The 51,633-nt window shown below is 51.9% G+C and carries 56 protein-coding genes and 2 riboswitches (1 of these 58 cut by a window edge); of the genes, 32 read left to right on the forward strand and 24 right to left on the reverse strand.

All coding sequences use genetic code 11. The features are described 5' to 3' along the window. From thiL to ribBA, 4 genes are all read right to left on the reverse strand, one after another. A protein-coding gene (gene thiL / locus CSQ88_RS00555; protein WP_099396227.1) for a thiamine-phosphate kinase crosses the window boundary here: on the reverse strand, nucleotides 1-713 show its 5' portion. It extends 247 nt beyond the left edge of the window; only the first 713 of its 960 coding nucleotides appear in the window; it begins with the start codon at nucleotides 711-713; its stop codon lies off the left edge, out of view. A 107-nt stretch (nucleotides 714-820) separates the two neighbouring features. Beyond that, entirely contained in the window at nucleotides 821-1,288 is a 468-nt protein-coding gene (gene nusB / locus CSQ88_RS00560) for a transcription antitermination factor NusB (protein ID WP_099396169.1), read from the reverse strand. After that, nucleotides 1,285-1,758, reverse strand: a complete 474-nt coding sequence (gene ribH / locus CSQ88_RS00565; RefSeq protein ID WP_099396170.1) for a 6,7-dimethyl-8-ribityllumazine synthase — start codon at nucleotides 1,756-1,758, stop codon at nucleotides 1,285-1,287. The genes nusB and ribH overlap by 4 nt, the downstream gene beginning before the upstream one ends. Beyond that, entirely contained in the window at nucleotides 1,758-2,864 is a 1,107-nt protein-coding gene (ribBA, locus tag CSQ88_RS00570) for a bifunctional 3,4-dihydroxy-2-butanone-4-phosphate synthase/GTP cyclohydrolase II (RefSeq protein ID WP_099396171.1), read from the reverse strand. The genes ribH and ribBA overlap by 1 nt, the downstream gene beginning before the upstream one ends. Before the next feature lie 355 nt (nucleotides 2,865-3,219). On the opposite strand from ribBA, the gene CSQ88_RS00575 reads away from it, so the two are divergent. The 20 genes from CSQ88_RS00575 to CSQ88_RS00670 all read left to right on the forward strand — a co-directional run bounded on the left by CSQ88_RS00575 (nucleotide 3,220) and on the right by CSQ88_RS00670 (nucleotide 20,885). Continuing rightward, nucleotides 3,220-3,939 (forward strand): beta-ketoacyl synthase chain length factor, encoded by a 720-nt coding sequence (locus tag CSQ88_RS00575; protein WP_218962962.1) that lies wholly within the window; start codon nucleotides 3,220-3,222, stop codon nucleotides 3,937-3,939. Beyond that, entirely contained in the window at nucleotides 3,932-4,714 is a 783-nt protein-coding gene (locus CSQ88_RS00580) for a 1-acyl-sn-glycerol-3-phosphate acyltransferase (RefSeq protein ID WP_099396172.1), read from the forward strand. Before CSQ88_RS00575 ends, CSQ88_RS00580 begins: the two co-directional genes overlap by 8 nt. Further along, nucleotides 4,701-4,961: a phosphopantetheine-binding protein gene (locus tag CSQ88_RS00585; RefSeq protein WP_099396173.1), complete on the forward strand. Its 261-nt coding sequence runs from the start codon at nucleotides 4,701-4,703 to the stop codon at nucleotides 4,959-4,961. Before CSQ88_RS00580 ends, CSQ88_RS00585 begins: the two co-directional genes overlap by 14 nt. Before the next feature lie 31 nt (nucleotides 4,962-4,992). Then, nucleotides 4,993-5,250, forward strand: a complete 258-nt coding sequence (locus tag CSQ88_RS00590; RefSeq protein ID WP_099396174.1) for an acyl carrier protein — start codon at nucleotides 4,993-4,995, stop codon at nucleotides 5,248-5,250. Between the two features lies 1 nt (nucleotide 5,251). Next, nucleotides 5,252-5,785, forward strand: a complete 534-nt coding sequence (locus CSQ88_RS00595) for a hypothetical protein (RefSeq protein WP_099396175.1) — start codon at nucleotides 5,252-5,254, stop codon at nucleotides 5,783-5,785. Continuing rightward, on the forward strand, nucleotides 5,778-7,475 hold the full coding sequence (locus CSQ88_RS00600) for an AMP-binding protein (protein ID WP_099396176.1): 1,698 nt from the start codon (nucleotides 5,778-5,780) through the stop codon (nucleotides 7,473-7,475). Before CSQ88_RS00595 ends, CSQ88_RS00600 begins: the two co-directional genes overlap by 8 nt. 73 nt (nucleotides 7,476-7,548) lie before the next feature. Continuing rightward, the gene (locus CSQ88_RS00605; RefSeq protein WP_099396177.1) at nucleotides 7,549-8,286 is read left to right on the forward strand and encodes a glycosyltransferase family 2 protein; all 738 of its coding nucleotides are present in this window, start codon (nucleotides 7,549-7,551) and stop codon (nucleotides 8,284-8,286) included. Beyond that, nucleotides 8,283-9,242 carry an acyltransferase gene (locus CSQ88_RS00610; protein WP_218962963.1) on the forward strand — a complete coding sequence of 320 codons (960 nt, stop codon included), beginning with the start codon at nucleotides 8,283-8,285 and terminating at the stop codon, nucleotides 9,240-9,242. Before CSQ88_RS00605 ends, CSQ88_RS00610 begins: the two co-directional genes overlap by 4 nt. Further along, complete coding sequence (gene hutH, locus CSQ88_RS00615; RefSeq protein WP_099396178.1) at nucleotides 9,229-10,773, forward strand: histidine ammonia-lyase; 1,545 nt, start codon at nucleotides 9,229-9,231, stop codon at nucleotides 10,771-10,773. Before CSQ88_RS00610 ends, hutH begins: the two co-directional genes overlap by 14 nt. After that, complete coding sequence (locus CSQ88_RS00620; RefSeq protein ID WP_099396179.1) at nucleotides 10,763-11,209, forward strand: thioesterase family protein; 447 nt, start codon at nucleotides 10,763-10,765, stop codon at nucleotides 11,207-11,209. Before hutH ends, CSQ88_RS00620 begins: the two co-directional genes overlap by 11 nt. Then, nucleotides 11,206-11,823 (forward strand): outer membrane lipoprotein carrier protein LolA, encoded by a 618-nt coding sequence (locus CSQ88_RS00625; RefSeq protein ID WP_180273477.1) that lies wholly within the window; start codon nucleotides 11,206-11,208, stop codon nucleotides 11,821-11,823. The genes CSQ88_RS00620 and CSQ88_RS00625 overlap by 4 nt, the downstream gene beginning before the upstream one ends. Further along, on the forward strand, nucleotides 11,807-14,158 hold the full coding sequence (locus tag CSQ88_RS00630; protein ID WP_143449368.1) for an MMPL family transporter: 2,352 nt from the start codon (nucleotides 11,807-11,809) through the stop codon (nucleotides 14,156-14,158). Before CSQ88_RS00625 ends, CSQ88_RS00630 begins: the two co-directional genes overlap by 17 nt. After that, a complete protein-coding gene (locus tag CSQ88_RS00635) occupies nucleotides 14,155-14,424 on the forward strand; it encodes a hypothetical protein (protein WP_205836291.1) in 270 nt (89 codons plus the stop codon). Before CSQ88_RS00630 ends, CSQ88_RS00635 begins: the two co-directional genes overlap by 4 nt. A gap of 66 nt (nucleotides 14,425-14,490) precedes the next feature. Further along, nucleotides 14,491-15,714, forward strand: coding sequence for an NAD(P)/FAD-dependent oxidoreductase (locus CSQ88_RS00640; RefSeq protein WP_099396182.1), 1,224 nt, complete (start codon nucleotides 14,491-14,493; stop codon nucleotides 15,712-15,714). Further along, the gene (locus tag CSQ88_RS00645) at nucleotides 15,702-16,268 is read left to right on the forward strand and encodes a DUF3261 domain-containing protein (protein WP_099396183.1); all 567 of its coding nucleotides are present in this window, start codon (nucleotides 15,702-15,704) and stop codon (nucleotides 16,266-16,268) included. Before CSQ88_RS00640 ends, CSQ88_RS00645 begins: the two co-directional genes overlap by 13 nt. Nucleotides 16,269-16,435: 167 nt before the next feature. Then, nucleotides 16,436-17,620: a beta-ketoacyl-ACP synthase gene (locus tag CSQ88_RS00650; RefSeq protein ID WP_099396184.1), complete on the forward strand. Its 1,185-nt coding sequence runs from the start codon at nucleotides 16,436-16,438 to the stop codon at nucleotides 17,618-17,620. Beyond that, entirely contained in the window at nucleotides 17,607-18,068 is a 462-nt protein-coding gene (locus CSQ88_RS00655) for a hotdog family protein (RefSeq protein ID WP_099396231.1), read from the forward strand. The genes CSQ88_RS00650 and CSQ88_RS00655 overlap by 14 nt, the downstream gene beginning before the upstream one ends. 202 nt (nucleotides 18,069-18,270) lie before the next feature. Next, nucleotides 18,271-19,002 (forward strand): 3-oxoacyl-ACP reductase FabG, encoded by a 732-nt coding sequence (fabG, locus tag CSQ88_RS00660; RefSeq protein ID WP_099396185.1) that lies wholly within the window; start codon nucleotides 18,271-18,273, stop codon nucleotides 19,000-19,002. Continuing rightward, the gene (locus CSQ88_RS00665; RefSeq protein ID WP_099396186.1) at nucleotides 18,999-20,225 is read left to right on the forward strand and encodes a beta-ketoacyl-ACP synthase; all 1,227 of its coding nucleotides are present in this window, start codon (nucleotides 18,999-19,001) and stop codon (nucleotides 20,223-20,225) included. The genes fabG and CSQ88_RS00665 overlap by 4 nt, the downstream gene beginning before the upstream one ends. A 225-nt stretch (nucleotides 20,226-20,450) precedes the next feature. Further along, entirely contained in the window at nucleotides 20,451-20,885 is a 435-nt protein-coding gene (locus CSQ88_RS00670) for an excinuclease ATPase subunit (protein ID WP_099396187.1), read from the forward strand. A gap of 108 nt (nucleotides 20,886-20,993) precedes the next feature. On the opposite strand, the gene CSQ88_RS00675 is transcribed toward CSQ88_RS00670, so the two are convergent. The 11 genes from CSQ88_RS00675 to CSQ88_RS00725 all read right to left on the reverse strand — a co-directional run bounded on the left by CSQ88_RS00675 (nucleotide 20,994) and on the right by CSQ88_RS00725 (nucleotide 30,974). After that, nucleotides 20,994-21,701, reverse strand: coding sequence for a riboflavin synthase subunit alpha (locus CSQ88_RS00675; RefSeq protein WP_099396188.1), 708 nt, complete (start codon nucleotides 21,699-21,701; stop codon nucleotides 20,994-20,996). Next, complete coding sequence (locus tag CSQ88_RS00680) at nucleotides 21,702-21,881, reverse strand: zinc-ribbon domain-containing protein (protein WP_205836292.1); 180 nt, start codon at nucleotides 21,879-21,881, stop codon at nucleotides 21,702-21,704. Next, a complete protein-coding gene (gene ribD / locus CSQ88_RS00685; RefSeq protein WP_099396190.1) occupies nucleotides 21,871-23,034 on the reverse strand; it encodes a bifunctional diaminohydroxyphosphoribosylaminopyrimidine deaminase/5-amino-6-(5-phosphoribosylamino)uracil reductase RibD in 1,164 nt (387 codons plus the stop codon). The genes CSQ88_RS00680 and ribD overlap by 11 nt, the downstream gene beginning before the upstream one ends. A 192-nt stretch (nucleotides 23,035-23,226) precedes the next feature. After that, nucleotides 23,227-23,679, reverse strand: a complete 453-nt coding sequence (gene nrdR / locus CSQ88_RS00690; protein WP_099396191.1) for a transcriptional regulator NrdR — start codon at nucleotides 23,677-23,679, stop codon at nucleotides 23,227-23,229. Between the two features lie 177 nt (nucleotides 23,680-23,856). Beyond that, the gene (gene glyA / locus CSQ88_RS00695; protein WP_099396192.1) at nucleotides 23,857-25,104 is read right to left on the reverse strand and encodes a serine hydroxymethyltransferase; all 1,248 of its coding nucleotides are present in this window, start codon (nucleotides 25,102-25,104) and stop codon (nucleotides 23,857-23,859) included. Nucleotides 25,105-25,210: 106 nt separating this feature from the next. After that, nucleotides 25,211-26,890, reverse strand: coding sequence for a hypothetical protein (locus CSQ88_RS00700; protein ID WP_099396193.1), 1,680 nt, complete (start codon nucleotides 26,888-26,890; stop codon nucleotides 25,211-25,213). 138 nt (nucleotides 26,891-27,028) lie between these two features. Next, nucleotides 27,029-27,583, reverse strand: a complete 555-nt coding sequence (locus CSQ88_RS00705) for a hypoxanthine-guanine phosphoribosyltransferase (protein WP_099396194.1) — start codon at nucleotides 27,581-27,583, stop codon at nucleotides 27,029-27,031. A 79-nt stretch (nucleotides 27,584-27,662) separates the two neighbouring features. Continuing rightward, on the reverse strand, nucleotides 27,663-28,223 hold the full coding sequence (locus tag CSQ88_RS00710; protein ID WP_046353009.1) for an adenine phosphoribosyltransferase: 561 nt from the start codon (nucleotides 28,221-28,223) through the stop codon (nucleotides 27,663-27,665). A 12-nt stretch (nucleotides 28,224-28,235) separates the two neighbouring features. Then, nucleotides 28,236-29,528: an NCS2 family permease gene (locus CSQ88_RS00715; RefSeq protein ID WP_099396195.1), complete on the reverse strand. Its 1,293-nt coding sequence runs from the start codon at nucleotides 29,526-29,528 to the stop codon at nucleotides 28,236-28,238. Between the two features lie 97 nt (nucleotides 29,529-29,625). Next, on the reverse strand, nucleotides 29,626-30,195 hold the full coding sequence (locus CSQ88_RS00720) for a TMEM165/GDT1 family protein (protein ID WP_205836294.1): 570 nt from the start codon (nucleotides 30,193-30,195) through the stop codon (nucleotides 29,626-29,628). A 24-nt stretch (nucleotides 30,196-30,219) separates the two neighbouring features. Beyond that, nucleotides 30,220-30,411, reverse strand: a riboswitch (yybP-ykoY riboswitch). A gap of 77 nt (nucleotides 30,412-30,488) precedes the next feature. Next, nucleotides 30,489-30,974: a low molecular weight protein-tyrosine-phosphatase gene (locus tag CSQ88_RS00725; RefSeq protein WP_099396196.1), complete on the reverse strand. Its 486-nt coding sequence runs from the start codon at nucleotides 30,972-30,974 to the stop codon at nucleotides 30,489-30,491. Between the two features lie 146 nt (nucleotides 30,975-31,120). Here CSQ88_RS00725 and CSQ88_RS00730 point away from each other — a divergent pair, with 146 nt between their 5' ends. The 5 genes from CSQ88_RS00730 to CSQ88_RS00750 all read left to right on the forward strand — a co-directional run bounded on the left by CSQ88_RS00730 (nucleotide 31,121) and on the right by CSQ88_RS00750 (nucleotide 35,282). Beyond that, nucleotides 31,121-31,774, forward strand: a complete 654-nt coding sequence (locus CSQ88_RS00730; RefSeq protein ID WP_180273478.1) for a DUF3299 domain-containing protein — start codon at nucleotides 31,121-31,123, stop codon at nucleotides 31,772-31,774. Between the two features lie 16 nt (nucleotides 31,775-31,790). Then, nucleotides 31,791-32,279, forward strand: a complete 489-nt coding sequence (locus tag CSQ88_RS00735) for a DUF2796 domain-containing protein (protein WP_180273479.1) — start codon at nucleotides 31,791-31,793, stop codon at nucleotides 32,277-32,279. A gap of 176 nt (nucleotides 32,280-32,455) precedes the next feature. Continuing rightward, nucleotides 32,456-33,136: an ABC transporter ATP-binding protein gene (locus tag CSQ88_RS00740; RefSeq protein ID WP_099396199.1), complete on the forward strand. Its 681-nt coding sequence runs from the start codon at nucleotides 32,456-32,458 to the stop codon at nucleotides 33,134-33,136. Beyond that, entirely contained in the window at nucleotides 33,129-34,388 is a 1,260-nt protein-coding gene (locus CSQ88_RS00745) for an ABC transporter permease (protein WP_099396200.1), read from the forward strand. The genes CSQ88_RS00740 and CSQ88_RS00745 overlap by 8 nt, the downstream gene beginning before the upstream one ends. A 393-nt stretch (nucleotides 34,389-34,781) precedes the next feature. After that, nucleotides 34,782-35,282, forward strand: coding sequence for a DUF2938 domain-containing protein (locus CSQ88_RS00750; protein WP_099396201.1), 501 nt, complete (start codon nucleotides 34,782-34,784; stop codon nucleotides 35,280-35,282). On the opposite strand, the gene CSQ88_RS00755 is transcribed toward CSQ88_RS00750, so the two are convergent. The 8 genes from CSQ88_RS00755 to CSQ88_RS00790 form a co-directional block, all read right to left on the reverse strand. Further along, entirely contained in the window at nucleotides 35,262-35,918 is a 657-nt protein-coding gene (locus CSQ88_RS00755; RefSeq protein WP_099396202.1) for a glutathione S-transferase family protein, read from the reverse strand. The genes CSQ88_RS00750 and CSQ88_RS00755 overlap by 21 nt on opposite strands. A gap of 112 nt (nucleotides 35,919-36,030) precedes the next feature. Then, the gene (locus CSQ88_RS00760) at nucleotides 36,031-37,011 is read right to left on the reverse strand and encodes an ABC transporter substrate-binding protein (protein WP_099396203.1); all 981 of its coding nucleotides are present in this window, start codon (nucleotides 37,009-37,011) and stop codon (nucleotides 36,031-36,033) included. Nucleotides 37,012-37,294: 283 nt separating this feature from the next. Next, nucleotides 37,295-38,092: a bifunctional hydroxymethylpyrimidine kinase/phosphomethylpyrimidine kinase gene (gene thiD, locus CSQ88_RS00765; protein WP_099396204.1), complete on the reverse strand. Its 798-nt coding sequence runs from the start codon at nucleotides 38,090-38,092 to the stop codon at nucleotides 37,295-37,297. Nucleotides 38,093-38,463: 371 nt separating this feature from the next. After that, a complete protein-coding gene (thiE, locus tag CSQ88_RS00770; protein ID WP_099396205.1) occupies nucleotides 38,464-39,105 on the reverse strand; it encodes a thiamine phosphate synthase in 642 nt (213 codons plus the stop codon). Further along, nucleotides 39,102-39,923 carry a hydroxyethylthiazole kinase gene (thiM, locus tag CSQ88_RS00775; protein WP_099396206.1) on the reverse strand — a complete coding sequence of 274 codons (822 nt, stop codon included), beginning with the start codon at nucleotides 39,921-39,923 and terminating at the stop codon, nucleotides 39,102-39,104. Before thiM ends, thiE begins: the two co-directional genes overlap by 4 nt. 26 nt (nucleotides 39,924-39,949) lie before the next feature. Then, a riboswitch (TPP riboswitch) is annotated at nucleotides 39,950-40,045 on the reverse strand. A 79-nt stretch (nucleotides 40,046-40,124) separates the two neighbouring features. Next, nucleotides 40,125-43,310 carry a response regulator gene (locus CSQ88_RS00780; RefSeq protein ID WP_099396207.1) on the reverse strand — a complete coding sequence of 1,062 codons (3,186 nt, stop codon included), beginning with the start codon at nucleotides 43,308-43,310 and terminating at the stop codon, nucleotides 40,125-40,127. Nucleotides 43,311-43,319: 9 nt separating this feature from the next. After that, on the reverse strand, nucleotides 43,320-43,808 hold the full coding sequence (locus tag CSQ88_RS00785) for a molybdopterin-dependent oxidoreductase (RefSeq protein ID WP_143449370.1): 489 nt from the start codon (nucleotides 43,806-43,808) through the stop codon (nucleotides 43,320-43,322). A 139-nt stretch (nucleotides 43,809-43,947) separates the two neighbouring features. Then, a complete protein-coding gene (locus tag CSQ88_RS00790) occupies nucleotides 43,948-45,081 on the reverse strand; it encodes a PLP-dependent aminotransferase family protein (protein WP_099396208.1) in 1,134 nt (377 codons plus the stop codon). 112 nt (nucleotides 45,082-45,193) lie between these two features. Here CSQ88_RS00790 and CSQ88_RS00795 point away from each other — a divergent pair, with 112 nt between their 5' ends. The 7 genes from CSQ88_RS00795 to CSQ88_RS00825 are packed head-to-tail and all read left to right on the forward strand — an operon-like array spanning nucleotide 45,194 to nucleotide 50,665. Continuing rightward, on the forward strand, nucleotides 45,194-45,637 hold the full coding sequence (locus CSQ88_RS00795) for a MarR family winged helix-turn-helix transcriptional regulator (protein ID WP_218962965.1): 444 nt from the start codon (nucleotides 45,194-45,196) through the stop codon (nucleotides 45,635-45,637). Beyond that, nucleotides 45,634-46,614, forward strand: coding sequence for a glycosyltransferase family A protein (locus CSQ88_RS00800; RefSeq protein ID WP_099396209.1), 981 nt, complete (start codon nucleotides 45,634-45,636; stop codon nucleotides 46,612-46,614). Before CSQ88_RS00795 ends, CSQ88_RS00800 begins: the two co-directional genes overlap by 4 nt. A gap of 48 nt (nucleotides 46,615-46,662) precedes the next feature. Next, entirely contained in the window at nucleotides 46,663-47,124 is a 462-nt protein-coding gene (locus CSQ88_RS00805) for a GyrI-like domain-containing protein (protein WP_099396210.1), read from the forward strand. 26 nt (nucleotides 47,125-47,150) lie between these two features. Continuing rightward, on the forward strand, nucleotides 47,151-47,501 hold the full coding sequence (locus CSQ88_RS00810; RefSeq protein WP_099396211.1) for a VOC family protein: 351 nt from the start codon (nucleotides 47,151-47,153) through the stop codon (nucleotides 47,499-47,501). Then, on the forward strand, nucleotides 47,498-48,082 hold the full coding sequence (locus CSQ88_RS00815) for a hypothetical protein (protein ID WP_099396212.1): 585 nt from the start codon (nucleotides 47,498-47,500) through the stop codon (nucleotides 48,080-48,082). The genes CSQ88_RS00810 and CSQ88_RS00815 overlap by 4 nt, the downstream gene beginning before the upstream one ends. Before the next feature lie 22 nt (nucleotides 48,083-48,104). After that, complete coding sequence (locus CSQ88_RS00820) at nucleotides 48,105-49,070, forward strand: DUF2157 domain-containing protein (RefSeq protein WP_099396213.1); 966 nt, start codon at nucleotides 48,105-48,107, stop codon at nucleotides 49,068-49,070. After that, complete coding sequence (locus CSQ88_RS00825; RefSeq protein ID WP_099396214.1) at nucleotides 49,067-50,665, forward strand: GDYXXLXY domain-containing protein; 1,599 nt, start codon at nucleotides 49,067-49,069, stop codon at nucleotides 50,663-50,665. The genes CSQ88_RS00820 and CSQ88_RS00825 overlap by 4 nt, the downstream gene beginning before the upstream one ends. A gap of 46 nt (nucleotides 50,666-50,711) precedes the next feature. Here the strand turns inward: CSQ88_RS00825 and CSQ88_RS00830 are convergent, their stop codons facing one another. Further along, nucleotides 50,712-51,506 (reverse strand): Hpt domain-containing protein, encoded by a 795-nt coding sequence (locus CSQ88_RS00830; RefSeq protein ID WP_099396215.1) that lies wholly within the window; start codon nucleotides 51,504-51,506, stop codon nucleotides 50,712-50,714. Between the last annotated feature and the right edge of the window lie 127 nt (nucleotides 51,507-51,633).

Genomic DNA, 51,633 nt, shown 5'->3' on the forward strand with positions numbered 1-51,633 from the left:
TCTTCTGCAACAGGTACGGCATCCAGCCAGACTTCGGCTCCGCACGCTGACTGCTCACAAATATGCCGCAGATCGGCCAGCAAGCCATCTGAAACATCCAAAGCGGCACTGGCGATGCCGCGCAAACGCAAGCCCAGCTCAATACGAGGCACGGGCATATCAAGACGCAGATCGCACCGCTCAGCCACATCAGAAGGCAACTTCACCCGCCCAGTGCGATGCATAACGGCCGCTGCAGCCGCCCCCAGCGGCCCGGACACCCACACTTCGTCTCCTGGCCTGGCCCCGCTTCTCAAAAGCGCCTGCCCGCGCGGCAGGCTGCCTGCAATCTGAATAGCTACCGTTAAAGGGCCGCATGTTGTATCGCCCCCGATCAGCGAAATATCATGCTCACCGGCCATGGCAAACAAGCCCCGGCTGAAGGCCTCCAGCCATGGCTTATCCATTTTGGGCAGCGCCAGAGAAAGCGTAAACCAGTCTGGCTTTGCGCCCATGGCAGCAAGATCAGATAAATTAACGGCCAGCACTTTGCGCCCCAGGCGCTCCGGATCAGCACCCGAAAAAAAATGCCGCCCTTCAACCAACATATCTGCAGAGATGGCCAGCTGATGCCCGGCTGCAACAGACACTAATGCCGCATCATCACCAATTCCTAAATCTGCATTTTTGGCAGGGCGCTTGAAATAATGAGCTATCAGATCAAATTCGTTCAAAGCGTTTTCAAATCCACAAAGAATAAAAGGCAACAAACAGGTGTTTTATGCAAATTGCAAGCAAAAAAAGACGGGCCAAGCCCGTCTTTTTATCAAACTAAATCTCATTAACCATGACGTTTAGCGCGTCCTGCACTCACTTCCTCGCTGCGCACCACCGCTGCTAATTTATCCAGCACACCATTAACAAACTTATGTCCATCAAGGCCGCCAAATGTTTTGGCCAGCTCGATAGCTTCGTTGATAATGACGGGATACGGTGTTTCCGGCATGGAGATAATCTCATACGCGGCCACGCACAATACAGCGGCTTCTACCATGCTGACTTCATCCATAGGACGATCAACATGAGGCGCAATCGCGTCCTGCAAGGATTTCATATCCTTGATGGCACCAAACAGGATGGAGCGAAATAATTTTTCGTCCGCACGGGCAAAGCTGGTATTGCTTTCACGCAAAAAGGCTTCGATATTGCCGACGTTATCGCCAGCCAGCAGCCATTGATAGATACCCTGCACGGCAAATTCGCGTGAGCGGCGGCGGGCTGATTTTGGTTTTGCTACTTCTTCGGTCATGCTTGTAATGCCTTTAATAAATTCGCTGTTTCTACGGCGACACGCGCAGCATCTGTGCCTTTTTCCAGCACACGCACTTCTGCCTGTTCGTCGTTTTCAGTGGTTAATATGGCGTTTGCCACGACAATACCGTAATCGAGTCCAATACGGCTTACACCGGCGCCTGATTCATTGGCAACCAGCTCAAAATGATAGGTTTCGCCCCGAATGACTGCGCCCAAAGCGATCAGTGCATCAAAACGATCGGATTCAGCCATCGCAGCCAGTACCAGCGGGATTTCCAAAGCGCCTGGCACCGTGGTAATCAGCATATCCTGCTCAGCCACGCCCAGGGCTTTAAGTTCTGCAACGCAAGCATCGCGTAAACCTTCACAAACCGGCGTATTAAAACGGCTCATTACAATACCGATACGTAAACCATTGCCAGCCAGATTAGGTGCAATAAAAGGAATATTTGCAGCGACGCTCATTATTTTTTTCCTTGAGATAGTTCAAAGCCAGTAATTTCCAAACCAAAGCCCGTCATGCTCGGAATGCGGCGCTCTGGCGACAACAGGCGCATTTTACCCACACCTAAGTCTTTTAGCATTTGTGCACCAATACCATAGGTGCGCAAATCCCATTTCTTGTTTTCATTTAAGCCTAATTCCGGCAAGGCGCGAGCTAATAAATCGTTGCCATCTTCAGCGCGATGTAAAAGCACCATCACGCCACAGCCGGCTTTAGCAATGGCTTCTAAGGAAGACTTCACATCCCATGAATGCCCGGTCTGACCTAAATCCATCCAGTCGATCACCGACAAAGGCTCGTGCACCCGCACCAATGTTTCAGTCTCTGCACTTGGCTGGCCTTTAATCAGCGCCAGATGGCTGGCTGAAGTGAGCTTATCGCGGTAAACCGCCAGCTCAAACTCACCTGCAAACGTTGTAATCATGCGGCGTCCGGCGCACTCCACCAGCGTTTCGGTACGGCTGCGATAATGAATCAGGTCGGCGATAGTACCAATTTTTAGCTGATGCTGTTCAGCAAATACTAAAAGTTCAGGTAAACGGGCCATAGTACCGTCGTCATTCATGATCTCGCAGATCACGCTGGCAGGCGTTACGCCGGCTAATGCGGCCAGATCACAGCCAGCTTCAGTATGCCCTGCCCTGACCAATACCCCGCCTGGCTGCGCCATAATCGGGAACACATGGCCAGGTTGCACGATATCGCTGGCCTTTGCATCAAAGGCAATGGCTTTTTTAATGGTTAAAGCGCGATCATGTGCAGAAATACCGGTAGTGACGCCCTCCGCCGCTTCAATCGATGCAGTAAAGTTAGTCCCAAAACTCGATCCATTTGCACGCACCATGGGCGCCAGGCCCAAATGAGCACAGCGCTCGGCATTAATCGTCAGGCAAATCAGGCCACGGCCATGTTTGGCCATAAAGTTAATCGCTTCTGGCGTTACAAAATCTGCCGCCAGCACCAGATCCCCCTCGTTTTCCCTATCTTCTTCGTCAACCAGCACCACCATGCGCCCGGCGCGTAATTCTTCGATAATTTCCTGGACTGGGGAGATATTGACACTCATAGCAGTACCTTTATTTTTTAAGATCACTTAAAGCAAATAAATTCGGCCTTACCCGCCACAACATCATTTTTTCAAACATCAAATCCTGATTGCAGCAGGCAATAAGCGGCTATTGTCCCAGATCAGCGGACGATAGACCATAAGCAAGCCACTTTTCCCATCGGCTTATCATAAGAAATAGATCAGAATTATTAAAAACAGATATGACACCAGGGCAAAGTGCTTTCTTTCAGCTGACGCCTCTGCTATTCTCGCGAACTTCAAAGCATTTGCTGGCAAAGCGAACGGGCGCGGATAAAGGAATAATGTGCGTCATTCGTTCAACGATCCGGATAAGTAAGCAGCCAGACAATCAATGATTCAATTTCAAATCTCAAATTGGGCCGCCTGGGCTCCTGGCTTGCATGACCAATCGTCATGGCTGGCTTATCTGGCCGCGCCCCATACCCCTACTGGCGATGAAACCCCCGCATTAAGTGAAATGCCGGTCATGCTGCGCCGCCGCGTAGGCCACCTAGGTAAAATGGCCTTACAGGTGGCTTATCGGAGCAGTGAAAAAGACGCGCAATGCCCGGTCATTTTTGCTTCCCGTTATGGCGATATGGCGCAATCGGTAGAGCAACTCAGTCAATTAGCGCTTAGCAACGCCGTTTCCCCGACTGCATTCAGCATGTCGGTGCATAACGCTATTTCAGCCTTATTTTCTATTGCCCGCAAAGATACCGGCAGCTATACCGCCATCGCCGCAGGCCAGGAAACCACAGAAGCCGCATTCACAGAAGCGTTGGCACTGCTGGCTGATGGCGCAGCCAGTGTGCTGCTGGTTTATTACGACGAACCCCTGCCGCAGCCTCATCATATTTTTGCCGATACGCCTGAGTTTCCACACGCCTTTGCCTGCCTGCTGGTCAAAGCAGAGCAAGGCATCAGCCTTTGCAGCAAAGCCTGCGGGCAGAGCCAAGAAAAAGACGATCTGCCGGGCAGCATTGCTGTGCTGCGTTTTTTACTTTCCAATCAGCCCGAATATCTGCATACCGTGGGCCCGCGAACCTGGGTCTGGCAGAGAAATGCTTAAGACACTGGAAAGAAGCTGGCGGATTATCGCGACTGCACTCGCTTTTTCTGCCTTTGGCCTGGGTGGTCTGGCGCTGGGCCTGGTTTTTTTTCCGCTCTTGCATTTATGCGTACGCCACAGCGCACATAAAACCCGCCTGGCACGCTTAACGGTTCACTACGCTTTTAAGTTTTTTATTGAATTAATGCGCGTGCTGGGCATTTTGCGCTATAGCATCAGGGGTCTTGAAAAACTGCACCGCCCAGGGCGATTAATTCTTGCCAATCATCCCACGCTGATCGACGTGGTATTTTTAATTTCCTTAGTTAAAAACGCGGATTGCGTCGTCAAGGCAGGATTAACCCAAAACCCTTTTACCCGCGGCCCCATAAAAGGGACTGCCTATGTTTGCAATAATTCCGGCTCGCAGCTCATCGACGACTGTATTGCTTCGGTACACGCAGGCAATGATTTAATTATTTTCCCTGAAGGCACGCGCACGGCGACAGACGGATCAATGAAGCTACAGCGCGGTGCAGCCAATATTGCCCTGCGTGGCCAGTGCGACATCACCCCTGTAACCATACGCTGCCAGCCACTCAGCCTCACCAAGGGTTTACCCTGGTGGAAAGTGCCTGCCAGCCGCATGATTTTCACCCTGGACATTGGGGACGATATTGCTGTTGCCCCTTTTTTAGAGCAGGCAGGCGGCGAAACAGCCCTTGCCGCCCGTCAGCTCACTCAATATTTGCACGACTATTTTTTACCGGAGAACACTGCCCATGCTGGCGCTTGAACAAGAAATCAAACAACTGATTATCTCGGCCCTCAACCTTGAAGACCTGAGCCCGGAAGAGATCGACTCCAGCGCCCCGCTGTTTGTGGATGGCTTGGGTCTGGATTCCATTGATGCCTTAGAGTTGGGCTTAGTGCTGCAGAAATCCTATGGAGTCAGTCTGTCTGCAGATTCAGGCGAAACCCGCGCGCATTTTGCCAGCGTGCAAGCATTAGCAACCTTTATTGCCTCAGCACGTATTAACTGACAAGTACACCCGTGTGTAGCAAGGAATACCCATGACCAAGCAAGAAATGTTTGAACGCCTCAGCGCCATTTTGCAAGAAACTTTTGATACCGAAGCCAGCAAAATCACTCCTGAAGCACGCCTTTACGAAGATCTGGATATCGACAGCATTGATGCGGTTGATCTCATCGTTAAACTTAAACCTATTGCAGGCAAACGCCTGCACCCCGATGCATTTAAAGCCGTGCGTACCTTGCAAGATGTTGTTGATGCACTCTATGAGCTGATGCAAGAAAAATCTGCAGCTTAAAATGCGTACCCTCGTTTTAGGCATCATCACCCTCGCTTACCCTGTGCTGATTTATCTTGGTTTGGGCCATTTCGAGCCAAAATGGCTGGCACTATTGCTGGTGGCCATGGCCTTGGTACGTGCCTTGCTCACAAAAGAGAAAATCTGGCTGATTGCCGCTGCGGGCGCTGCCTTGCTGGCCATGGTAAGTTTTGCAAGTAACCAGCTTTTGCCTCTCAAGCTTTACCCCGTTCTGGTTAATGGGGTGCTCTGTGCCGCCTTTGCACTGTCGCTGGCGTATCCACCCAGCGCCATAGAGCGCCTAGCGAGGCTGAGCGAACCCGATCTGCCAGAGAGCGGTGTACGGTATACGCGCCGGGTCACGCAAGTTTGGTGTGGTTTTTTTATTTTTAACGGCTGCGCGGCCTTGATCACCGCGTTTTGGTCGGACGCTGCCTGGGCCTTATACAACGGATTGATTGCCTATCTTCTGATGGGCGTACTCTTTCTGGGGGAATGGATCATCAGGCGGCGAGTCAGGGCTGCTTATGGCTAACTTTATCTCACTTGACCGCCTGCTGTTTACAGGCCGGGAATCCACTTTCCCCCTGGCAAAAAATGCCGCGCAAATGATTGATTACGGCAGCTTCAGCAGGGATGTTGCCCGCTGGCAGCATGCATTCCGCCTGCACAGCGGCAGCCGCTTTGCACTGTACTTTAATGACAGCGCCACTTTTGCCGCCGCGCTTTTAGGCGCATGGCACGCGGGTAAATGTGTCTGCCTGCCCAGTGACACCCTGCCTGCCACTTTGCAAAAACTGCAAGAAACAACGGATGGTTTTGCAGGTGATTTTCCGGCTGCACTCTCGCCCATCTCTGCGACAGAATACGCTGCAACAAGCTGGCAAGTGCTGAATTTAAATGCTGTGATGCTGGTGGTCTATACATCGGGCAGCAGCGGCGAGCCCTGTGCCATTCCTAAAAAACTCTCACAGCTGGTCAGCGAAGTCGCGGCGCTTGAAACCTGCTTTAGTAAACAAAGCGCCGGGGCCACCGTACTGGCCACCGTCTCGCATCAGCATATTTACGGGCTATTGTTCCGCATTTTATGGCCGCTCTCGGCAGGGCGTGTCTTTGATACGGAAAGGCTGGTTTTTCCTGAAGACATTGCCGCCGCGCTGAGCGATGCCTCGCCTGCCGCAACGATTCTGGTAGCCAGCCCCGCCCATTTAAAACGCCTGCCTGAGCAGCTTAACTGGCAGACAGAATCCTTACGCGCGGTGTTTTCTTCTGGCGGCCCTTTGCCTGCGGAAGCCCTGCCTGCCTGCCGCAATTTACTTGGCAGCGCCCCGTTTGAAATCTATGGCAGCTCAGAAACCGGCGGCATTGCCTGGCGGCAACGCCAGCAGGATCATCAGACCGCATGGAGAACACTGCCCGGCATTGCGATCCGCGTAGAAAACGAAACGCTCTTTTTGCGCTCACCCCATCTGAGCAATAACGACTGGCAAGCCGGCAATGATCGCGTATCGCTCACCCCGAATGGCTTTGAGCTGCTTGGGCGCAGCGACCGCATTATCAAGATCGAAGAAAAACGCGTTTCACTCAGCGCAATGGAGCAGGCGCTGCTGGCCACACAGCTGCTGGACGAAGTGCGCCTGATTGCCCTGCCCGGCTCACGGCTTTCTCTGGGTTTAATCGCCTGCCCCAATGAAGCAGGCTGGCGCTTAGTGGATGAGCAAGGCAAGAAGGCACTGAATCAGGCCTTACGCAACGCCCTGGCAGAATCAAGCGAGGCCAGTGCCCTGCCGCGCCGCTTTCGCTATATCTGGGCTTTGCCCAGCAATACCCAGAGCAAAACCACCCACGCGGCACTGCTCGCACTGTTCGATCCGCGCCGCCCCGAAGCACGCCTGATTGAGCGCAGCAAAGACGCCGCATTGCTGAATATTGATGTAAACGCCAGCTCGCCCTTTTTTGATGGCCACTTTAATACGGCCCCCATTCTGCCGGGCGTGGCTCAGACAGAGTGGGCGCTTTGCCTTGCGCGTGAGCTGTTTGAGCTGCCCGCCGTGTTTTTGCGCATGGAAGTACTGAAGTTTCAACAAGTGATCCTTCCGGGCAGCCAGATTCAGCTGGAGCTGAAAACACTCAGCAAAGACACTGAAACCTTGCTGACATTTAAATTTGTATCTGCAGCAGGCACACACGCCAGCGGCCGGATTGTTTTAGGAAATACTGCATGAATATCCACATGGTGATTCCTGCATACCAACACATGATATTCGCCTGCAGCGGTATCAGTCAGGGAAGCACAGCATGAAAATATGCGTCGTGATTCCTGTTTATAACCATGGCGAAGCCATCAGTGCGGTTGTACATGCCGTACGCGGCCATGATTTGCACTGCATTTTGGTCGACGATGGCAGCCATGCCCCTTGCGCGGCCGTATTAGATCAGCTGGATAAAGAGCTGGAGCAAAACGTAACCCTCGTGCGCCTGCTGCAAAACCAGGGCAAGGGCGGCGCGATGATTGCGGGCCTGCGCTGCGCGCTTGATCTGGGCTACAGCCATGCATTACAAATTGATGCCGATGGCCAGCACAATACCGCCGATATTCCCACTTTTATTGCGCTGGCAAAGCAAAACACCCAGGCCCTGATTTGCGGTTGCCCGGTTTACGATGAAAGCGTGCCCAAAGTGCGCCTGTATGGCCGTTATGCAACCCATATCTGGGTGTGGATTAACACCCTGTCGCTGGCAATTAAAGATTCAATGTGCGGCTTTCGCATCTACCCGCTTGCGCCCACTATTGCGCTGTTTAACAGCCGCAATATTGGCAAACGCATGGATTTTGATATTGATATTGCGGTACGTTTGTACTGGCGCGGCATGCCGGTCATCAACCAGCCTACAAAAGTAAGCTACCCCAGCGACGGCGTATCTCACTTTAAAGCCCTGCTAGATAATGTACTGATCTCACGGATGCATGCACGGCTGTTTGCAGGCATGTTGCTGCGCTCGCCGCGGCTCATCTGGAGAAAGCTGTCCTCGTGAGCTCATCCCCACAAAACAAGGAACAACCCCAGCTGCACTGGGCAGATATCAGTGAGAACACCTTTATCGCAGGCATCTGGCTGCTTTTTTGGGTGCATAAACTTCTGGGCCGCTGGCCATTCCGGCTGTGTCTTTATCCGGTCATTACCGTTCAATGGTTAAGCCGCCCGACCTTGCGTCATGCATCGATGCAATATTTGCAACGCCTGGAGGCGGCCACAGGCGCGCTGGGCCATGCTGCGTCCTGGCGTGACAGCCTGAAACACCTCGCGCTTTTTGCCGAAACCATGCTGGATAAGCTGCTGGCCGTTTCTGGCCGATATCAGTTCAGCAATGTCATAACCGAAGGGCGTGAAGCGTTTTACTCCACCGCAGAGCAGAGTTTGGGTGGCGTGATTATCACTGCCCACCTGGGGTGCCTTGAGCTTTGCCGCGCCATGGCCGAGGACACCGGCAAGATTCGCCTCAATATTCTGGTGCACACCCGCCACGCGAGGCAATTTAACCAGCTTTTAAAGCGGCTGAATCCTGATAACGACTTACAACTGATCGAAGTCTCGGAAGTCGGCCCTGCAACCGCCGTCCTGCTGGCCGAAAAGATAGCCGCCGGTGAATATATCGTGATTGCCGGAGACCGGATTCCCGTCTTTGCCAGCCAGACCGTACAAGCGAGCTTTTTAGGCCATAGCGCGCCCTTTCCCGCGGGCCCTTACGTCTTAGCCAGCCTCTTAAAATGCCCGCTCTATTTACTGGGCTGCATCCACGCAGGGCGTGGCTATCGCATTCATTTTGAAACACTGGCCAGCCGGGTGATTTTGCCGCGAGGCCAGCGCAATGAAGCAATGTCGGGCTATGCAGCGCAATACGCACAAGCCATCACCGCGCTGCTCAAACGCTCGCCCTACGACTGGTTTAACTTTTTTGCCTTTTGGGATCAGACACATGACAAACACTAAACCTGCCGTCACTTTTGATGGCACACGATTATCCATCGAAGACATTGTTGCGATCTCCCGGCAAAAATCATCCGCCTTGCTTTCCGCTGCGCCGGAATTTCGCCTGCGTATTCAAAAAGGCGCTGATTTTTTAGACCGCCTCCTGAGTGAAGACGGTGTCATTTATGGCGTCACCACCGGCTACGGCGATTCTTGCACCGTCGTTATTCCGCCTGAGCTGATCCGCGAGCTGCCGCATCATCTTTACACCTATCACGGCTGCGGTGCCGGGCGCTTTTTAACGCAGGAAGAAACCCGTGCCGTACTGGCCTCGCGGCTGGCGTCTTTATCGCAAGGCATGTCGGGCGTCAGCATTGCCCTGCTTGATCAGCTGGAAACCTTACTTAAACACGATATCCTGCCGCTGATTCCGGCCGAAGGCTCAGTCGGGGCCAGTGGTGATTTAACGCCGCTGTCTTATGTGGCCGCCGTGCTGTGTGGCGAGCGGGAAGTGATGTATCGCAATGAACGCCGCAATGCCAGCGATGTATTTGCTGAATTAAAAATCCAGCCGCTACGCCTGCGCCCGAAAGAAGGCCTTGCCATGATGAATGGCACGGCCGTGATGACCGCACTGGCCTGCCTTGCATGGCAGCGTGCTGATTACCTTTGCAAGCTCGCGGCAAGACTCACCGCCATGAATGTGGTGGCCAGCGCAGGCAATAGCAACCATTTTGATGAAACGCTGTTTGCCGTTAAACCCCACGCTGGTCAGCAAGCCGTGGCGGCCCGCATCCGCAATGATCTGGCAAGCCCGCGGCCCAGCCGTAATGACGAGCGGCTGCAGGATCGCTACTCCCTGCGCTGCGCCCCGCATGTGATTGGCGTACTGGAAGACGCACTGCCGTTTTTCAGAACCCTGATCGAAAACGAGCTGAACAGCGCCAACGACAACCCGATTATCGATGCCGAAAACGAGCGCGTTTTACACGGCGGCCACTTCTATGGCGGCCATATCGCTTTTGCCATGGACAGCCTGAAAAACACCGTGGCTAATCTGGCTGATTTACTCGACCGCCAGCTGGCGCTGCTCGTTGATACCCGTTTTAACCACGGCCTGCCGTCTAATTTGTCCGGCTGCACCGGCCCGCGCGCGGCGATTAACCATGGCTTAAAAGCACTGCAAATCAGCGTGTCCGCCTGGACTGCCGAGGCGCTGAAGCAAACCATGCCAGCCTCGGTCTTCAGCCGCTCTACCGAATGCCACAATCAGGATAAAGTCAGCATGGGTACGATTGCAGCACGCGATGCCTTACGCGTGCTGGAGCTGACCGAGCAAGTGGTCGCCGCCATGCTGATTGCTGCGCGTCAGGGTATTGCGCTGCGCCGCCGTATCGATCCAAAACTGCAGCTACCTGATGCGCTGGCCGCCATGCAGGCAGATCTGGAAGACCGGATTCCGCTGCTGGTAGAAGACCGCGCTTTAGATAAAGAGCTGCAAGCTTTAATTTTGGATATTCGTGCAGAAACCTGGATGCTCTATGCCGATTAATCAGAATCATCCGGCCCATCCCCGCCTCAGTATCGAGATTGAACTCAGCCCGGCTTTTCATGATCTGGACCCGATGGATATCGTCTGGCACGGCAATTATCCCAAATACCTGGAAATTGCCCGCTGCGCCCTGCTCAGCCAGTTTAATTACGACTATCTGCAAATGAAAGAATCGGGCTATGCGTGGCCGATTGTGGATATGCGGCTGAAATACATTAAACCGTCCCGTTTTGAGCAAAAGCTGATCGTGCGCGCCGAAATTGTGGAGTGGGAAAGCCGCTTAAAAATTAATTACCTGATTAAAGATGCGGTCAGCGGCCAGAAAATTAATCAGGCTTATACCATTCAGGTGGCTGTCGATATGAATACGGGTGAAATGCAATATGTTTGCCCGGCTATTCTTTGGGAGCGGCTGGGCGTGGAGGAGCCGCAGTGAAAATCAATTTCAGGCAATCACTTGCCGTCGTTTTGCTCAGCCTCTTCACCCTCAGCAGCCATGCCGCAGATTTAGCCGCCAGCGTAAAAGAGCGCCTGGCTCAGCCGGGGGTTTTGCGCGGTGATTTTGAGCAGAACAAACAGGTGAGCGGCTTTAAAAAGCCGTTAGTATCGCGTGGTGATTTTTTAGTTGCGCGGGATTTGGGCGTGCTTTGGCGCACCAAAACGCCTTTTGCAAGTGTACTCAGGCTAAGCCGTGATGAAATTGTCGCGACGCAAGATGGCGCCGTGGCTTTTCGCCTCAGTGCCAGTAAAGAGCCGTCGGTGCGGATGATTAATGGCCTGCTGTTTTCTTTAATGAATGGCGATGTCAGCAGTCTGGGCGAGCTGTTTAAGATTGAAGGCGGCGTCAACGGCAAAGCATGGCAGCTTACGCTTACCCCCAGGCAAGCGGCTTTGGGTAAAATCATGCGCAAGATTGAGCTCTCAGGGGACCAATTTGTGCGCCGTATTTTGCTGGATGAAGCCAATGGTGACCAAACCGCGATACAGCTGAGCGCACAAAACACCGAGCCTGCCAGACTCAGCGGCGAGGAGCGTGCTCGTTTTGAATAATCAGGCATCCATCCGGCTGCTGGCTAAAATCTGGCTACTGATCGTGCTCGCCTTTACCGGCCACAATATTTATCTGTGGTCCGGCCATTTACAGCTGGATACAGATATTCTCGCCATGCTGCCGCAGGATGAGCGCGACCCGACGGTGCAAAACGCCACGCGGCAACTCAGCGATGCGGCGGCTAAACGGGTGGTGGTGCTTATTGGCGGGCAGGATTGGGAAAGTGCGCGCACGGCTGCTGATGCTTACGCTGCCAGCTTGGAAAACAGCAGGCTACCCCTCAATTTGCGCTACAAAATGGGCGATGAAAGCGCCTGGCTGGGCTTTTTTATCCCTTACAGGAATCAGCTACTAAGCGCAGCGCAGCGCCAGCAACTGAAAAACAGCAGCAGTGATGAGCTGGCACAGCGCGCCGTTGCCGCGTTGTATCAGCCCGGCATCGGCATGCCCCGCCTTGGCCAGTGGCAGGATGACCCACTGAATTTGCTTGGTGCATGGCTGGGGGAGAGGGCTGCAGAAAGCAAAGTCCGCATCCGTGACGGGCGCCTATCGCTGAGCGCTTCATCCGCATCTGGCGAGGCACACTATATTTTGCTGACGCTGGAGCAACAAGATTCAGCATTTTCAATTAAGGCGCAGCAAGCGCTGATTCCGGTGCTGGATGCAGCCAAAGCGGCTGCGATCAAAACCCAGCCCAAAGCAGAAGTATTCAGTGTTGGCGTGCCCTTACACGCAGCAGCGGCAGCCAGCCAGGCCGAGCGTGAAGTCCACACCATCGGGATAGGCTCGATGATCGGCATTGTGCTGCTCACTGTGTTTGCCTTCAGCGCCATCAGGCCGCGCATTTTGGTCACCCTCTCGATTGCCATTGGCCTGCTCGCCGCGATTTCGGTATGCACCTTAATCTTTGGCCGTCTGCATTTAATCACGCTGGTATTTGGGGCCAGCTTAGTCGGCGTGGCGGAAAACTACGGCAGTAATTATTTCAGCAGCCGCCAGGGCCGCCCTGCTGCAGAGCGCTGGGCCATGCTTAAAACGCAGGCGCCGGTAATGTGGCTGGCGATGCTCACTACCGCCATCGGTTATTTACTGCTGGCGCTCACCCCATCTCCTGGTCTGCGGCAAATCGCCGTTTTCTCTGCTACTGGCTTACTGGCCGCTTTTGTAACCGTGCTGTGGTGGTTTCCGCTGTTTGATAAAGGGGAGATGAAGCACACCCGTTTGTCGCTCTGGATAGGCTCACGCCGCGCGCTCTGGCCCAGTCTGGGGCGCAATCGTTTAACGCTGCTGTTTGCCATCGTTGTGGCCACTGTATTGCTGGCAGGCGGCTTATCCATCAAAAGCAATGACGATGTGCGGCTCTTGCAAAGCTCGCCTCCCGCACTGATTGCCCAGCAAATTAAAGTCAGCAAGCTGCTTGATTTACCCAGCCCGGCGCAATTTTATTTAATTCGCGGCGCAAACATCGAAGCGGTTCTGCAGCAGGAAGAAGCGCTCAAAACCAGGCTTGAGCCCCTGATTGCCCAAGGCAGTATCAGCGGCTATCAGGCCATCAGCGATTGGGTTCCTTCTTTGGCTCAGCAAGCAGCAAACCAGGCACTGATCGAACGCGTGGTGTTTGGCGGGCAAGGCGTGCTGGCCAGGGCCAGCCTAGCACTGGGCGAAACGCTGATGCCAGCGTTCAAAAATCATTCACCGCTGCAACTGACGGACTGGCTGGCGGCTCCCGTTTCAGAACCGCTGCGCCATCAGTGGCTGGGGAAATTTGAAAACGGCTACGCCAGCGTGATCTTGCTGCGTGGCGTCAGCAAACCAGCGCAGCTTGCAGAGCTGGCGGCCATTGCCCCCAGCGTGGCAGGCGTGCGCTGGGTAGATAAAGTCGCCGAAGTCTCTACCGTCATGGGCCGCTACCGTGTGCTGATGGCATGGGTGATCGCACTCAGCTATCTGCTGGTTTTTGCCGCGCTCAGCTACCGCTTTGGCAGGCAGGCATGGCGGGCGCTGCTGCCCACCCTGCTCGCCAGTGGTCTGGCCTTAGCCATTCTGGCGCTGCTGGGCCAGCCCCTGCAATTATTCAATATTCTGGCGCTGCTGCTGATTCTGGGTATGGGCGTGGATTATGGGATTTTCCTGCTGGAAAACCCCGAGCGCCATGCAACAAGGCCGTTTTTATCGGTGACACTGGCAGCTGCTTCCACCCTGCTGGCCTTTGGCCTACTGGCCCTGTCTGCAACCCCCGCCCTGCACGCTTTTGGTCTGACCATGCTGCTGGGCATCGGATTATCCTGGTTTTTAACCCCGGCATTTATGCCACTAACTAAGTCAGAGCAATGATTTCAATCAGTAATCAATTTATTTTCAAACACCTGCGTACCATAGAAATGATCGGGGTGCTGATGCGTATCTTCAGCTTCAGCCTTGTCAGCTGGCTGGGCCCCGCCAGCCCGTTTATGTTTGTCTGGAGCCTGAATACCATCGACGCCATTATGCTGGCCTGGTGCTCGGCGTTAAAACGCGATTCCGCTTACACACTATTGAATGGTTTTTGGATTATTGTTGGCCTGATTGGCATTTTAAGAGCGGGGCAGTTTATTCATTGATTTGGCCGGCGCGACCCTGGCCCGCTTAGCAGAACAACAAAACCGAAAATACAGAAGAGAAATGAAATGCGCATTGAACACACAGAAATACTGATTATCGGCGCGGGCCCTTCCGGCTCTGTGGCGGCAGGTTTATTGCGTAAGCAAGGCCGTCAGGTGCTTATTATTGAGAAAGAAGTCTTCCCTCGATTTTCGATTGGTGAAAGCCTCCTGCCACAAAGCATGGAATACATTGAAGCGGCTGGCTTTTTGCAAGATGTGATTGAGGCTGGCTTTCAGTATAAAAACGGCGCGGCATTTGTGCGTGGCGAGCAAACCACCGCTTTTGATTTCAGAGATAAATTTTCAAGCGGCTGGGGCACCACATACCAGGTGCAGCGCAGCAACTTTGACCATGTGCTGGCCAAGGGGGCCGAGAAAGCAGGCGCGGTGATACGCTACCAGGAGCAAGTCACGGCCATCGACGTGGATGGCGATCAGCCTTTAATCACCGTGCAATCGGCCACAGAAACCTACCAAGTCAGCGCCCGCTTTTTACTGGATGCCAGCGGCTTTGGCCGGATTCTGCCCCGTCTGCTCAAGCTGGAAACGCAATCTGATTTCCCAGTGCGCGGCGCTTACTTTACCCATATTGAAGATCGCATTTCAAAAGAAGGCTTTGATCGCAATAAGATTCTGGTCAGCGTACACCCGGATCATCACGATGTATGGTTCTGGACGATTCCTTTTTCCAATGGCCGCTGCTCACAAGGTGTGGTCGCCAAGCCGGAATTTTTAGAACAATATCAGGGTAGCGAAACCGAGCGTTTACAAGCCATTATTGCCGAAGTGCCTACCCTGTCGGCCGTGCTTAAAAACGCCGTGTGGGATACACCGGCCCGCCAGCTGATTGGTTATTCTGCCAATGTAAGCAGTTTGCACGGCAAAGGTTTTGCCTTGCTGGGTAATGCGGGTGAATTTCTGGACCCGGTTTTCTCCAGCGGCGTAACCATCGCGGTGAAATCTGCAGCCCTTGCTGCCGCCGCGATTGAGCGCGAATTTGCAGGCGAAACAGTCAACTGGCAAAGCGATTATGCAGATCCGCTCAAAGCAGGCGTCGATGCATTCAGGGCTTTTGTGAGCAGCTGGTATGAAGGTGGGTTTCAGGATGTGATTTTCCACCAGGAGCAATCTGCGGACGTGCGCCGGATGATTTCAGCTATTCTGGCGGGCTATGCATGGGATTTAAACAATCCCTATGTGGCGCAGCCTAAGCGCTTAAAAACGCTGGAGCAATTGTGCGTGGCTTAATGGTTTTAATCCTTGCCCTGCTGAGCGCCTGTACAAACCAGGTGCCGGCAACCAGCCTGCCTCTGCTGCGCCTTGCCCCCGGCGCTTTTTCCGGAGCGATGCCGCTTAGCCTGAGCCAGAGGCTGACGGTGACGCCCCTGCCAGCCAGCCGGGGTGAAACAAACACGCCAGCCAAAAACCTGGATGCCTTACTGGAAATCAGCCCGGATCAGGTTCAGCTGGCAGGCTTTGCACTGGGACAGCGTATTTTAACGGTAAGCTGGGACGGGCAATCGCTAACAAGCAGCCGCCACGCCCTGCTGCCCAAAGAGGTAGATGAGCAGCGCGTGCTGCGTGATGTGCAACTGGTGTACTGGCCGCTCGCCACCATTCAGACAGCTTTACCTGCGGGCTGGGCACTCAATGAAGAAGGCGGCGTCAGAACACTAACGCAAGGGCTGCAAACCATCATTACCATCCGCTACCACGCCGAGCCTCGCTGGGCAGGGCAGACTGAATTAGAAAACGCCCTTGAGCACTACCGGCTGGTGATTGATTCAAAAGAAACACCATGACCCCGAAGATCTGCAGACAAAGAGGACGGTAAGAACACAAAGCACACAGAGAAAGCCTTAGAACTAGGCTTTCTTCGTGTGCTGTTTTTAAACTATGTATTCTCTGCGTCTGCAGACCTGAGGTTTCTGACAGGAATAAGTATTTTGTTACTTCATAGCCAAACACGATGAGTATTTATCTAAATCAACTGGGTATTGTTTGCGCGCTAGGTAATGGCGTTGATGACGTGCGCCGTGGGTTGTTCGCAGATGTGCCAGGCGGTGTTGCGCCTGCGGCATGTCTGGGTAAAACCCTGCATCTGGGCGTGGTGAACAGCGTACTTGCCTCGCAAGACACATTGCCAGCTAGGCTGCACAGCCGCAATAACGCACTGCTGCTTACCGCTCTGGAACAAATCCGTCCTGCTGTGGACGCGGCCATTGCCCGCTTTGGTGCAGAGCGGATTGGTTTGGTTTTAGGCACCAGCACCTCCGGCATTGGCGAGGCGCAGGCGGCCATTGCCGAACATCAGGCCACAGGCCAAATGCCGGATCAGTTTCATATTGCACAGCAAGAGCTGGGCTCTCCCACAGCCGCACTCAGCACCCTCCTGGGCCTTGCCGGCCCGGTGATAGTGATTTCCACCGCATGTTCTTCCAGCGCCAAAGCAATGGCGAGTGCAGCAAGGCTGCTCAATGCAGGAATGTGCGATGCGGTAATTTGCGGCGGCGTCGATTCGCTGTGCGATTTCACCGTTGCTGGTTTTTCGGCGCTGGAATCGGTCAGTGCTGAGCGCTGCCAGCCCATGAGCATTCATCGCAGCGGCATTAATATTGGCGAAGGCGCGGCCTTATTCTTAATGAGTAAAGAACCCGGCCCCGTCGCATTATTGGGCTGGGGAGAAAGCTCGGACGCGCATCATATTTCAGCACCCGCACCGGATGGCAAAGGGGCCAGTGCCGCCATGCAGGAAGCACTGCAGCGGGCCGCTCTGCAACCGGCAGACATTGGCTATATCAATCTGCACGGCACAGCCACATCGCAAAATGATGCAATGGAAAGCCTCGCCGTTGGTCAGCTGTTTGGCAGCCAAACGCCATGCAGCTCAACCAAGCCTTTAACCGGCCACACACTGGGTGCGGCCGGAGCCATTGAAGCGGCCATCTGCTGGCTTACCCTCAGCGGCAACCCCTCAGGACAACTGCCCCCTCACTGGTGGGATGGCGCAAGCGACCCGGCCATTACCCCTCTGGCGCTGGTAACGCCCGGGCAATGCACAGACACGCCACTGCAATATGCACTCAGTAATTCCTTTGCATTTGGCGGCAGTAATGCTGTCCTTATTTTTGGAAAAAACCATGCAGCCGATTGAATACCCAATCAGCGAGATCGTTCCGCACTCGGGCAGGATGCTTTTGCTCGATCGCGCCATCGCCGGGGACGACACGCATTTTGAATGCGAAGTGACCATCACCGCAGACAATCTGTTTTTTACCGGCACAGGCATAGGCGCATGGGTTGGTGTTGAATATATGGCGCAAACCGTTGCCGCATGGGCTGGCTGGCAAGCAAGATTAGCAGGGCAAGTACCTAAAATCGGCTTTTTACTGGGCAGCCGCCGCTATAGCTGCAGTGTGAGTGAATTTACCCTGGGCCAGGTGCTCAGCATCAGGATCAGCAGAGCCTTTCAGGCCGATAATGGCCTGGGGCAGTTCGATTGCCAGATTATGATTGAGCAGCAGGAAGTTGCCCAGGCCGCACTCACCGTATTTGAGCCACTGGATGCCGCTGCGTTTTTAGCGGAGCAAGCACAAAGTTAAAGCTGAACAAAAGCCCGGCAAAGCACAAAAACCTAAATTTTGAGCCACGGAGAAAAATGAGGGCAGGAGCACGGCGAAAGTGGATTTCTCCATGAAACTCCGTATTCTCTGTGCCATCCGTGTTTTAAGATTTGGGTTTCCCCGGGCCCGCACGTTTTTGTATGTGTATCAATAATTAAAAATAAACAAAGAGAAGCAAGCAATGAGTAACAAAACAATTCTGGTCACAGGCTCCAGCCGGGGTATTGGGCGCGCCATTGCCCTTCGGCTGGCCAAAGATGGCTTTGATATCGTGCTGCATTGCAAAAGCCGCATCGATGCCGCCGAAGCCATCGCCACCGAAATCACGGCGCTGGGCCAAACCAGCCGTATTTTGCAATTTGATGTATCCAATCGCGCCCAGGCCGCAGAAGTTTTACTCGCCGATATCGAAGCGCACGGCTGCTATTACGGTGTGGTTTGCAATGCGGGCATTGCGCTGGACAACGCCTTCCCCGCCATGCCCCCGGAAGACTGGGATGCGGTCATTCATACCAATCTGGACAGCTTTTACAATGTGCTGCACCCGCTCACCATGCCCATGGTCAGGCAGCGAAAACCCGGCCGCATTGTCACTTTATCTTCCGTTTCCGGCCTGATCGGCAACCGGGGACAAGTGAATTACAGCGCGGCCAAAGCAGGCATTATTGGCGCAAGCAAGGCGCTGGCCGTGGAATTAGCCAGCCGTGCCATCACCGTAAACTGCGTGGCGCCCGGCCTGATTGACACCGAAATGGTGGATGAGCGCGTTTTGGAAGAAGCCCTGAAAATTATCCCGGCCAAACGCATGGGAAAACCTGAAGAAGTCGCCGCAGCCGTCAGCTTTTTAATGTCAGAAGATGCCGCCTATATCACACGCCAGGTGATTTCAGTGAATGGAGGCTTGGTAGGATGAAACGCGTTGTCATTACCGGCATCGGTGCCATCAGCCCGCTTGGCCACGACTGGAAGACCGTAGAAGCAGCACTTAAAGCAGGTAAAAATGCCATTCAGGTCATGCCTGAGTGGCAGGTTTTTGAAGGGCTGAATACCCAGCTTGGCGCACCCGCCGCCGCCTTTGAGCTGCCCGCACATTACAACCGCAAAAGCACCCGCAGCATGGGCCGCGTGGCACTGATGGCCACCCGCGCCAGCGAATTGGCGCTGATCGACGCGGGGCTATTAAATGACCCCTTGGTAAAAAGCGGCCAGATGGGCATCTCTTATGGCTCATCGGCGGGTACGCCCAAAGCCATTGGTGACTTTGGCCGCATGATGGCGGAAAAATCCACCGAAGGGATTAACGCCACCACCTATATCAAAATGATGTCGCACACTGCGGCCGTGAATATCGGTGTATTTTTTGGCATTACCGGCCGCATTATCACCACCTCCAGTGCCTGCACCTCCGGCAGCCAAGGCATAGGCTATGCCTATGAGGCCATCAAATTTGGCAAACAAATGGCCATGCTGGCCGGAGGAGCTGAAGAGCTGGACGCCACCGAAGCGGCTGTTTTCGACACCCTATTTGCCACCAGCGTACAAAACGCCACCCCCGAAGCCACCCCCCGCCCCTTTGACACCAAACGCGACGGCCTTGTGATTGGCGAAGGTGCGGGCACGCTGGTGCTGGAAGAGCTGGAACACGCACTGGCGCGCGGCGCACATATCTACGCAGAAATCGTTGGCTTTGGCAGCAACAGCGATGGCACGCATGTGACGCATCCCAACTCCGCCACCATGGCCCAGGCCATCCGCCTGAGCCTTGAAGATGCAGCGCTGCAGCCCGGTGATATTGGCTATATCAATGCCCACGGCACCGCAACCGATCACGGCGATATCGCTGAATCCCACGCCACGCTGGCGGTATTTGGTGCACAGACCCCCATCAGCTCGCTCAAAAGCTACATGGGCCACACCCTTGGCGCTTGCGGCGCATTAGAAGCGTGGATCAGCATCGAAATGATGAACAGCGGCTGGTTTGCCCCTACCATCAACCTGACCGAGCCAGACGAGCGCTGCGCCCCCCTGGATTACATTACCGGCACAGGTCGGGCCATTGAATGCGATATCGTCATGAGCAATAACTTTGCTTTTGGCGGGATTAATACCTCTTTAATTTTTAAGCGCTGGGCTTAAGTCTAAAAGTTCTGTAGACACAGAGATCAATGAGTACACGGAGGGCACAGAGAAAAGCGTTAAGAAAGAGCAGATACCTTCTGAAAAATGCCTAAGACTCATAAAGGGCATTTTCTTGGTTTTCCCTCTGTAACTCCGTGTTCTCCGTGCTCTCTGTGGTTCAAAATTTGGATTTTGTTCATATACCTAGTTATTACAATCAAGAAAACACACCAAGGAATAAAAATGAAAAAATTAGCTGCATTATTCATCGCCAGTTTCTTATCCACTTCTGCTTTTGCCCGCGATACCGTATTGCAAATCCCTTTGGCCGATGTACTGGCCATGCCGGAAGCGCAGGGTAAATTGGATGGTTCGGTTAAGTTTTATTTAGCAGGGCAGAAAACACCGGCCATTAGCGAGAAATTATCTGAAGATGTTTCAAATCAAAAAACCAATGGCGTGGGCAAAAGCGATGAATTTGGCTGTAAATGGGCGGCACTATCTGCCTTAATTGCCTTTCAAAACTCCGCTAAAAAGAATGGCGCAAATGCCGTAGTCGATTTGGTGAGCTATTACAAAAAGAATGAAACAAAAAGTGACACCACCATCGAATGCCATGCAGGTGGATTTGTGATTGGCGTGGCCTTAAAAGGCAGCTATGCCAAAGTGGCTCAGTAATATGCAAGGCGTGGGCAGCGCTATATCGTGCCCGCGCACATAGATCGCAAACGAGTGGGCATTCCTTCCTGCCCACTCTGTTTAATTTGAAAAATATCTGCTGCCCGCTTAAGGCTTTTTTAAAGCCACAGGTTCGGCCAGCGCGTAAACATCCACGCCCTGCTGGGCCAGCAGGGCTTCCAGTGCGGGCATAAGCGCACCAAGTTTTTCTTCTAAGGCATCGCGTACGGTATCGACAACAACCTGTGTGGCGCGCTCGATTTCTACATTGAATACGCTGCCTACACGCTTCCCTTCAAAAATGGTCATACGGCGGGTTTCCGGAATGAGCCAGACTTCAAACCAGCATTCAGCTTTATTGGTTTCGGATACGGTTAGGCTGGCACCATCTAAGGCGATATAGCCTTTGGCAAAAATATACTTCATCCCCTCTTTAGGCACGCCAATTCTAAAGCAGCAGTTTTCCTTATCCTTACGAATATCCAGGAGCGTAGCGGTAAAATCCACATGACCTGACAGCGGATGGCCGCCGATTTCAGCGCCGTCTTTGGCCGCTCGCTCGGCATTGACATGGCTCCCAAGCTGCAATTGCCCCAGCGAGGTAATGCGCAGGCTTTGCAGCATGACATCAAAGCTCGCCTTATCATCAGCAAAAATCTCGGTGACCGTCAGGCAAACACCATCAATCGCCACGCTAGCGCCCAGCTGAATATCCTTACAAAAACTGGCGGGAAAGGCAATGCGAAATGTACGCATGCCTTCCCTGTCATCAATCGCTTCAATCTTTGCAACGCCTTGCACAATCCCCGTAAACATTTATTCAGCTTCCTTAAAGAGTTCTGGATTTGCTTCGCGCACCCGCTTCGAAGACTTAAGTAAATTGCAATGATCACAAAAATAACTAATTGAGCCACAGGCCGCGACCACATCCAGGGGCCGCTTGCAATCAGGGCAAATTGGAAGCGATTTTTGTTCGCCCGACAGTTCATCCGACATAGAATTCTCCAGCATCAGTAAAGCGCAGTGTAACACGCAAATCGTCTCCAACAAGGCGGCGCTCTACTACCTTAGCTTGTAGCTTGTGGTTTAGGTCAGTTAAATCAAGCGTGGCCATGCCTTTAGCCGTATCGCCAATCAGTACCGGTGCCTGATAAAGCAGCATTTCATCCACCAAACCCGCTTGAAACAGCGCACCAACCAGCGTCCCGCCCGCCTCAGCCGTGACTTGATTGCAGCCCCTGCGGCCTAATTCATTCAGTAAGGCGGCTAAGTCTACCCGCCCATGTGCATCGGCCAGAATCAACACTTCTGCCCCTGCGACCTCTAAAGCCTGACGCTTTGCTGCGTTATCCTGAGCGCCAACAATCAACACCCCCGGCTGATTAAATAACTTTGCATCGGGAGGGGTTCTCAGCTGGCTGTCTACCACCACACGCAGTGGCTGCCGCCCGACAGCGAATTCTCGCACCGTCAGCTGCGGATCATCCGCTAACACGGTGCCCACGCCAGTGAGCATGGCGCAGGATCGGGCGCGTAGTTTTTGCACATCAGACCTTGCCGCAGGGCCGGTAATCCACTGTGATTGCCCGTTAGCCAGCGCCGTACGGCCATCCAGGCTGGCACCCATTTTGACCGTCAGCCAGGGACGGGATCGCACCATGCGGCTGATAAAACCTTTGTGATGCTCCAGCGCATCAGCGTGTAAAACACCCGATTTCACCGTAACACCCGCAGCAGCCAGGCGCGCCAAACCTTGCCCCGCCACCAGCGGATTAGGATCGGTCAGTGCCGCGACAACGCGCACTACGCCTGCTTTCAGCAGGGCATCGGCGCAAGGCGGTGTACGGCCATGGTGACTGCAAGGCTCCAGTGTTACGTAAGCGGTAGCGCCGCGGGCCAGATCACCCGCCACACTCAGAGCCATCACCTCGGCATGTGCACCCGCCACACTCAGAGCCATCACCTCGGCATGTGCACCGGGCGCGCCTTTTACCACACCGCCACCGGATGGCTGACTAAAACCCGCGCCAACCACCACGCCCTCTTTCACCAAAACGCAGCCCACAGAAGGGTTAGGCGAAGCGCTATTTTGCCCCAAAGCGGCTTGCTGCAAAGCCAGCGGCATGTATTGATGATCAATCGCGTTCATTAGCTTCCTAAGCACGAGCACAGGCATAACAAAACCCACATCTTGAACCACAGAGGAAAAGGAGGACACAGAGTTTCACAGAGAAAACCAAACTTGGACTTTCTCTGTGAAACTCTGTGCTCTCGGTGTTCTCTGTGGTTCAAGATTTTGCAAGCGAAAATAAACTTTGAAGGTTAAACATACAGAGGTGTTTTATTCCTTACTCACTTCCCGGATCACATCGCGAAAATCGTCAACGTCTTGGAAGGAGCGGTATACGGAGGCAAAGCGGATATAGGCTACTTTATCGAGCTTGGCGAGTTCAGACATCACCATTTCGCCGATCTGGCGGCTCATGATTTCTCTGTCGCCCAGCGACAAGGCTTTTTGAATAATTCGAAGAATAGCGTCGTCCACCAGGGGCGTGGGCACCGGGCGTTTATGCAGGGCGCGCTCAAAGCTGGTACGGATTTTTTCACGATCAAAGCCAGCACGCTGACCATTTTGTTTCACCACCTGCGGCAAGCGAACTTCGGCCGTTTCAAAGGTGGTAAAGCGTTTATCACAAACAGGACAACGACGGCGACGGCGAACCAGATCGCCATCATCAGATACACGCGAGTCAGCAACCAGCGTATCAGGAGAACCACAGAAGGGGCACTTCATCACAACCCCGCAAAGAACAGGAAAAATTCTAAAAAGCGTTAACCTTAAAAAGATCTGCAGACACCAAGAGCGGGGAGAGCACAAAGCACACGGAGAAAAACATAAAAAGGTATTTCTCTGTGTGCTTCATTTACTCTGAGTGCTCTGTATCTGCAGAACTTTTATTTCACCGGCCTATTAAGCGCCGTAAACCGGGAAGCGTGCTGTCAGTTCTTTTACTTTTACTGCAACGGCAGCGATATTTGCTTCGTCATGCGGATTATCCAGCACATCTGCAATCAGATTAGCCACCTGCACCGCTTCTGCTTCTTTGAAACCACGAGTCGTGATCGCTGGGGAGCCGATACGGATACCGGAAGTTACAAACGGGCTTTCCGGGTCATTTGGGATGGCGTTTTTGTTTACAGTGATGTGCGCAAGGCCAAGCAGCGCATCAGCAGCCTTACCGGTTAAGCCTTTAGAGCGCAGATCAACCAAGAACACATGCGATTCGGTACGGCCAGAAATCACACGCAGACCACGCTCGATCAGGGCAGCAGCCATGGCTTGTGCGTTTTTCAGCACTTGCTCCTGGTATGTTTTGAATTCTGGTGTTGCCACTTCTTTAAATGCCACAGCCTTAGCTGCAATTACGTGCATTAAAGGGCCGCCTTGCAGCGTTGGGAACACATTCGAATTGATCGATTTTTCGAATTCGGCCTTAGCCAGAATCAGACCACCACGCGGGCCGCGCAGTGTTTTATGCGTTGTGGATGTTACAAAGTGAGCGTGTGGCACTGGGTTTGGATACACACCCGCGGCGATCAGGCCGGCGTAATGCGCCATATCCACCATAAAGTAAGCACCAACCTTGTCGGCGATTTCACGCATACGTGCCCAGTCAAAGCGCAGCGCGTAGGCTGAAGCACCACCGATCAGAAGCTTAGGCTTGGTTTCAAGCGCTACGCGTTCCATATCGTCGTAATCAATTTCTTCGTTTTCATTCAGGCCGTAAGCCACGATATTGAAAAGCTTACCGGAAAGATTAGCTGGCGAGCCGTGTGTCAGGTGACCACCGTGACCCAGATTCATACCCATAACGGTATCACCCGGCTTCAGGATAGAGAAATACACGGCCTGGTTGGCTTGCGAGCCGGAATGCGGTTGCACATTGGCGTACTCTGCGCCAAACAGTGCTTTCACGCGATCAATCGCCAACTGTTCAACGGTATCAACAAATTCACAACCACCATAAAAACGCTTGCCAGGATAACCTTCGGCGTATTTATTGGTCAGTTGCGAGCCCTGAGCTTCCATCACCGCTGGGCTGGTGTAGTTTTCTGACGCGATCAGCTCGATATGCTCATGCTGGCGAACAACTTCACCTGCAATGGCAGCGGCTAAATCAGGATCGTATTGGGCGATAGTGGCGGACTTGGAGAACATAGAGTTGGCGCTTCCGTAAGTCGGTTGGGAATAGGGAATGCGCAGGATTCTACCACGGACGGGGCCTTTTCCAATTGAGGAATTCGTGATTAATCATGATCTCCTTTCATAGCTTATTTCTGGCTTGCTTTTTTTTACGCCAGCTCGCTTTAATCGTTTTAAATTTATCAGAAAAATCCATGCGATCATCTGACATAAAGTCTAAAAACTCTGAAAGCATTCTTGATTTCATCAGGGAATACATCGTCAGCGCAGAAATAGGGATAAATGTGGCGAAGAAATAAAGTAGTCGCAGCCACGTTGCGTCATGTGATAAATCAAACAGATTCATCCCTAAAAACCCCGTCACGGTTGTGCCAACCAACCCCAGAATGGTCACCACTGTCAGGCGTACCACGGTATCGGCCTGACGGCGCAAATCGTCGTTTTCCAGATATTGGCTCATGCTGTGAATGGATTCCCTCACTTCATCAAACAGAGCCTCTGTACCCAAATGGCGGCGTGCCATATGAAAAATCTGATCGGCCACCACCTGATTAGATATCTCGCAAAACCAGTAGCGCTGGGTAAAGCGTAAAAACACCTCCTGTAAAACGCGTATCCCGCGCTTAAACCGCCGCGCCGAGCTGACATCGCCAATTTGCAGCCGCGACAACGCCACCGCCAGCCGGTCAGAAAAAATCAGCAGCGCAGCTTTATGAAAATGCGCAATCATCATCAGCAAGAAATACTGATGCCTGAACTGCCCTAATGCGCCCGTATAGGGATCACTAAAAAAACCATGCCCGTACTTACCCACCAGCACAAAAGCATGACCATCGCACATCATGCGGGTAGACGATGCATCGTGGCGGCGCTCTGGCACCCAGAAGCGGTCATAACAGCAGCTCGCTTCAAATTCCTGAAACACCTTGGGCGTGTAAGGTAAATCGCCTCCTTGCGAAGGCCGTGTCACCATGCCAAGGCGGTAAAAATCTTCATCCCTTAAATCAAACGGATCATCAAAAGCCAGATAGGCCATTAAGGGCATGCGGTGATATTCAATTTGCCGGTAGCGCAGCTCGCCCAATTCAGTGGAATGGTGCAAAACCAAAGGGCGCAACAACGCATCCCAGTGGTTGGCCATCGGTGCCGCCCTGAACTCGCCAACATGGGATAAAAATTTGGATTTATGGTCGTAATCAGATGCGGCAATCACGCCGCCCTTTACATCCAGCCATTTCACCTGCTGCAGGCAGCTGGCCGCGGTTTTGTCTTCGTCCCATTGCGCAGGAAAAGCGCGGCCAAAGCGAAATAATGTGTCCTGAGCCCGTTGCAAGGGCACATTATCGGCAAGGATTTCAAACGCCAGAATAACGATATCGATATCGTAAAAAAAATACAGATCGATATGCGCCACTTTAAAATCCTGCCGCGTGCCGTCTTTGTAATGCATACGCACCGTACAGATATCGTGCCGCCTGAACACATGCAGCGGCGAGCCGCCATAGCCATCCGCGCCGCCCCCCGCCTCAGCGGCACCTTCCCCGTACAAAAAGCGCTGCACATAGGGCAGAAAAGTGACAAATTCCCGGTAATGGCGCTCCTGAAAAGCCAGCGGATCCATATCAAACACCGAAGGCCGCATCTGCCATGGTGAATCTTCAGCCGTCAGCTCTTTCATCAGCTCCCAATGCCGCCCCATTACTGCGCCGCTGCCCACAGGCTGCACTAGGGGCATTAACTGCAAGGGCCAGATCAGAATCTGCCTGAAGTGACGAACCATGGTTTCTGCTGCATCCGCCATTTCGACCTCCTTATTCTTCATTACGTCAGAATAGATCAAAGTCAGAAAATAATGAGCCGCAAAGGTGTAAGCAAAAAAAAGCCCTTGTTTACATCAAGTAAACAAGGGCTTTGGCATAAATCTCACCAGAATTACATTTTACATACCATGAACAGCGTAAATCGCCAGCGTATTGCGCCAGTAGCCCTGGTAATCCATACCACAGCCAAACAGGAAGCGATCTTCAACTTGCAGACCAACGTAATCAGCAGTGACACCCACCGCCTTACGATCATGTTTTTTATCAATCAGCACGGCAACGCGCACTTCTTTTGCGCCCTGCTCACGGCAGTATTCCAGGATGGCTGCCAGTGTATGGCCTTCATCCAGGATGTCATCCACGATAACAACAACGCGGCCCTTCATGCTTTCTTGCGGCTTTACTTTCCAATCCAGCACACCACCGCTGGTTTCTTTACGATAACGCGTGGCGTGCATATAGGACACTTCAAGCGGAAAGCGTAAGCGTGGCAATAAGTGCCCTGACACAATCAAGCCACCATTCATAACGGTGTAAACAATCGGATTGGCATATTGCAAATCAGCCGTCATCGCCACAGCCATGCGATCCAGCGCAGCCAGTACTTCTGCCTCGCTGTGCAGGCAATCCGAGTTATCAATAATGGTTTGGGCTTCAGGGAGTTCTAGGGTCACGATAGCGTACCTTTTCTTCAAGTCATTCAAATAAAAACGAGGGGGCCACTACGCTGGCAGCGGCCTCCACTACACATCTTTAATGCCCGGCGTAATCGCACACGGTAAACAGAGGAATACCCTGCTCACGTACGATTTTTGATCCGCCCAGCTCTGGTAAATCAACAATGGCAGCAGCCTCTACAATGGTTGCGCCAAGGCGGTTTAACAGCTTCGCCGCAGCCACCATGGTGCCGCCCGTTGCCACCAGATCATCAATTAACAATACGCGGTCGCCCTTTTTGCAGGCATCGGTATGAATCTCTACCGTGGCCGAGCCGTATTCCAGCTCGTATTCTTCTGCCACCGTTAAAAAGGGCAATTTGCCTTTTTTACGCACCGGCACAAAGCCGAGGTTTAATTCATAAGCCACCACTGCACCCAGAATAAAACCACGCGCATCCACGCCTGCCACCATGTCTAAATCCATATCCATATAACGATGGACAAAAATATCAACCAGAACACGGAAGGTTTTTTTATCTTGCAATAAAGGCGTGATGTCACGGAACTGCACACCCGCCTGTGGCCAGTCCGGCACGGTGCGGATGCGATCGCGGATATAATCTGCGTAAGGTGGTTCTGCCTGCAATAAGCTCATCAAATCTCTTCCTTAACCAAACGCAGCAAATTTAACCAGCCACAGCGCGGTGATAATCAATACAGCAGGGCTTAAATCTTTATAGCGCCCGGCCAGCACTTTAATTGCGGCATAGCTGATAAAACCAAAGGCAATCCCGTCTGCAATCGAATAGGTAAATGGCATACCCACGGCGGTAATCACGGCAGGTGCAGCTTCGGTAATATCATCCCAGTCGATTTCTGCCAGGCCACGGGCCATCAGCACGGCCACATAGCAAAGCGCTGGCGCGGTTGCATAGGCTGGCACAGTACCTGCTAAAGGCGCCACAAACAGCGCGGCCAGAAACAATGCGGCAACCACAAGGCTGGTTAAACCAGTACGGCCACCTGCAGCCACACCAGCAGCTGATTCAACATAGGCAGTAACACTTGAAGTACCCAAGGCCGCCCCTACCATAATGGCAGAAGAATCGGCGAACAGCGCTTTCTTTAAGCGTGGCAATTTGCCATCTTTATCCAGCAAACCCGAACGATGGGATACACCGACTAAAGTACCTGTGGTATCAAACAAATCCACAAAGAAGAAAATAAACACAACACCCAGGAGGCCCGCATTCAGCGCGCCTTTAATATCCATTTGCATAAAGGTCGGTGCAATCGATGGTGGCGGTGAAAACACGCCTTTGAATTCGGTTAAACCGAATAAAATCGATAACAGCGTTACACCCAATACGCCAATAATGATTGCGCCTTTTACCTTGCGGTATTCAAGCGCCACAATTAAAAAGAAGCCAAATACAGCCAATAATGTGCTTGGCGCATGGATATCACCCAATTGCACCATGGTCACTGGCGAAGCGGTAATCAGGCCTGCACTTTTCAAACCAATAATAGCCAGAAACAGCCCCACACCAGCAGAAATAGCCAGCTTTAATGAATGCGGAATCGCATTCACCAGCACTTCACGTAATTTAAACGAGGAAACCAGCACAAAAATCACGCCAGAAATAAACACCGCACCCAATGCAGTTTGCCATGGCACGCCCATGCCTTTCACCACAGCAAAAGTGAAGTACGCATTCAAACCCATGCCCGGTGCCAGTGCAATCGGGTAATTAGCCAAGAGCGCCATCACCGCTGTACCAAATGCAGCCGCCAGGCACGTCGCCACAAATACGGCATTAAAATCCATACCGGTTTGCGCCAAAATGGCCGGATTGACAAAAATAATATAGGCCATGGTTAAAAACGTAGTAAAACCTGCAATCACTTCGGTTTTAACGCTAGTACCGTGTTCTTTTAGTTTGAACAATGCTTCGAGCATGAGCCCATTTCCCCGTTAGAAAAAACAAATAAGCCGGAGCCTGTTGTTATCTGAAAGAAAACAACAACAAACGCCGACTTTCACACGTTAAAAAAAATCAACCACCAACACCCAACAAAGCTAATACACCTAATAAGGCAAATACGGCAGCGGCTACAAAACGAACATAGCGCAGAATATGCATGCGGGCTGCAATCCACTTACCCACAAACACAGCAGGCACGTCAGCAATCATCATGCCCAGTGTGGTGCCCGCGATAACCGCCCACAAGGGCTGATATTTCAGCGCCAGCGCCACGGTGACAACCTGTGTTTTATCGCCAATTTCGGCCAAAAAGAAGGCGACGGCTGTCGCTAAAAAGGCCCCGTAAGGTTTGATTTGTGCTTCTTCTTCGCCCATTTCATCAGGCACCAGCGCCCAAGCGGCGATGGCCAAAAAGCCCAGGCCAATAATCCAGCGCAAAATAAGGGGGGAAATCATGCCTGCAACCTGCTGGCCAATCCAGCCAGCGGCAAAGTGATTGAGTACAGTCGCAACAAAGATACCCAGAATAATGGGCAGAGGACGTCGAAAACGTGCGGCAAGGATTAACGCAAGCAATTGCGTTTTATCGCCGATTTCGGCAACGGCGACAACGCCGGTAGAAATGAGAAAGGTATCAATCATCGAGTCGTGTTTCCGGGGCGGGCAGGATAGAGGTCGCGCAGCATTGCCCACCCCGGGAAATGCTGAACGAACCTCAGGTCTTGTCAGGCCGGCCTGCGTTCTGATGACAGAACACCTGCTCCAACCGAATACGCCATGAATCTATGGATTCAAGTATGTTGACGTATTCCCCGTAAAAGCTTTAAAAAGCCAATACAGGCGACTACTCCCCCGAAGACCAAAGCGCGGATTTTAACCACCCCTTATGCATGCTGCAATCCCAGATTACAAAAACCGCCCCTGCACGATACTATTTACATGCCACAAATCTGCGTTTTGATCTGTTTCAACAGGGCTGCACAGCCTGCCTCACACTGATCCAAAACGGTCTCAAACCCAGCAGCACCGCCATAGTAAGGGTCTGATACTTCTGTTTCAGCGCCTTCTGGCAATACAGATAAAAATAATTTTACACGGGGCATCAATTCAGGCGGACACAGCGACTGCAAAGCCCTTAAATGCCCCTTATCCATCGCCAAAATCAAATCAAACTCTGCAAAATCACTTTGTTTTACCACTCTGGCGCGTAAAAAAGATAAATCATAGCCCCGCTTTTTTGCATGCTTTTGCGCTCGATCATCCGGCGCTTCGCCAATGTGATAACTCTGAGTGCCTGCCGAATCAGCCTCGGCAGCATGCTCCAGTCCCTCATCAGCCAGCATCCGGCGCATCACGCCATCGGCGCTTGGGCTTCTGCAGATATTTCCTGTGCATACAAAAAGCACTTTGAATTTTTTCATGACTTACCTTTATCTAATTTGTAGCCGCCATTCATGACATTGCCATAGACGATTGCGACACGGTTTTTATTAAATATTTACGACATGCAACCTTTTCAAATGCAACACAGTTACAATTGAAAAAACTTCTCCAACGAGGACCTGACGTGATTCATCGCCTGCTCGCTATTTTACTGACTACGCTTATCAGCCATTCGCTCTTTGCAGCTGACGCCCGCCCGATCAAATGGAGCGATCTGCAGCCCGATTCGTCCAGCTTACGCGCAACAGTAGGCAATTTAAGCCCGGAACAAAAAACAAGACTCACACGCGCTTTTCAGCAGCGCCAGCAAAAAGCCATTGTAACTGCAGGCAAATTTAAACCATCCGACCTCAGCGCGGATGTCAATGCGCTGCTGAATGAAGACTTTAATGATATGGAGCCTTTAGTCGAAAAAATCAGTGCATATGAGAAAAGACGCACCAGCGAAATGCAAACCGCGCTCAACAATCAAACGGTAAAGCTCGATGGCTATTTACTGCCCCTGAAGCAAAACAATAAAAAAGTAACTGAATTTATTCTTGTCCCCGTCATTGGCGCATGTATCCATGTTCCTGCACCGCCGCCAAATCAAATGATTGTTGTGCAATACCCCAAAGGCTTTCCATCCGGAAATTTATTTGCCCCGGTCACTGTCAGCGGCAAGCTGCAGATTAAATCATCCAAATCTGATTTAGCGCTTGCTGACGGCAGCAGCAAAGTGGATGTGGGTTACGCCATGACCGCCAATGAAGTACGTGAATACCAAGCCCCTAAATAATCACCAGGAAAAGATCATGAACAAAATCCTTATCAGCGCATTACTTACTTTATCTATCAGTGGGCTGGCCTCTGCACACGGCGCTCATGTGCATGGTGTTGCAGAAATGGATGTGGCCATCGAAGGTAACAAATTAGTAATCACGCTTGAAAGCCCTGCCGACAACCTGCTTGGCTTTGAACACAAGCCTAAGAATGACACCGAAAAAGCCAAGCTTAAAGCGGTAACCGAACAATTGCAAAGTGCGGGCAATCTGTTTGCAATTGATGTATCCGCACAGTGTAAAGCCGCTACACCCAGTGTAAAAATGCCCGACTTTGCCAAGGGTGGCCACAGCGATATTGAAGCCGAATATCACTTTGAATGCGCCGCCACACCAGGGAACATCGCGCTTCCTCTTTGGAAAAACTTCCCAGGCTTTAAGAAAATCACAGCCAACCTGGCCAATGCCAATGGTCAAAAGCAAATCACACTTAAATCAGGACAGGTGCTGAATTTGAAGTAATAGCAAGGTATCTAAGCAGCAGCTTTAGCCACGAAAACACATCTCATCAATAAACATTCGCGCTAAAGCTGCTCCTGCAGCCCTCCCCCACATGAATAAGACTGGTTTCACCCCCTGTTGCATCATTAAGCCCCTGCGGCCTGTAAAACCATGGGCAATCACAATAAAGGTAAGCCGTGATTCAGATCGAAAACCTGCAGTTCACCTGGCCGGGCAGCGCACGCCCGACGCTCAGCATCCCGGAATTTAAACTCGCTAAAGCAGAGCACCTGTTTTTACACGGCCCCAGTGGCAGCGGTAAAAGCACCCTGCTTTCTTTGCTCACGGGCATTCATTTGCCACAAAGCGGCCAGATCAAAATACTGGGGCAGGATTTATCCAGGCTTTCCGGACCAGAGCGGGATCGCTTCAGAGCAGATCATTTGGGCTATGTATTCCAGCAGTTCAATTTACTGCCTTATTTATCGGTACTCGACAATGTGCTGCTGCCCTGCCAGTTTTCCAAACTGCGCCGGCAACGCGCAGGCGACGCCAAAGCACAGGCCCTGCATTTGCTTGAACGACTCGATTTGCATACACACCTGCATCAGTCAGTCAGCGCGCTGTCGGTTGGCCAGCAGCAACGCGTGGCACTGGCCCGTGCACTGATAGGTGCACCCGAAATTCTGATTGCAGACGAGCCGACTTCGGCGCTGGATGCCGAACGGCGCGGCGCGTTTATCGAGCTTTTATTTGAATGCGCCAAAGAGCATCAGACCGCCATCCTGCTGGTCAGCCACGACCCACAGCTTGCCATGCATTTTGACCGCAGCGTCAGCCTGCCTGCCATCAATAGGGTGGAGACCACCGATGTTTAAAATTGCCTTTAAAAGCTTACTCAGCCGCAGGCTCACCGTCGCCCTTTCAGTACTCACCGTAGCTTTATCTGTATTACTGCTGATCGGCGTAGAAAGGCTGCGCACAGAGGCCAGAAATAGTTTCTCCAGCACCGTAAGCGGCACCGATCTGATTGTGGGCGCGCGAACAGGCTCGGTGCAGCTTTTGCTGTACAGCGTTTTTCGCGTTGGCAATGCCACCAATAATATTGGCTGGGACAGCTATCAAAAGCTCGCCAAAGACGAGCGTGTGGCATGGACCATTCCTGTGTCGCTCGGCGACAGCCACAAAGGCTTTTCAGTATTAGGCACCAGCCGCGACTACTTTAAATACCTGCAATTTGGTGATAATCAGCATCTGCAGCTGGCTAAGGGCACGGTGTTTGCCCGCACACATGATGCGGTACTTGGTGCCAATGTCGCAAAAAAACTCGGCTATCAGCCAGGTGGGAAAATCGTTCTGACCCACGGCAGCGGTGAAGGCGCGATGTCTGAGCACAGCGATCAGCCCTTTATTATCACCGGCATTCTGGCCCCCACAGGCACCCCGGTTGATGACACCGTTCATGTTTCGCTGGATGGCTTAACCGCCATTCACGAGGGCTGGGAATCAGGCAGTGCCTCGCTGCTGTCTTCAATGGGTGTGCTTGCCGCAGATGAAAACCGCAGCATTGCACCGCCGGTGACGATTACCGCTTTTTATGTCGGGCTTAAATCACGCACCTCGCTATTTAGCTATCAGCGCGCCGTTAATCAGTTTTCTGATGAAACGCTGATGGCGATTATGCCGGGTGTGGCGCTTTCCGAGCTTTGGCAGCTGATGAAAATCGCCGAACAAGCCTTATTGGTGGTATCAGGCTTTGTGATGGTGATTGGCTTACTGGGCATGCTCACCGCCTTACTGACCGGGCTGAACGAGCGCCGCCGCGAGATGGCGATCTTGCGCTCGGTGGGCGCAAAAGCATGGCAGATATTTGTGCTGGTAATGGGTGAAACGCTGCTGCTGGTGAGCACCGGCACGGCCGCAGGCGTTGGCTTACTCTACCTGATCATCATCGCCTGCCGCCCGCTGCTGCGCGAATTTTATGGCCTGAGCCTTGCCATCAACCCCCCCACACAAACCGAGTTTTTAATGCTTGCAGCCACCTTAGCGGCAGGTGCGCTGATTGGCGCCATTCCTGCGTGGCGGGCTTACAGAATGTCTTTAAGTGATGGATTAAGTCAGCAAAGCTAACTTATGCAGGGCTAAGGGCGGCATGCATCGGTATGCCGCATATCTTTCGCAGGGCGGGTAAAACCCAATCCTATCGACAGAAAGTGAACTCGCAGGTTGGGTTAGCAGCTTTATCGCTTAACCCAACATTCTTTTACGCCAAATGTTGGGTTACGCAGGTTTATCCGCTCTTAAATCGGCTAATAAAACTTGCTAACCCAACCTGCAAAAGCGTTATTTCCCGCTGTTTATTTAAGTTAACAGGATTGGGTGAAACCCACCGTTTTTCATGTTTCAGCAAAGCTCGGTGGGTTTCACCCGCCCTAAGCGGATTCAAACACTGGCAATGATTCCGCCGCCTTACCGCTAAAAAACAGATACTCCCATCATAAATAGCCACCAATGGAACAAGCCATGAATGCCGAATCAGAACTCATCCTAAGAATCATCCTTACCGGCGTTGGCGCCACCTTGCTTATGGATCTGTGGGCCTTACTACTAAAGCATTTTTTTAATATTCAATCACTGAATTGGGCAATGGCAGGCCGCTGGATCGGCCATATGCTGAGCGGGCGCTTTAGACATGACAGCATTGCCAAAGCTTCGCCCATCAAGGGGGAATTACAGATTGGCTGGCTGGCCCACTACGCAAGCGGTATTTTCTTTGCGGCCTTGCTCACCGCCATCGCCGGGCCAGAATGGCTGACTCAGCCTGTGGCGCTGACCACCATTATATTCGGCATAGCAACCGTGATTTTTCCGTTTTTTATTATGCAACCCGGAATGGGCGCAGGGCTGGCCGCCTCTAAAACCCCCAACCCTAAGCAAGCCCGGCTTCGCAGCCTGATAACCCATACCATTTTCGGCGTGGGCATGTATGGGGCGGCCTTGGGTTTAAGTTTTTTGCGCGTCTGATTGATACATATCCAAACTCGTCCCTTCCACTTTGCACACATTAATCAGTGACTGGCGCTTGGCTAATTGGCAAAGATAAGGGCCTAAGTTTGAAAACGATAAGGGCGGTGTTTTAAAATCACTCGCCCAGTGCGATAACATAAACAAATAGTAATCACAGACCGTAATATGATCGCCAATTAAAAATGCCTTGCCTTCTAATTCTGTATTCAAAAGGCTGAACATTTCAGTAATACGGCGCTCTTGTGCCTCAGCAATGGCGGCGATGCTGTCTTGCGCCGTAGTGTGTTCAGCCGGATAAAAATAAAGCATTAACTCTGGCTGCAAACTCGCATTTAAATAAAAAAGCCACTGATAAAACTTTGCACGCAACGGGTCTGTCACAGCAGGGATTAAACCTGCCTGAGGGTTTTGCTCGCATAAATAAAGACAAATGGCCGCGCTTTCAAAAACCACTACATCGCCATGCACTAAAGTCGGAATACGCCCCGCGGGATTTAAACGCGTATATTCTGCTGATTTTTGCGCCTTAGTTTTTCGATCAACAAGTTCCAGTTCATAACCCACCCCCATTTCTTCAAGAAGCATATGGGGAACCCAGCTGGCATTTCGGGGGTAATAATAAAGTTTATACACGCCTTCAACCCCATGTTATTTCTGTATAAATTCTTATTTCACGCATAATCAGCAAATAAAATATAAATATGCCGCTTAATTCAGCACATTTCCAAGCAATATGCGCGGCAGATTATTCAACAAAAACAGCATTCTGACGCATATCTGCAGGCAGCTGAATTTTCCAGCGCGCCAGCTCATGGCGGCTAAAAACAAAAGTGCCTTCCTGCAAAAATACAGGCCAGTAAGAGCCGGGCAAACGGTCGGGGTTTTGTAATATTTTTTCTGCCATATCTGCGGCAGCTTTTCCCTGCGACGCCCCCTGCAGCACAAAGCCCCCTACTGATTTACCTTTGCCTACGGCAAAATCCCAGAATGCAAACAAGGGTTTATCCAAATGATTATTTGTCCATGCAAGCACTTCTTCCGCATCGGCATTCAGCCCTTTTTCATTTTTCAGGCTTTGATAGAGACCAATGACTACTGCATCATAATTATTACTTCCAACATCCTCAATTTCTTTCTTCCATTCCGCCAATGACTTACAAAGCTTCACATCAAATACAACATTATTTAAAACCAGCGAAGGACGCCCCATAAATGAATCATTAAAAACAATGCTTGATGTCCGGTCTCCATCAAAAAGAATCAGTACCTTTTTAGCTTTTGGCAATAGTGTTTTAATAAAATAAGATGAGCGCTGAAACAAGGGGCGCTCCAGTATCCCGCTAATATATTTAGGGTCTTTTTTAAAATAAGAGCGGGGGTTTTTATTAATACCTAAATACACGGCTGGGATGGCCCTTTCTTCAATTTTCTCTCCCAGAAACTCCAGCGCGGCATCATCCCCCAATATGACCAAGGCCGGCTTAATCTCATCAATCAGCTTTAGTGCCTTTTCTGCCATTCCAGCCACATTTTCCGGCGGCAGCCTTTTTGTATTCATCTCAAAAAATGTTAATTGATACTTTCGCCCCAGCTTATCGCTGATTTGATTTCTGTATTCTGCATCCCATTTATATTCTTTGTGATAGCTTTCTACGACAACAATTTGCTTGCCAGCCGCAAATACGTTAAAAAAAGACAGTAGTATAAAAATTAAGAAAACTTTCACAGCAAAGCTCCTTGCTCATAAAAACTTTCAGCTGACGGGCATAAACAGCGTCTGTTTCATCATAGCAGAAGCATTGAAAATCATTTCCATAGAAAATTCAGCAGGTCATTTCATTTACTTACAAAACAACCGCGAATTTCACCCTGAACTGGCCTTACATATTGGCGGGCCCTGCCTGCTTATTCATATCAAAGACCTATTCAATACATTCAGCCCGTAATATAAAAAACGATCAAAAAAATGAATTACAAGCCGGGCGCAAAACATTACATACAATCCAGAGCTACCACCATGCCTGAAAGTGATGGACGGGCCCTATTCCATGACCGACTTCCAATTGATCTGCTGCCGCAATTGCAGCCAGCAAATAATGCTTTGCCGCCTGCACCGTACTCCCCCAATCTGAATGCCGGGGACGTAAAGCGGCCAATGCGGATGACAAAGTACAACCTGTGCCATGAGTATGCTTTGTAGCGATACGTGCCGCGGCAAAGCGGGTGGCGCTGGCTGGCGTAATCAGCCAGTCCGGGCTTTCCTCCCCGCCCAAATGTCCGCCCTTCATTAATACCGCCTTTGCCCCCATTTCCAGCAATCCATATCCCTGCTCTTGCATCTCTTCTTCATTACGAGCCTCTGCCACACCCAGCAAGGCAGCCGCTTCGGGCAGGTTTGGGGTAATTAAATCGGCCAGCGGCAGAAGCTGATCGCGGATACCAGCAATCGCTTCGGGCAACAGCAGCGGATGGCCGCCTTTGGCAATCATCACGGTATCCAGCACCACGCAAGCGGGCTGGTGCTGGCGTAAGCCCTGAGCCACGGCGCTGACGATTCCGACATTGGCCAGCATGCCGATTTTGACGCTATCAACTCGAATATCGTCCAGCACGGCGCTCAGCTGTGCCAGTACGAAATCAGGCGGCACAGGGTGAACAGCATGAACCCCCTGTGTATTTTGGGCAGTAAGCGCGGTAATCACGCTCATGCCATAAGCGCCCAGCGCCGAAAAAGTTTTTAAATCAGCCTGAATACCAGCGCCACCGCCAGAATCCGAGCCTGCGATTGTGAGTGCATTAATCATCATGAATCCATAGAAGTACGCGGAGGGGTTTCATCACATACGCGTTAAGCAAATTGTTTTTTTATTAGCAAACAGCGAAAAGCATAACAACCACGCTCTTTGCACAGGGCTTTTTAAAGTCCCCTTGAAACACGCAAGCTCCGAACAAGCGGGGCGGGGGATCGCTTGGGAGCGAGGCAGCGAGCCAATCCCGCCTGCCGCCGACTGTCCGCAGCGCAGGGGCTTTCGTGGTTTGCTGTTGTCACTTGGCTTCGTTTCTTGGCGAAGCAAGAAAGGCCCCGCGGTGGCTACCGCTCCAAAATCAATGTGCCGAAGGCACTAAAAAGATCTTTTTGGCCTTGCCTGGCGCGCATGAGATTTCACCCATCATACGATTAAACATCACTGATTTCCCCTTCTAACCTCAATTCTTGCGCCGCTTGCTGCGGATCAGCCTGCCCGCAAATTGCTGAGACCACGGCCACGCCGTCGGTTCCTGCTGCGCGTAAAGCGGCCACCCGGCCAAGACCAATTCCACCGATTGCCACAGCGGGCAGCGGTTTAATCTGCATCAGGCGGGCAAATTCTTCCAAACCAATCACAGGGGAAGCATCCAGCTTGGTGCCGGTTGCAAACACCGGCCCAACGCCGATGTAATCAACAATATCCAGCGGCACGGCGGCCATTTGCCCGGCATTGGATGTTGATAAACCTAATATTTTATTCGGGCCAATCAGCTGGCGGGCCATTTCCGGCGCGATATCCTGCTGGCCCACATGCACGCCCGCCGCATCCGCCAGCAGCGCCACATCGATATGATCATTAATGATTAAGGGAATATTGAGCGGATCAAGCGCGGCTTTCAGGGCAAAAGCGGCAGAAACCCACTGGCGTTTTTTCCATTTTGGCGCACGCAATTGCACAATGGTCACGCCACCCGCCACCGCCGCCAGGGCAGTGGCCACCATACCCTCTTCACCGCCACAGAGATCAGGATCAAGAACTAAATAAAGAGACAGATTAAAAGCCGGCTTCATTCATCCACCGCCTTCAGCATGGCTGGCTGCATGATATAGAGCGCGTCTAAAAAGGCGGGCAGAAAAGTGCCGGGGCCATCGCAGGCGGATTCGGCGCGCTCACCGGCAATGGACATCACCGCACATGCCGCGGCCACTGCTGCCAAGCGATCTGTTGCCCCTGCTACAAATGCAGCCGTTACCGCCGATAAGGCGCAGCCTGTACCCACAACGCGTGTCATCAGTGCATGCCCCCATGGCACAGCCCATGTCACCTCACCATCGCTGACATAATCCACCTCGCCCGTGACCGCCACAATGGCTCCGGTTTGCCGGGCAAGCCGCTGAGCGGCAGCAATAGCCAGCGCAGAATGCGCCGTGCTGTCCACCCCCTTGCCACTTGCGTCTTCTCCGGCCAGGCACATGATTTCTGAAGCATTACCACGAATCACGGCAGGCCTTTGCTTAAGCAAATCATGCAAAGCCTCTGTGCGGTAAGCCAGCACCCCCGCTGCCACAGGATCAAGCGCCCATGGCGTGCCCGCAGTATTGGCTGCGGCAACTGCTTTTTTCATTGCAGCAAGGCGGGCCGGATAGAGCGTACCTACATTAATCAGCAGTGCATCGGCCATGGCGGCAAACTCGGCGACTTCTTCTTCGGCCACAATCATGGCGGGAGATGCACCCAGCGCCAGCAATACATTGGCAGTCACCGACTGCACTACTTCATTACTCAGGCAATGAACAAGAGGCGCAGCAGCACGCAGGCGGGCTAATTCTTCGCCCACGCGATGCAAAGGAAACTGAGGAATAAGCGCAATGGTGTGTAAATCAGACATTTGAGTTCCTTGAGCAGAAAGCCTGCGCCAAGGAGCGCCGACTTCCCTACGCTGGCATGATCCAGATCAGGTAACGGGTATTTCTCAGCCGCTGGTTATCAGCGGCACCCCGAGTCAGGCAGACATTTTGCGGATAATCAGCCGGGCAGACAAGCGTAAAAGATCAAATTTTGCGCATAAAAAACGCAAAAAACATGAATTTCACCCCGGTGCATGCAAAGCCAGCTGTGCCTTTACCCGGCTGAGCAATAAAGGCAGGCAAAGCGGCTTTGCCATATAGTCGGCGGCCCCCAGCTCCATACCGCGCATTTCATCATCCGCATCAGATCTGGCCGACATAAAAATAACGGGGATATTCACCGTTCGCTCATCGGCTTTTAATCGGCGGCATACTTCATAGCCATCTATTTCCGGCATCAGAATATCCAGCAAAATCAAACGGGGCAAAGGATCTTGCGCCAGCATTTCCAGCGCTTGTGCACCATGATGCGCGACGCGGATATTGAACTCCTTACCCAGCATTCGCTCAATCAACAATAAATTCATGGGCGTATCATCCACAGCCAAAATGGTGACATCCGGCGCTTTGGCCAGCACTGCGGGCTCACTGGCGTCCGCCACATGGTTCATTCCATCGAGCGCCACAATCAAATCGACTAAAAACCCCAGCAAATTACTTGAAAAAGCCTCCAGCATCGGTTTTAACATGGCATCGCCTGGATGGTGCCGAACCAATGACTCAAGCTCAGCCGCCAAATCAGCCAGGTCAACCGCACCAATACTCGCTGCAATCGATTTACTGCTGTGCAGCAAACGCTCTGCAGTCAGCACATCTTTTTCTTCCAGCGCCACATTAATTTCTGTAATGACAGCGGATTGCCCATGAATAAATTTTCTGAGCATTTCCAGATAAAGTGTTTCTTTCCCCAACACCCGCCGTGAGCCTGCCGCCACATCCAGCCCAGGCACATCCAATGCCTCCAGTTTGCTTTTTAAGACCAGATCACTGTTTTTTCCCGGCACAGACAAAACACCGCACTGCAGATTAACCGGCCGGGGAGGAATCCAGCGCAGCAGCGCCATCCATAAATCATGCGGCTCTATGGGTTTAGCCACATGCCCGTTCATCCCTGCTGCAGCACATCGCTCCTGATCGGCCTGCATGGCATTGGCCGTCATCGCCACAATGGGCAGAGACGCAAAATCCGGCCATCCCCTGATTTTTTGCGTTGCAGCGATGCCATCCATTACAGGCATTTGCATATCCATCAGCACCAGATCATAAGAAACCTGTTGCACCTTATTGAGCGCCTGCTGGCCATTTTCAGCCAAATCAACAATAAAACCGGCATCCTGCAATAAATCCATTCCAACCTGCTGGTTTAAATCATTATCTTCAACCAATAAAATCCGGGCGCCCAAAATGCCCGATAAATCTACCTCGTGGTATTCGCGTACTAACTCATGCACCTCTTTTGCATCCAATACACGCATGGTGGTATCAAATAATTGCGAGGCATTTACGGGTTTGATCAAAATCTCGTCTACAGCGCCAGGATTGACTTCACTTAAAACTTCTTCCCGGCCATACGCCGTTACCACAATTAGGCGCGGCATCACAGGCAAGGCCATTTCCTGAATCGCCAGTGCCGTTTCCCTTCCCCCCATCTGCGGCATGCGCCAATCCAGAAAAACCACTTTAAAGGGATCGCCCGCTGCCGATGCCTGAGCCAGGGCCGCAATCGCCGCCATACCCGACAAGGTCACCACGGGGCGAAAAGTCATCGATACCAGCAGATCCGCCAGCACCCGGGCCGAATCGGAATTATCATCCACCACCAGCACCGCCTGGTGGCGCAGATCAAGGCTGGGCAGCAGCTCTCTCTGCGCCTGCTGGCTGATCGCAACTCTGGAAGTAAACCAGAACGTACTGCCCTGCCCTACAACGCTCCGTACCCCCACTTCACCCCCCATAAGATGGGCCAGCTGTTTAGAAATCGCAAGGCCAAGGCCCGTGCCGCCGTAACGGCGTGTTGTGGAGGTATCGGCCTGCTGAAAAGATTGAAATAAACGCACCAGCTGCTCTGCAGAGATGCCAATCCCTGTGTCGCTCACCTCCCAATACAGCAGCACCCCGCTTTCATCCTGCTCTTCTACCCTGCAAACTAATTTAATCACGCCTTCATCTGTGAATTTAATTGCGTTATTGGCATAATTAATTAAAATTTGCTCCAGCCTTAAAGCATCGCCACAGAGCGTGCGCGGCACATCGCTGGCAATATCAAATACCAGCTCCAGCCCCTTTGTATTTACTTTTTCAAGCAGCAAATCAGCCAGATCTTCCAGCAATTTATCGATATTAAAATCGAGCATTTCAATTTTTAAATGCCCTGATTCAATTTTAGAAAAATCCAGAATATCATTGATAATACCTAAAAGATGCTGACCTGATTTTTGAATTTTCTCAATATAATCCCTTTGCTTAAAAGTCAGATTTGATTTAAGCACCAGATAAGACATACCAATCACGGCATTCATTGGTGTGCGAATTTCATGACTCATATTGGCCAGAAAATCTGATTTCATCCGAGAGGCCTGATCCGATTGCATCCTCGCGTCTTCCAGCTCTATTTTTTGCACCTGCAAAGAATGATTCAGCAGCGCCAGCGCCTGGGTGCGCTCTGATACACGGCCTTCTAATACTTCTTCATTTCGCTTTAACACCTCAACCAGCTCTTTCTGGCTGCTTAATGCCTCTGCCTGCGCAGCAGCGCGTTGTTTTTCCTGCCTGAGCATGGCCAAAGCCAAGAGCAAGGTCAGCAAGCACTGAAACCCTGTCAGGCCACTGGCCACCAGCACCTGGCGCGTGACTTCTGTGCGGCGGGCATCAGCCAGCTCTGCGGCGGCGATAGTAGCTTTAACACCCAGCTCTCTGATCTGCCACTCCAGAGCGAACAACTTTTTATACAAAATCTGCTTAGCAGCCACATCTAAAACACGATCAGGCGCAGTGCCCAGATAATGATCCGCCTCTGCGGTAAATACATTTAAAGCCTTCATCGTGCTGGCATAAACAGGCTGTTTATCCATCAATATTTTTGACTGCCCCGCCTGGCAGCTGATAATACGGCTTACAAATAATTCGTAGCGAAATGCCAGATCATCGATACTGACTTTCTCTTCATTCATCAGATGAATATCAAATGCAAAATAAAGGCGCTGATAATCCACATTTAATTGAATCAATGCCCACATCGCGTTGTCATTTGCCCGGCCAATTGAATTATTTAAACTTTGAAACTGAGCAAACTGAACGGCAGCAATGGCCGCATAAACAGCAATCAGGCTGCTTACAATAAAAAAAAGCAGCCGTTTGCTCCGCTTCATGCCCACCCCTTACTGAACAATCATTTTTGAGAGCTGCCAAACCGATCGGGTGTAATAAACATCCTGATGCAATTCTTTATACTGGTCAAAAGGATAAACAATAAACAAAGGCCCCTTATCCCGCACCGGCATCGGCTTATCATCTAAAAGCCGGGCAATAATAATGGGATATTTAATGGCGTCCTGAAAAGGAATTTCAACACGATAATCATCAAGGGCCAGCGCTGAAATCTGCGCCCCTTTGGCTCCGGCTGCCGCCAGTACATCCCTTAAAAGAGGCCCGGTAAATTTAACAGGCTTTTCATACCATGGTGTTTTGCTGACAAAACTGTGCTGCGGAAGTTTCGTCAGCATATCCATAGTAAAAGCGGTATTTTTACCACTGTTTTGCTGACTCAATACACCAGAAACAGTAAGTACCACCTTATCATTTGAAGCATCCACAGCAAGGCAAGTAATTGAAAGCAGACTAAGGACCAGAAAGAAAGCCAGTTTCATGCTGATTTACTCCACAGACGTTTACGCAAAAAAACACTTATCCATTACACACTAGTATTGAATACCGTTTCTTGCTTCCTGTGCTGCACAAACCCGCCGACCACCTCACTAAAAAGCCCTTGATCTGCTTACTGGAAACCTACTTAATTAATGAGCCAAGCAATGCAATACCTTGCTGAATCTGCTCAAAGCTTGAATGACTGAAATTCAGCCTGATCGTGCTCGATGGATGAGGAACAGGATCAAAAGCGGAGCCTGGCATAATGGCAAGGCCAGCAGTCAGCGCCTCTTGCATCAGCTGCATCACATCCTGCTCGTTATTGAGTGTCAGCCAGAAAAACAACCCGCCCGATGGCAGCGCCCAGCTGGCTTTATCGCCCAAATGCTGCAGCAGCGCGGCCTGCATCACATCTCTTTTTTCGCGATAGAGCGGCAGGATATTTGCCACATGCTGATCCAGCGAACCATCCTGAAGCAGCTGCGTCACAATCGCCTGACTTAAGCGATTACTGTGTAAATCTGCAGCTTGTTTTAATCGTGTCATCGCCTGAATCAAATCAGGATGCACAATCAGATACCCAAGGCGTAAACCCGGCGCCAGCGTCTTAGAAAAAGACCCCTGGTAAATCCAGCGTGCCTGTTTTAAATGAGATATAATGGGTGAAGGTGCGGGGCCATCAAAAGAAAGATCACGGTAAGGATCATCTTCAAATACCACCATGGATTGTGCATCAAAGGCCCCGGCCAGCGCCTTGCGCCTTGCCTGCGAATAACACAAACCGGTTGGATTCTGAAAAGTAGGCACAAGGTATGCCAGGCGTGCATCCGCCTCTGCCACAGCCTGCGGCAGCAACCCTTCTTCGTCTTGCGCTGCGGTCACAAAATGAGCGCCCATCAGCCGGAATACCTGCAGCGCTGCCAGATAAGTCGGCGATTCGGTCAGCACGCGGGTGTCTTCTTCCACCATTAATTTACTAACTAAATCGATACCCTGCTGCGAGCCATTTACAATCAGAACCTGCTCTGCCTTGCAGGCTATACCCAGCGCTCTGGCCCGGATGGCCACTTGCTCCCGAAGGGCTGGCTCACCCTCTGTTTGCCCGTACTGCCAGATATCATCAGGCAATTGCCCCAGTACCTGAGGTGAAGCTCTGAATAAAACTTCGCTGGCAGGTAAGCCCCCTGCAAAAGAAATCACACCTGGCCGTGATGCGGCAGCTAAAATATCTCTAACCAGAGAAGAAGTAAGACGGTCAATACGTGCAGCAAACATATAACTCACCAAACAGGTCAATAGACATGACCTATTTATGCCGCAGGCACCGCCACCCTGTCAATAAAAAGTGGCGCATACGGCAACAAACTCTTTTATTACGACACACATCATGAACCAAGCCGACACACTCAATGCTGATTTGGAAAGCCTTTTTTACGGCTACCGCACATTTACATCCCTGCCGGACGAAATGCTCGCCCCTTTGCAACTGGCAAGAGTGCACCACCGGATTTTATATTTTGTGGCACGGGATCAGGGGCTGTCGGTGAATACACTGCTTGCACGGCTAGGCATTTCCAAGCAGGCCCTGAACCGGCCACTCAGAGAATTGCAAGCCAAGGGCCTGGTCATTGCCAGCACAGCCCGCCATGATGCACGGGTAAAGAGCCTTGCCCTGAGTGAATCGGGCCAGGCATTAGAAGAGCAGCTTTCCAGCAGTCAGCGCGAATTACTGCAGCAGGCCTTTACCCAAAGCCCGGAATCTGAAGCGGGCTGGAGAAAAATTATGTCTATCCTTGCCAGCAATCAGCGCGCATTCAGGCCCTCGACATGAAGCTGAGCATTGTTATCCCGTTTATGAACCCAAATAAACAGCATTTTTCTGACATGCTGGAGGGGATTGTGGCGGCTGATTTCTCATGTTTTACTGACATTGAAGTGATCTTAATTAACGATGGCAGCCACCATGATTATCAGGCAGAAATCAGCCTGTTTGCTCATGCCGCCCCCTGGCTGCGCATTCACACCATTAAATTAGCGTTTAATCGCGGCGTATCCTGCGCCCGCAATCTGGGCATGGCTGCAGCGCAGGGGGATTACATTGCCCTGCATGACGCAGACGATATCAGCCTGCCGGAACGCTTTGCCCTCTCTGCCCGTTTTCTAGCCGGGCATCCAGATGTGATCGCCGTCAGCGGGGATATGCTGGTTTTTAATGAAGAGCGCACAGAAGAATCACTACGCCTTTTTCCACTGCATCACCATGATATCTGCGTGGATAATTTGTTTTATTGCGCCATGGCCCAGCCCGCAATGATGATTAACCGTGCGCTATGGCTTAAAAGCAATATTCAGTACACAGAAAAAATGGATATGGCGCAGGATTGGGATTTTGTGATTCGCCTCAGCCAGCACGGGCAGCTTGCCAATATGGGCATCCCTTTAGTGCGTTACCGCCAGCATTTAAAACAACGCAGCGCCGGAATCAGCAGCGAATTTGCCAATATTCATGTGCGGGGCATCTGGGAAAAACAGCTGGAGCAATTAGGAGCGGATATTCATCCCGGTCTGTTACACGTACATGGCCATTTATCCCCCTACTGGCTTTGGCAGCTTTCGGATGTTCATCAGGCTTGGGCATTACACCCTGAGGATGTCACTGCATGGGCGCAGGAAATGACGAGCAAAAATAAAATCAGCCAATATGTCAGCGAGCCCATTCTCGCGCAAAAGATATACCGCCTGCAGCGCCAATGGCATGCATGGAAAGCCAGTGGCAATCCGACAACACAGATTCAGTCTTTATTATAAACACACGGCAAATTGCGATTTAATATATATCACGACAAAGGAGGCTTTATGGAAACTAAATCAACCCATGCTATTCCTGTTATTTTCACCAGCAAACAACTTTGCCTGGCTGATGTTGGCGCTTTTGCCGCGGAGCAAACGCCTTTACTCATTGCCGATATTGAGCGCAATCAGCTGGGCTTTAATGGCCCGTGTATTTTTGTGTATTATCAGGTGCCGCAGGATGCGCACAGTTTATTTACACTGGATATTTGTTTTCCGGTTTGCCGCCCGGAGGTGTATACAGGGGCTTTTGCCTGCAAAACTTTAGCCCCAATTGATTGCGCCGCCCGCCATTATCAGGGGCCGCTGACTGATTTATTTAATGATGGCTATGCGCCTTTAATTGCAGAAATCAAACAATCCGGCCGCGCTTTCAGCGGCGAAAGCCGTGAGGTTTATCATTTATGGGAATCGCCGCAATCAAGCCAGAACCAAATTGAAATTCAATTTGGTCTTCTCCCCAACTAAGCATTCCATTGATATGGAGCCCCGCCATGCATCAGCACCATAAAATTAATTATATTGAAATGCCTTCCAAAGATTTAAACAAAAGCAAAGCATCTTTCAGCGCGGTGTTTGGCTGGGCATTTACAGATTACGGCCCTGAGTATTGCGCTTTTTCTAATGAGGGTATTGATGGTGGGTTTTATCTGGCTGATTTAAGTATTTCCAGCCAGACTGGCGCGCCTTTAATTGTTTTATACAGCAGCAATTTAGAAGCCAGCCAGGCGGCCGTGCTGGCGGCGGGTGGCAGCATCATTAAACCGATATTTTCCTTCCCTGGCGGCAGGCGCTTTCAGTTTAGTGATCCAAACGGTAGTGAATTTGCAGTGTGGTCACAATGACGCCCTATGTGGCACTGCTGCCCCATATGCCACAAGCAGAGTGCGAAGCACTGACTGCTGCACTAACCAAGGCCCGCAGCTATTTGGAATATGGCATGGGCGGCAGCACGGTTCTGGCGGCGCAGCTGGGTGTGCCGCGTATTGTATCGATTGATTCAAGCGAAGAATGGGTAGCAAAGGTAGGGAAGCAGATCGCCCCGCTGCAATCCACCAGCCAGATTGAGCTGCTACATGCACCCATTGGCAAAACCATGGAATGGGGCTTTCCTGAAAATACGCACATGCAAAGCCAGTGGCCCGATTACTACAGCCAGCCTTGGCGTTTTGCCCTTGAGGTTGATCTGGTCCTGATTGACGGGCGCTTCAGAGTGCCGTGTTTTTTGTACTCGCTGCTGCAGCTTAAACCCGGTGCAATCATCCTGTGGGATGACTATCTGGAGCGCAGCGAATACCACACGATTGAGCAGCATCTTGTACCTGAAGCCAGCTTTGGCAAGATGGCAAAGTTTATTGTGCCTAGTCACAAAAAAACAGACAAAATATTAAACGCCCTGTTTCAGCATCTTTACGCAGTAGCTTAATGCCACACCCAAGGAATACCTGATGGATCAGCGCTTGAACCTCTACGCACTGGCAGCCAAATACCAGCTTGATACCGCTGCCACACAACAATTACAGCAATTAGCCGCCCCTGATGCGGCGGCGATCGCCAGCCGCCTGCCAAAAATCATAGCGGTGACGGCTGCGGCGCTGTTTGGGCTGGGGCTGGTTTTCTGGATTGCAGCCAATTGGGATACGCTGGGGCGGCTCGGGCATTTTGTGCTGCTACAAGCGCTGTGCGTTTTACTTTGCACCGCCGCCATTGTGCTGGCCAAAGCCCGTATTCCCCTTTGCCTGTTGACGCTCTTATCTGTTGGCGGTCTTTTTGCTTACTTTGGGCAGACTTATCAAACCGGCGCAGACCCGTGGCAGCTGTTTGCAATCTGGGCCGTGCTCACCCTGCCGCTGTGCCTGAGCGCCCAAAGCGATGTGCTATGGGCACCCTGGGCGCTGATCGTCAGCACGGGAATTTCATTGTGGATACACGCGCATACCGGCCACCGCTGGCGGCTTGAGCAGGCCGACACCCAGGTTTTCTTACTGGGCTGGAGTGCGGCCCTGCTGATGACGCTGCTGCTCAGCCCAAAACTGCCTTACTTAAAAGGCACCGGCCACTGGGCGTTTCGCACCTCCATTACCCTGTGCAGTGTCATGATCTGCAGCAGCGCCTTCACCGCACTGCTCGCTCAGGATGTTTTGCTGCTTTACTTTTTAGGCCTGATGCTTTTTGCTTTGGCGGCGGCGGCCATGGCTCAGCCTGCCACTTTCGATATTTATGGCTTAAGCATTATCGGCCTGTGCCTGAATATTTTGCTGATATCCGGCCTGGCCCGCTTACTGTTTAACGGGCATATCAACGACAACTTTATCGGCCAGATTCTACTGATCGGCCTTGCCGCAGCAGGCTTACTCGCCTTCACCGTCAGCAGCTTACTGCGCCTTTCCAGACGCCAGGCCAAAACATCATGAGCCATCCCCTCTTAGAAAAAGCCATCGCCGCTGGCCTTGTGCCTAGAGATGCCCACGTTGAAACGCCAGAGAGCAGGCCATGGCCTGTAGTGCTGCTCACGGCACTGGGCGCATGGCTGGCCGCCATTCCTTTGCTGATTGTGATTGGTCTGATGCTGGGCGACACCATTATTCATAGCGTGGCGGGTCCTTATTTTGTGGGGGTATTGGTTTTGGCGGTAGCCATCCTGCTGCTGCGCGGCCAGGATATTCCATTATTTGTTGAGCAACTGGCCATTCCCGCCCTGATGGTGGGGCCAGCTCTCATTGCTTATGGTCTGTTCACCCATTTACCCAGTGCCCTGGCCTGCACCCTGCTGGCTTTACTGGCAGGCGGGCTGACATGGGCCATCCCCAGACCCTGGCTGCGTGTTTTACTGGGTGCAGCCTCGGCCGCGCTCACCGGCTGCGCCATGCTGATCTGGATTAAAAATGGCCATCGCGATGCCCATTCCGAGCTTTGGCTGGCGCTGCACACCCTGCTTTTGCTGTGGCTACTTGCCAGCGCCGTGCAATACAAAATACTCGACAACGGCGCAAAAGCGCTGATCGCAGCGGCATTTGAGTCTTTTTTTACCGGCTGGCTGCTGGTGATTCTTGCCGGGCTGGCCTTTAGCTCAGGCATGACTTTTCTTGCCGGGGCCAGCCTGAGTAATAGCGTTTTTGCTGAAATCATGCAAGAAGCAGCACCACAGTCTGCAACAAGCCACAACTTGTTCGCGCTTAGCTCAACCCTGCTAGCCCTTGCAGCCGCGATGTTAACGGGGCGCAGCTGGCCAGCACTACGCAGCTACGCTTTCGCGGCGGTGATTTTAGCGGCACTGGCCTGGCTGATGCCTGCGCTGGGCGCGGTATTGCTGGCCCTCTCCATCAGCCTGATGGCCGGGCGCTGGCGCACTGCCAGCAGCGCAGGCCTGGCTTGCGCATGGATGATTGGCACGTTTTACTACCAGCTGGATTGGACGCTGGCCAACAAAGCGCTGTTGTTTATGCTGGCAGGCAGCCTGCTGGGTGCCATTGCATGGCGGGCCTTAGCCCCACCGGCAGCAGCCAGCGCCAGGACCATGATTAGCCCTCAGCAAAAATGGGGTATCGCACTGACCGCTGCATGTGTGTTACTGGCCGCCAATATTGGCATCTGGCAAAAAGAAAACCTGATCGCCCGCGGCCAGCCGCTGTATATCTCACTCGCCCCGGTCGACCCGCGCTCCTTAATGCAGGGCGATTTTATGCAGCTTAATTTTCAAATCCCCTTTAATACACCGGCAGTTGGCGATATAAGCAATCAATCCCGCCCTTTTCTCATTATGAAAAGAGACAGGCAAAACATCGGCAGCGCCCAGCGTATCGATCATGGCGAGCCACTGGCGGCGGACGAATTTAAAATCGAGCTCAGCCCCAAAAACGGCCGCTGGGTACTCGTTACCGACGCATGGTTTTTTAAAGAAGGCGAAGCCAGCCGCTGGGCGCAAGCCAGATATGGAGAATTCAGAGTCATGCCGGATGGGAAAGCCTTACTGGTGGGGCTGAGGGGCGATGGATTGAAGGAGCTGTAGCCTGCGGACACATAAGGCATAAACAAACTGGATCTTTCTTGTCTTTTTATGAAGGTAAAGATCGCCGGGCGTCCGCTAATAACAAGCGGGCTTTAGGGAAGTCAAACTGGTAAATTGCCTCATGTAATGCGGTGTATCCGGAACTTAAGGCAGCTTGTAATACCAAGCGCTGCCTGGAGAATTCTTCGAGCACCTGAGCATCCCCCTCTGCCAGATAGTAATCTATTTTTTCCAGAACACGGGCAACTTCCTGGGCCTGCTCACTATTTATATTTGCGCTGGTCGCTGCGTTTGCCTCCTCAGGAAAGACAACATCCAGCTCAGATATTAATGACTGTAATAAATGGTTAGCTGTGTTAATGAATGGGTCAAGCATTGGCTTTGGCAAATTTTCTTTTAGCGCAGCTTCCAACTCTTCTGTTGCCTGATGAAGGGGCATGGCGCCCACTGTTGCTGCCAGGCCCTTTAAGGTATGGATCAGAAACTGTGCGGTATTTAGATCCCCCTGATCAAGACTCTTACAGATCGCTTCCATTGCTTGCGATTGGGTCGATTTGAATTGCTTAAGTATGCTTATATATAAGCTTTCTTTGCCACTCATATGATGCAAACCTAAATTTAGGTTCACCCCTTCAATATGCTTGGGCAATACCTTAACCGATCGATTTTCTGCATTGTCCGCCGTGGGCTGAATAGTACTTACGTTTTGTGCAGTGCGCGGCTTAAGCCACTTTATTAAGGCTTTCCATAGTTCGTCCGGATCGATGGGCTTTGTTATAAAACCATTCATACCTGCCGCCAAACACCGCTCCTGATCCTCCAGCAATGCGTTGGCCGTCATCCCCCTGTGTCAGGATAGTTGAGATACTCCCTTTTCAGGGATTCTAACTTACTCAGGGGGCTGGTTACTTATCATGTCGCGTATTCCCAAGGCTCGTAAAGATGCCATTTTAAGCAAAATGCTTGCT

The organism is Iodobacter sp. BJB302 (genome assembly GCF_002735645.1).
GTDB lineage: Bacteria > Pseudomonadota > Gammaproteobacteria > Burkholderiales > Chitinibacteraceae > Iodobacter.

Bases quoted from the DNA above. Each gene is read 5' to 3' on its own strand.
- nusB (WP_099396169.1), bottom strand. From the start codon at position 1,288: ATGACCGAAGAAGTAGCAAAACCAAAATCAGCCCGCCGCCGCTCACGC.
- ribH (WP_099396170.1), bottom strand. From the start codon at position 1,758: ATGAGCGTCGCTGCAAATATTCCTTTTATTGCACCTAATCTGGCTGGC.
- ribBA (WP_099396171.1), bottom strand. From the start codon at position 2,864: ATGAGTGTCAATATCTCCCCAGTCCAGGAAATTATCGAAGAATTACGC.
- CSQ88_RS00575 (WP_218962962.1), top strand. From the start codon at position 3,220: ATGATTCAATTTCAAATCTCAAATTGGGCCGCCTGGGCTCCTGGCTTG.
- CSQ88_RS00580 (WP_099396172.1), top strand. From the start codon at position 3,932: ATGCTTAAGACACTGGAAAGAAGCTGGCGGATTATCGCGACTGCACTC.
- CSQ88_RS00585 (WP_099396173.1), top strand. From the start codon at position 4,701: ATGCTGGCGCTTGAACAAGAAATCAAACAACTGATTATCTCGGCCCTC.
- CSQ88_RS00590 (WP_099396174.1), top strand. From the start codon at position 4,993: ATGACCAAGCAAGAAATGTTTGAACGCCTCAGCGCCATTTTGCAAGAA.
- CSQ88_RS00595 (WP_099396175.1), top strand. From the start codon at position 5,252: ATGCGTACCCTCGTTTTAGGCATCATCACCCTCGCTTACCCTGTGCTG.
- CSQ88_RS00600 (WP_099396176.1), top strand. From the start codon at position 5,778: ATGGCTAACTTTATCTCACTTGACCGCCTGCTGTTTACAGGCCGGGAA.
- CSQ88_RS00605 (WP_099396177.1), top strand. From the start codon at position 7,549: ATGAAAATATGCGTCGTGATTCCTGTTTATAACCATGGCGAAGCCATC.
- hutH (WP_099396178.1), top strand. From the start codon at position 9,229: ATGACAAACACTAAACCTGCCGTCACTTTTGATGGCACACGATTATCC.
- CSQ88_RS00620 (WP_099396179.1), top strand. From the start codon at position 10,763: ATGCCGATTAATCAGAATCATCCGGCCCATCCCCGCCTCAGTATCGAG.
- CSQ88_RS00635 (WP_205836291.1), top strand. From the start codon at position 14,155: ATGATTTCAATCAGTAATCAATTTATTTTCAAACACCTGCGTACCATA.
- CSQ88_RS00640 (WP_099396182.1), top strand. From the start codon at position 14,491: ATGCGCATTGAACACACAGAAATACTGATTATCGGCGCGGGCCCTTCC.
- CSQ88_RS00650 (WP_099396184.1), top strand. From the start codon at position 16,436: ATGAGTATTTATCTAAATCAACTGGGTATTGTTTGCGCGCTAGGTAAT.
- CSQ88_RS00655 (WP_099396231.1), top strand. From the start codon at position 17,607: ATGCAGCCGATTGAATACCCAATCAGCGAGATCGTTCCGCACTCGGGC.
- fabG (WP_099396185.1), top strand. From the start codon at position 18,271: ATGAGTAACAAAACAATTCTGGTCACAGGCTCCAGCCGGGGTATTGGG.
- CSQ88_RS00665 (WP_099396186.1), top strand. From the start codon at position 18,999: ATGAAACGCGTTGTCATTACCGGCATCGGTGCCATCAGCCCGCTTGGC.
- CSQ88_RS00670 (WP_099396187.1), top strand. From the start codon at position 20,451: ATGAAAAAATTAGCTGCATTATTCATCGCCAGTTTCTTATCCACTTCT.
- CSQ88_RS00675 (WP_099396188.1), bottom strand. From the start codon at position 21,701: ATGTTTACGGGGATTGTGCAAGGCGTTGCAAAGATTGAAGCGATTGAT.
- CSQ88_RS00680 (WP_205836292.1), bottom strand. From the start codon at position 21,881: ATGTCGGATGAACTGTCGGGCGAACAAAAATCGCTTCCAATTTGCCCT.
- ribD (WP_099396190.1), bottom strand. From the start codon at position 23,034: ATGAACGCGATTGATCATCAATACATGCCGCTGGCTTTGCAGCAAGCC.
- nrdR (WP_099396191.1), bottom strand. From the start codon at position 23,679: ATGAAGTGCCCCTTCTGTGGTTCTCCTGATACGCTGGTTGCTGACTCG.
- glyA (WP_099396192.1), bottom strand. From the start codon at position 25,104: ATGTTCTCCAAGTCCGCCACTATCGCCCAATACGATCCTGATTTAGCC.
- CSQ88_RS00700 (WP_099396193.1), bottom strand. From the start codon at position 26,890: ATGGCGGATGCAGCAGAAACCATGGTTCGTCACTTCAGGCAGATTCTG.
- CSQ88_RS00710 (WP_046353009.1), bottom strand. From the start codon at position 28,223: ATGAGCTTATTGCAGGCAGAACCACCTTACGCAGATTATATCCGCGAT.
- CSQ88_RS00715 (WP_099396195.1), bottom strand. From the start codon at position 29,528: ATGCTCGAAGCATTGTTCAAACTAAAAGAACACGGTACTAGCGTTAAA.
- CSQ88_RS00720 (WP_205836294.1), bottom strand. From the start codon at position 30,195: ATGATTGATACCTTTCTCATTTCTACCGGCGTTGTCGCCGTTGCCGAA.
- CSQ88_RS00725 (WP_099396196.1), bottom strand. From the start codon at position 30,974: ATGAAAAAATTCAAAGTGCTTTTTGTATGCACAGGAAATATCTGCAGA.
- CSQ88_RS00735 (WP_180273479.1), top strand. From the start codon at position 31,791: ATGAACAAAATCCTTATCAGCGCATTACTTACTTTATCTATCAGTGGG.
- CSQ88_RS00745 (WP_099396200.1), top strand. From the start codon at position 33,129: ATGTTTAAAATTGCCTTTAAAAGCTTACTCAGCCGCAGGCTCACCGTC.
- CSQ88_RS00750 (WP_099396201.1), top strand. From the start codon at position 34,782: ATGAATGCCGAATCAGAACTCATCCTAAGAATCATCCTTACCGGCGTT.
- thiD (WP_099396204.1), bottom strand. From the start codon at position 38,092: ATGATGATTAATGCACTCACAATCGCAGGCTCGGATTCTGGCGGTGGC.
- thiE (WP_099396205.1), bottom strand. From the start codon at position 39,105: ATGAAGCCGGCTTTTAATCTGTCTCTTTATTTAGTTCTTGATCCTGAT.
- thiM (WP_099396206.1), bottom strand. From the start codon at position 39,923: ATGTCTGATTTACACACCATTGCGCTTATTCCTCAGTTTCCTTTGCAT.
- CSQ88_RS00780 (WP_099396207.1), bottom strand. From the start codon at position 43,310: ATGAAGCGGAGCAAACGGCTGCTTTTTTTTATTGTAAGCAGCCTGATT.
- CSQ88_RS00785 (WP_143449370.1), bottom strand. From the start codon at position 43,808: ATGAAACTGGCTTTCTTTCTGGTCCTTAGTCTGCTTTCAATTACTTGC.
- CSQ88_RS00790 (WP_099396208.1), bottom strand. From the start codon at position 45,081: ATGTTTGCTGCACGTATTGACCGTCTTACTTCTTCTCTGGTTAGAGAT.
- CSQ88_RS00795 (WP_218962965.1), top strand. From the start codon at position 45,194: ATGAACCAAGCCGACACACTCAATGCTGATTTGGAAAGCCTTTTTTAC.
- CSQ88_RS00800 (WP_099396209.1), top strand. From the start codon at position 45,634: ATGAAGCTGAGCATTGTTATCCCGTTTATGAACCCAAATAAACAGCAT.
- CSQ88_RS00805 (WP_099396210.1), top strand. From the start codon at position 46,663: ATGGAAACTAAATCAACCCATGCTATTCCTGTTATTTTCACCAGCAAA.
- CSQ88_RS00810 (WP_099396211.1), top strand. From the start codon at position 47,151: ATGCATCAGCACCATAAAATTAATTATATTGAAATGCCTTCCAAAGAT.
- CSQ88_RS00815 (WP_099396212.1), top strand. From the start codon at position 47,498: ATGACGCCCTATGTGGCACTGCTGCCCCATATGCCACAAGCAGAGTGC.
- CSQ88_RS00820 (WP_099396213.1), top strand. From the start codon at position 48,105: ATGGATCAGCGCTTGAACCTCTACGCACTGGCAGCCAAATACCAGCTT.
- CSQ88_RS00825 (WP_099396214.1), top strand. From the start codon at position 49,067: ATGAGCCATCCCCTCTTAGAAAAAGCCATCGCCGCTGGCCTTGTGCCT.
- CSQ88_RS00830 (WP_099396215.1), bottom strand. From the start codon at position 51,506: ATGACGGCCAACGCATTGCTGGAGGATCAGGAGCGGTGTTTGGCGGCA.